Source organism: Synechococcus sp. CS-1333, assembly GCF_025128015.1.
In the GTDB taxonomy this organism is placed as follows: Bacteria; Cyanobacteriota; Cyanobacteriia; order PCC-6307; family Cyanobiaceae; genus MW101C3.
Genome location: NZ_JAHLYO010000003.1, coordinates 1 through 54,634, shown reverse-complemented (window position 1 = coordinate 54,634; position 54,634 = coordinate 1). Strand labels below are relative to the sequence as shown.

At 68.0% G+C, this 54,634-nt stretch carries 58 protein-coding genes and 2 tRNA genes (1 of these 60 cut by a window edge); 26 read left to right on the top strand and 34 right to left on the bottom strand.

Annotation, left to right across the window (positions count from 1 at the left end):
- The 5 genes from KQ303_RS00540 to KQ303_RS00520 form a co-directional block, all read right to left on the bottom strand.
- Window positions 1-147, bottom strand: partial view of a GAP family protein gene (locus KQ303_RS00540; RefSeq protein WP_259728718.1) — the 5' portion only. Its footprint begins 558 nt before the window's first position; 147 of the gene's 705 nt are visible here — the first part of the coding sequence; its start codon is at window positions 145-147; the stop codon falls past the left edge of the window.
- Between the two features lie 431 nt (window positions 148-578).
- Window positions 579-1,244 (bottom strand): class I SAM-dependent methyltransferase, encoded by a 666-nt coding sequence (locus KQ303_RS00535; protein ID WP_259728717.1) that lies wholly within the window; start codon window positions 1,242-1,244, stop codon window positions 579-581.
- Between the two features lie 332 nt (window positions 1,245-1,576).
- A complete protein-coding gene (locus tag KQ303_RS00530; protein WP_259728716.1) occupies window positions 1,577-2,659 on the bottom strand; it encodes a class I fructose-bisphosphate aldolase in 1,083 nt (360 codons plus the stop codon).
- Window positions 2,660-2,823: 164 nt separating this feature from the next.
- A tRNA-Ile gene (locus tag KQ303_RS00525) sits at window positions 2,824-2,896 on the bottom strand.
- Between the two features lie 10 nt (window positions 2,897-2,906).
- Entirely contained in the window at window positions 2,907-3,392 is a 486-nt protein-coding gene (locus KQ303_RS00520; RefSeq protein WP_259728715.1) for an occludin/ELL family protein, read from the bottom strand.
- A 251-nt stretch (window positions 3,393-3,643) separates the two neighbouring features.
- Here KQ303_RS00520 and pyrE point away from each other — a divergent pair, with 251 nt between their 5' ends.
- Together pyrE and KQ303_RS00510 are read left to right on the top strand one after the other, a co-directional pair.
- Window positions 3,644-4,255 (top strand): orotate phosphoribosyltransferase, encoded by a 612-nt coding sequence (gene pyrE / locus KQ303_RS00515; protein ID WP_259728735.1) that lies wholly within the window; start codon window positions 3,644-3,646, stop codon window positions 4,253-4,255.
- 58 nt (window positions 4,256-4,313) lie between these two features.
- Window positions 4,314-5,288, top strand: coding sequence for a folate-binding protein YgfZ (locus KQ303_RS00510; RefSeq protein WP_259728714.1), 975 nt, complete (start codon window positions 4,314-4,316; stop codon window positions 5,286-5,288).
- On the opposite strand, the gene KQ303_RS00505 is transcribed toward KQ303_RS00510, so the two are convergent.
- The gene (locus KQ303_RS00505; protein ID WP_259728713.1) at window positions 5,285-6,808 is read right to left on the bottom strand and encodes a TM0106 family RecB-like putative nuclease; all 1,524 of its coding nucleotides are present in this window, start codon (window positions 6,806-6,808) and stop codon (window positions 5,285-5,287) included. The genes KQ303_RS00510 and KQ303_RS00505 overlap by 4 nt on opposite strands.
- Before the next feature lie 103 nt (window positions 6,809-6,911).
- Here KQ303_RS00505 and KQ303_RS00500 point away from each other — a divergent pair, with 103 nt between their 5' ends.
- From KQ303_RS00500 to KQ303_RS00470, 7 genes are all read left to right on the top strand, one after another.
- A complete protein-coding gene (locus tag KQ303_RS00500; RefSeq protein WP_259728712.1) occupies window positions 6,912-8,399 on the top strand; it encodes a phosphoglucomutase/phosphomannomutase family protein in 1,488 nt (495 codons plus the stop codon).
- Window positions 8,396-9,046: an RdgB/HAM1 family non-canonical purine NTP pyrophosphatase gene (rdgB, locus tag KQ303_RS00495; protein ID WP_259728711.1), complete on the top strand. Its 651-nt coding sequence runs from the start codon at window positions 8,396-8,398 to the stop codon at window positions 9,044-9,046. Before KQ303_RS00500 ends, rdgB begins: the two co-directional genes overlap by 4 nt.
- Window positions 9,046-9,435, top strand: a complete 390-nt coding sequence (locus tag KQ303_RS00490; protein WP_259728710.1) for a YidH family protein — start codon at window positions 9,046-9,048, stop codon at window positions 9,433-9,435. The genes rdgB and KQ303_RS00490 overlap by 1 nt, the downstream gene beginning before the upstream one ends.
- Entirely contained in the window at window positions 9,432-9,644 is a 213-nt protein-coding gene (locus KQ303_RS00485) for a hypothetical protein (RefSeq protein WP_259728709.1), read from the top strand. The genes KQ303_RS00490 and KQ303_RS00485 overlap by 4 nt, the downstream gene beginning before the upstream one ends.
- Window positions 9,645-10,207: 563 nt before the next feature.
- On the top strand, window positions 10,208-10,693 hold the full coding sequence (locus KQ303_RS00480; RefSeq protein ID WP_094514539.1) for a hypothetical protein: 486 nt from the start codon (window positions 10,208-10,210) through the stop codon (window positions 10,691-10,693).
- Between the two features lie 287 nt (window positions 10,694-10,980).
- A complete protein-coding gene (locus KQ303_RS00475; protein ID WP_259728708.1) occupies window positions 10,981-11,607 on the top strand; it encodes a hypothetical protein in 627 nt (208 codons plus the stop codon).
- 60 nt (window positions 11,608-11,667) lie between these two features.
- Window positions 11,668-11,832: a Nif11-like leader peptide family natural product precursor gene (locus KQ303_RS00470; protein WP_094514532.1), complete on the top strand. Its 165-nt coding sequence runs from the start codon at window positions 11,668-11,670 to the stop codon at window positions 11,830-11,832.
- Here KQ303_RS00470 and KQ303_RS00465 read toward each other — a convergent pair.
- From KQ303_RS00465 to hisB, 3 genes are read right to left on the bottom strand one after another with little or no spacing between them, the layout of a single operon-like run.
- Entirely contained in the window at window positions 11,810-12,316 is a 507-nt protein-coding gene (locus KQ303_RS00465) for a DUF1499 domain-containing protein (RefSeq protein WP_311134086.1), read from the bottom strand. The genes KQ303_RS00470 and KQ303_RS00465 overlap by 23 nt on opposite strands.
- Before the next feature lie 50 nt (window positions 12,317-12,366).
- Complete coding sequence (locus tag KQ303_RS00460; RefSeq protein WP_259728707.1) at window positions 12,367-13,989, bottom strand: carotenoid oxygenase family protein; 1,623 nt, start codon at window positions 13,987-13,989, stop codon at window positions 12,367-12,369.
- A 47-nt stretch (window positions 13,990-14,036) separates the two neighbouring features.
- On the bottom strand, window positions 14,037-14,681 hold the full coding sequence (gene hisB, locus KQ303_RS00455) for an imidazoleglycerol-phosphate dehydratase HisB (RefSeq protein ID WP_094514522.1): 645 nt from the start codon (window positions 14,679-14,681) through the stop codon (window positions 14,037-14,039).
- Between the two features lie 85 nt (window positions 14,682-14,766).
- Here hisB and KQ303_RS00450 point away from each other — a divergent pair, with 85 nt between their 5' ends.
- Window positions 14,767-15,387, top strand: a complete 621-nt coding sequence (locus KQ303_RS00450; RefSeq protein WP_259728706.1) for a carbonic anhydrase — start codon at window positions 14,767-14,769, stop codon at window positions 15,385-15,387.
- A 13-nt stretch (window positions 15,388-15,400) separates the two neighbouring features.
- Here the strand turns inward: KQ303_RS00450 and fabI are convergent, their stop codons facing one another.
- Window positions 15,401-16,183 (bottom strand): enoyl-ACP reductase FabI, encoded by a 783-nt coding sequence (gene fabI / locus KQ303_RS00445; protein ID WP_259728705.1) that lies wholly within the window; start codon window positions 16,181-16,183, stop codon window positions 15,401-15,403.
- A 69-nt stretch (window positions 16,184-16,252) separates the two neighbouring features.
- On the opposite strand from fabI, the gene KQ303_RS14640 reads away from it, so the two are divergent.
- The gene (locus tag KQ303_RS14640; RefSeq protein WP_311134085.1) at window positions 16,253-17,710 is read left to right on the top strand and encodes an FAD-binding domain-containing protein; all 1,458 of its coding nucleotides are present in this window, start codon (window positions 16,253-16,255) and stop codon (window positions 17,708-17,710) included.
- A 99-nt stretch (window positions 17,711-17,809) separates the two neighbouring features.
- On the opposite strand, the gene KQ303_RS00430 is transcribed toward KQ303_RS14640, so the two are convergent.
- Window positions 17,810-18,337 carry a hypothetical protein gene (locus tag KQ303_RS00430; protein WP_233133121.1) on the bottom strand — a complete coding sequence of 176 codons (528 nt, stop codon included), beginning with the start codon at window positions 18,335-18,337 and terminating at the stop codon, window positions 17,810-17,812.
- Here KQ303_RS00430 and KQ303_RS00425 point away from each other — a divergent pair.
- Window positions 18,300-19,145: a thioredoxin family protein gene (locus KQ303_RS00425; protein ID WP_311134084.1), complete on the top strand. Its 846-nt coding sequence runs from the start codon at window positions 18,300-18,302 to the stop codon at window positions 19,143-19,145. The genes KQ303_RS00430 and KQ303_RS00425 overlap by 38 nt on opposite strands.
- A gap of 19 nt (window positions 19,146-19,164) precedes the next feature.
- Window positions 19,165-20,409, top strand: coding sequence for a DegT/DnrJ/EryC1/StrS aminotransferase family protein (locus KQ303_RS00420; protein ID WP_259728704.1), 1,245 nt, complete (start codon window positions 19,165-19,167; stop codon window positions 20,407-20,409).
- Between the two features lie 49 nt (window positions 20,410-20,458).
- Here KQ303_RS00420 and KQ303_RS00415 read toward each other — a convergent pair whose 3' ends face one another.
- From KQ303_RS00415 to KQ303_RS00400, 4 genes are read right to left on the bottom strand one after another with little or no spacing between them, the layout of a single operon-like run.
- A complete protein-coding gene (locus tag KQ303_RS00415) occupies window positions 20,459-21,958 on the bottom strand; it encodes an FAD-binding domain-containing protein (protein WP_259728703.1) in 1,500 nt (499 codons plus the stop codon).
- Between the two features lie 21 nt (window positions 21,959-21,979).
- Complete coding sequence (locus KQ303_RS00410; RefSeq protein ID WP_259728702.1) at window positions 21,980-22,540, bottom strand: NUDIX hydrolase; 561 nt, start codon at window positions 22,538-22,540, stop codon at window positions 21,980-21,982.
- Window positions 22,518-23,204 carry a 2-amino-4-hydroxy-6-hydroxymethyldihydropteridine diphosphokinase gene (folK, locus tag KQ303_RS00405; RefSeq protein ID WP_259728701.1) on the bottom strand — a complete coding sequence of 229 codons (687 nt, stop codon included), beginning with the start codon at window positions 23,202-23,204 and terminating at the stop codon, window positions 22,518-22,520. The genes KQ303_RS00410 and folK overlap by 23 nt, the downstream gene beginning before the upstream one ends.
- 8 nt (window positions 23,205-23,212) lie before the next feature.
- Window positions 23,213-23,653 carry a hypothetical protein gene (locus tag KQ303_RS00400; protein ID WP_259728700.1) on the bottom strand — a complete coding sequence of 147 codons (441 nt, stop codon included), beginning with the start codon at window positions 23,651-23,653 and terminating at the stop codon, window positions 23,213-23,215.
- A gap of 178 nt (window positions 23,654-23,831) precedes the next feature.
- Between KQ303_RS00400 and bchD the strand changes: the two genes are divergently transcribed.
- On the top strand, window positions 23,832-25,946 hold the full coding sequence (bchD, locus tag KQ303_RS00395; protein WP_259728699.1) for a magnesium chelatase ATPase subunit D: 2,115 nt from the start codon (window positions 23,832-23,834) through the stop codon (window positions 25,944-25,946).
- A 50-nt stretch (window positions 25,947-25,996) separates the two neighbouring features.
- On the opposite strand, the gene KQ303_RS00390 is transcribed toward bchD, so the two are convergent.
- Window positions 25,997-27,058, bottom strand: coding sequence for an MlaD family protein (locus tag KQ303_RS00390; RefSeq protein WP_094514485.1), 1,062 nt, complete (start codon window positions 27,056-27,058; stop codon window positions 25,997-25,999).
- Window positions 27,059-27,064: 6 nt separating this feature from the next.
- Complete coding sequence (locus KQ303_RS00385; protein WP_259728731.1) at window positions 27,065-27,808, bottom strand: ABC transporter ATP-binding protein; 744 nt, start codon at window positions 27,806-27,808, stop codon at window positions 27,065-27,067.
- 263 nt (window positions 27,809-28,071) lie between these two features.
- Between KQ303_RS00385 and yvcK the strand changes: the two genes are divergently transcribed.
- Window positions 28,072-29,442, top strand: a complete 1,371-nt coding sequence (gene yvcK / locus KQ303_RS00380) for a gluconeogenesis factor YvcK family protein (protein WP_259728698.1) — start codon at window positions 28,072-28,074, stop codon at window positions 29,440-29,442.
- A 17-nt stretch (window positions 29,443-29,459) separates the two neighbouring features.
- Here the strand turns inward: yvcK and KQ303_RS00375 are convergent, their stop codons facing one another.
- The 3 genes from KQ303_RS00375 to KQ303_RS00365 are packed head-to-tail and all read right to left on the bottom strand — an operon-like array spanning window position 29,460 to window position 31,177.
- Window positions 29,460-30,035, bottom strand: coding sequence for an NAD(P)H-quinone oxidoreductase subunit J (locus tag KQ303_RS00375; protein ID WP_259728697.1), 576 nt, complete (start codon window positions 30,033-30,035; stop codon window positions 29,460-29,462).
- Window positions 30,028-30,801 (bottom strand): NADH-quinone oxidoreductase subunit NuoB, encoded by a 774-nt coding sequence (gene nuoB, locus KQ303_RS00370; protein ID WP_259728696.1) that lies wholly within the window; start codon window positions 30,799-30,801, stop codon window positions 30,028-30,030. Before nuoB ends, KQ303_RS00375 begins: the two co-directional genes overlap by 8 nt.
- Window positions 30,802-30,814: 13 nt before the next feature.
- The gene (locus tag KQ303_RS00365; protein ID WP_094514471.1) at window positions 30,815-31,177 is read right to left on the bottom strand and encodes an NAD(P)H-quinone oxidoreductase subunit 3; all 363 of its coding nucleotides are present in this window, start codon (window positions 31,175-31,177) and stop codon (window positions 30,815-30,817) included.
- 123 nt (window positions 31,178-31,300) lie between these two features.
- On the opposite strand from KQ303_RS00365, the gene KQ303_RS00360 reads away from it, so the two are divergent.
- From KQ303_RS00360 to KQ303_RS00335, 6 genes are all read left to right on the top strand, one after another.
- Window positions 31,301-31,747 (top strand): rubredoxin, encoded by a 447-nt coding sequence (locus KQ303_RS00360; protein ID WP_399232464.1) that lies wholly within the window; start codon window positions 31,301-31,303, stop codon window positions 31,745-31,747.
- 5 nt (window positions 31,748-31,752) lie between these two features.
- Window positions 31,753-32,748 carry a photosynthesis system II assembly factor Ycf48 gene (locus tag KQ303_RS00355; RefSeq protein WP_094514610.1) on the top strand — a complete coding sequence of 332 codons (996 nt, stop codon included), beginning with the start codon at window positions 31,753-31,755 and terminating at the stop codon, window positions 32,746-32,748.
- Window positions 32,749-32,850: 102 nt separating this feature from the next.
- On the top strand, window positions 32,851-33,099 hold the full coding sequence (psbE, locus tag KQ303_RS00350; protein ID WP_094514466.1) for a cytochrome b559 subunit alpha: 249 nt from the start codon (window positions 32,851-32,853) through the stop codon (window positions 33,097-33,099).
- Window positions 33,100-33,103: 4 nt separating this feature from the next.
- Entirely contained in the window at window positions 33,104-33,241 is a 138-nt protein-coding gene (gene psbF / locus KQ303_RS00345; RefSeq protein ID WP_094514464.1) for a cytochrome b559 subunit beta, read from the top strand.
- A gap of 8 nt (window positions 33,242-33,249) precedes the next feature.
- Window positions 33,250-33,369: a photosystem II reaction center protein L gene (locus KQ303_RS00340; protein ID WP_006173008.1), complete on the top strand. Its 120-nt coding sequence runs from the start codon at window positions 33,250-33,252 to the stop codon at window positions 33,367-33,369.
- Window positions 33,370-33,384: 15 nt separating this feature from the next.
- A complete protein-coding gene (locus KQ303_RS00335; protein WP_094514462.1) occupies window positions 33,385-33,585 on the top strand; it encodes a photosystem II reaction center protein J in 201 nt (66 codons plus the stop codon).
- Between the two features lie 101 nt (window positions 33,586-33,686).
- Here the strand turns inward: KQ303_RS00335 and KQ303_RS00330 are convergent, their stop codons facing one another.
- From KQ303_RS00330 to gcvT, 10 genes are all read right to left on the bottom strand, one after another.
- Window positions 33,687-34,721, bottom strand: coding sequence for an NAD-dependent epimerase (locus KQ303_RS00330; RefSeq protein ID WP_259728694.1), 1,035 nt, complete (start codon window positions 34,719-34,721; stop codon window positions 33,687-33,689).
- 3 nt (window positions 34,722-34,724) lie between these two features.
- A complete protein-coding gene (gene galE / locus KQ303_RS00325) occupies window positions 34,725-35,768 on the bottom strand; it encodes a UDP-glucose 4-epimerase GalE (protein ID WP_259728693.1) in 1,044 nt (347 codons plus the stop codon).
- Window positions 35,765-36,721 (bottom strand): UDP-glucuronic acid decarboxylase family protein, encoded by a 957-nt coding sequence (locus KQ303_RS00320; RefSeq protein WP_255100317.1) that lies wholly within the window; start codon window positions 36,719-36,721, stop codon window positions 35,765-35,767. Before KQ303_RS00320 ends, galE begins: the two co-directional genes overlap by 4 nt.
- Window positions 36,722-38,098 carry a nucleotide sugar dehydrogenase gene (locus KQ303_RS00315; RefSeq protein WP_399232489.1) on the bottom strand — a complete coding sequence of 459 codons (1,377 nt, stop codon included), beginning with the start codon at window positions 38,096-38,098 and terminating at the stop codon, window positions 36,722-36,724.
- Between the two features lie 227 nt (window positions 38,099-38,325).
- Window positions 38,326-39,591 (bottom strand): histidine--tRNA ligase, encoded by a 1,266-nt coding sequence (hisS, locus tag KQ303_RS00310; protein ID WP_259728730.1) that lies wholly within the window; start codon window positions 39,589-39,591, stop codon window positions 38,326-38,328.
- Between the two features lie 40 nt (window positions 39,592-39,631).
- Window positions 39,632-40,276, bottom strand: coding sequence for a 7-carboxy-7-deazaguanine synthase QueE (locus KQ303_RS00305; RefSeq protein ID WP_259728729.1), 645 nt, complete (start codon window positions 40,274-40,276; stop codon window positions 39,632-39,634).
- A 48-nt stretch (window positions 40,277-40,324) separates the two neighbouring features.
- Window positions 40,325-42,022: a CTP synthase gene (locus tag KQ303_RS00300; RefSeq protein WP_259728691.1), complete on the bottom strand. Its 1,698-nt coding sequence runs from the start codon at window positions 42,020-42,022 to the stop codon at window positions 40,325-40,327.
- Window positions 42,023-42,140: 118 nt separating this feature from the next.
- Complete coding sequence (locus KQ303_RS00295) at window positions 42,141-42,626, bottom strand: Dps family protein (RefSeq protein ID WP_094514450.1); 486 nt, start codon at window positions 42,624-42,626, stop codon at window positions 42,141-42,143.
- A gap of 181 nt (window positions 42,627-42,807) precedes the next feature.
- A complete protein-coding gene (gene aspS / locus KQ303_RS00290) occupies window positions 42,808-44,631 on the bottom strand; it encodes an aspartate--tRNA ligase (RefSeq protein ID WP_259728690.1) in 1,824 nt (607 codons plus the stop codon).
- Between the two features lie 85 nt (window positions 44,632-44,716).
- Window positions 44,717-45,871, bottom strand: coding sequence for a glycine cleavage system aminomethyltransferase GcvT (gcvT, locus tag KQ303_RS00285; protein ID WP_259728689.1), 1,155 nt, complete (start codon window positions 45,869-45,871; stop codon window positions 44,717-44,719).
- Window positions 45,872-46,074: 203 nt separating this feature from the next.
- Between gcvT and KQ303_RS00280 the strand changes: the two genes are divergently transcribed.
- Window positions 46,075-46,266, top strand: a complete 192-nt coding sequence (locus KQ303_RS00280) for a hypothetical protein (RefSeq protein ID WP_233133118.1) — start codon at window positions 46,075-46,077, stop codon at window positions 46,264-46,266.
- A gap of 172 nt (window positions 46,267-46,438) precedes the next feature.
- Entirely contained in the window at window positions 46,439-46,798 is a 360-nt protein-coding gene (locus KQ303_RS00275) for a Crp/Fnr family transcriptional regulator (RefSeq protein ID WP_094514594.1), read from the top strand.
- Here the strand turns inward: KQ303_RS00275 and speB are convergent.
- Both speB and speE read right to left on the bottom strand, forming a co-directional pair.
- Window positions 46,792-47,667: an agmatinase gene (gene speB / locus KQ303_RS00270; protein ID WP_233133127.1), complete on the bottom strand. Its 876-nt coding sequence runs from the start codon at window positions 47,665-47,667 to the stop codon at window positions 46,792-46,794. The two genes, KQ303_RS00275 and speB, sit on opposite strands and share 7 nt — an antisense overlap.
- A gap of 92 nt (window positions 47,668-47,759) precedes the next feature.
- Entirely contained in the window at window positions 47,760-48,653 is an 894-nt protein-coding gene (speE, locus tag KQ303_RS00265; RefSeq protein ID WP_094514591.1) for a polyamine aminopropyltransferase, read from the bottom strand.
- A gap of 100 nt (window positions 48,654-48,753) precedes the next feature.
- Here speE and arfB point away from each other — a divergent pair, with 100 nt between their 5' ends.
- Complete coding sequence (gene arfB, locus KQ303_RS00260; protein ID WP_259728688.1) at window positions 48,754-49,191, top strand: alternative ribosome rescue aminoacyl-tRNA hydrolase ArfB; 438 nt, start codon at window positions 48,754-48,756, stop codon at window positions 49,189-49,191.
- 13 nt (window positions 49,192-49,204) lie between these two features.
- Here arfB and mazG read toward each other — a convergent pair whose 3' ends face one another.
- Window positions 49,205-50,113 carry a nucleoside triphosphate pyrophosphohydrolase gene (gene mazG / locus KQ303_RS00255; protein WP_259728687.1) on the bottom strand — a complete coding sequence of 303 codons (909 nt, stop codon included), beginning with the start codon at window positions 50,111-50,113 and terminating at the stop codon, window positions 49,205-49,207.
- A 35-nt stretch (window positions 50,114-50,148) separates the two neighbouring features.
- On the bottom strand, window positions 50,149-50,682 hold the full coding sequence (locus KQ303_RS00250; RefSeq protein ID WP_255100327.1) for a metal-binding protein: 534 nt from the start codon (window positions 50,680-50,682) through the stop codon (window positions 50,149-50,151).
- Between the two features lie 61 nt (window positions 50,683-50,743).
- Here KQ303_RS00250 and KQ303_RS00245 point away from each other — a divergent pair.
- Window positions 50,744-50,815, top strand: a tRNA-Val gene (locus KQ303_RS00245).
- 539 nt (window positions 50,816-51,354) lie between these two features.
- On the top strand, window positions 51,355-54,634 hold a 3,280-nt coding region (locus KQ303_RS00240; protein WP_259728686.1), incomplete at its 3' end, for a DUF4347 domain-containing protein.

Sequence of the window (54,634 nt, the reverse complement as noted above, 5' to 3'; positions counted from 1 at the left end):
CACCACATAAACCCCCGCCACAAACGAACCAGCAAGGGCCACGGGACGACGGCTACCAAGCGCCACCGTCATCGGCACCAGAGCCAGGGGAACCATCGACAGACTGTCAACCAGGCCGATCGCCACCAAAACAAGAAGCAGGCCCACGCTCGCACCGATCCAGCCGGGAGCTGGATTGTATGGGAGGAAAGTGAAAAGTCAGCAGGGTTTTGTTGGAAGACTGAATCCTGAGCAGGAGGTGATGCTGGAGCGCTGAGATCACCATGGTCATGGCGTGGGGGAGATGGGCCAAAGATAATCAGACAGATGGTCGCTGACGATCAATTGGCAGCAGAGCCGATGTGTTCGATCCCGTGGTTCTCGCTGACAAGTGTGCAGGTATCCTCCCGATCGGACCGACCGTAGGGGAGCCTTCACAAGGCCTTGATTCAGCTCTGTGAAGAAATTCTGACCACAACGCGCCGCAACTCCGCGAAGCCACTTGAAGACCGATGATCAATTCAATGATCCAAGGAAAAGACCAACGATGCCACAAGACCAATAGCCAGAAATTCATCCCATCGCTTGAAGACAAAACATCATAATGGCTCCGTAATCGGCGCCTGCCTCGTACCTTGAGGTTGCTTTTCAAAGACGACCACACTGTCGTAGATCGAGATGCAGTCTGTGGTGCGGGTGAATGAGGAAATCGGCAAGGCACCCCGCGTATGCACGGCATTGATCTCATCAATCTTTCCCTTCGCGAACTCGATGAAGCTCCCCGATCGTCCAATCCCACCGTCATACTCATCCCAATAGCAAGTATGCGTATCTTCCACCATGTAAACGCCTCTGGGATGAATACGTTCATAAAGCAATTCAAACGAAGAGACCATGTGGCTCATCCGATGGCTGCCATCATCCAAGACAATATCGATTCGTGGATAGCGGCTGAAGATCCGCTCGATCACCGCAGGATCATCCTGGCTACCAATGAAGATGTCAACACCTTCGCCCTCATGCTGCTTGCATTCAGGATTGATGTCAAGACCAAGAACCTGTGCGCCGGGACCGAAATACTCCTTCCACATAGCCAAAGAACCGCCACCAAAAACCCCGATCTCAAGGATCACCGGAGCGGCGTTGCGGAATCTCGAGAAATGTCGCTCATAGATATCAAAGTAATGAATCCATTTATGCATGAGCTTGGAAGAGTTTTCCAAGAAGTAGCGATGCAGGAATCCGCCGCAATCAACTGAGGCCACAACGAGATCAACTGATAGTGTTCAATCTTAGACTCTCTCCAGACGTTTGCCATCACAGCCGAGAGGGATCTGGGCACTCCCACTGCCTTCTGCCACTCACGACAGCTGACAGCCATTGCCATCAACATCCTGCCCACATGGCCATCGAGGAAGAGCAGAACATCCATCTGCCACCCATTCGGCAGATGGATGTCAATCCATGCCGGAACTGACGACGACCTTATCCATTACCAGCGTCCCAGGCCTCAGGTCCTCGAACAGTCAACCGCTCAGATCGTCAGGCATTCAACCCCACAGTCCGGAACGCACCAACGTCGCATCCAAACCCACCTCTAATAGCTGTAATTCGCCTCAAACAACGGCGCACCATCGGAGGGTTCTGAGCCGGGCGCATAGAGGCCCTGAGACGCCAGGCCATTGGCCCGGGCGCGCGCCAACAGCGCCTGCTGGCCGGAGGCCAGATCGTGGCCAGCCCAGTGCTTCAGGCACGACTGCTGCAGCGCACGGCCGTAGGAAAAGCCCAGGTGCCACGGCGCTGGCGTGGTGGCTTGATTGATGCCGTTGAGATACACACTCGCCTCCTCTTCGCTCAGGCCACCGGAGAGGAACAGCACAGCCGGCACACTCACCGGCACCGTGCGCTCCAGCGTGCGCAAGGTGTATTCAGCCACCAGTTCGGGGCTGGGCGGGGTGGCGCAGGCCATGCCCGGCAGGGTGAGCGACGGCTTGAGCAGGCTGCCCTCCAGGAACACACCACAGTGGCTGAGGGCGCTGTACACCGTGCGCAGCACCCACTCCTGCACGGCAGCAGTGGTTTCGATGTCGTGGTCTCCATCCATCAGGATTTCCGGCTCCACGATCGGCACCAGCCCCGCCTCCTGCACCGTGCGCGCATAGCGGGCCAGGCCCCAGGCGTTCTCGCGCACGCACAGATCCGAGGGGGATCCCTCGGCGGAAATCTTCAGCACCGCGCGCCACTTGGCGAAACGAGCACCGCGCGCATAGGCGCGCGTTGCCCGCTCCTGCAGTCCCTTCAGGCCGGTGCACCAGCTCTCTCCCTCCAGTCCGCCCGCCAGCGGCTCCAGACCCTGGTCCACCTTGATGCCAGGAACGATGCCGCTGCTGCGGAACAAGTCCACGAGCGGCGCACCAGGTTCGCCCAGCGCATTCACGCTGTCTTGAAACAAGGTTTCCTCAAACAGGATCACGCCGCTGATGTGCTCGTTGAGCTCAGGTGTGGTGGCCAGCAGGCTGCGGTAAGCGCGGCGGTTCGCCTCGGTGTTGGCCACACCGATGGCCTCGAAGCGTTTGCCGATCGTGCCGGTGGATTCATCGGCGGCCAGCAGTCCCTTGCCCCGGGCCGCCAGGGTGCAGGCTGTGCTGGCCAGTTCATCGCGAAAGCTCTCGTGGCTCATCGATTCCGGTGCGGGAAACAAACAGCAGAACCGATCGGCTCCGACCTCTCCTTAAGTGGGGCAGAGGGCGGTGTCAACGGCGCGGTGTGGAATGAATCCAGCTGGAGGCTGCTTCCGGAAAGCCGCACCGGTTGCGCCGCAATGAGCCGGCGACAATTGTTTGATGGGGGTCCCGGGGATCGAACCCGGCTTAGGCGGATTATGAGTCCGCTGCATTCACCAGATTGCTAGACCCCCAGCGTGCCGCTCACCACAAGCCGCGGATCGGCCGTGACCACATCGACGTGGGTACTGCGCCATCATCCAGCTGATGCGGTGCCATCGATTCACCGGAACCCTGCAGACTGCCGGTGAACTGGCTGGGCAGGTCAGCTGTGCGAAACGGGATCGGCGAGCTGAGTTCTTCCATCGCCGCGTTGACGGTGTTGTTGATGGCGCTCCCATCCCAGATGATCGCCTGATCAGGAAAGCCCAGTCCCATCACGCGGTTGCCTTCCGGCCCACCCATCGCGATGCCGAGGATATCGGTGGCCTGATGAAGGATGTTCACCCCTGCCGCAAACGGTGAGCGCCAACTGAAGGCGCGCCGCATGAAGAGGGTGTCGGTGGCTTCCACCACGCCGCAGCGGGTGACCTCCACCGGCGCCGCGCGGCCTGGGCCCGAACCGGAGGCACCGGCCTCCACCGTTGTGGTGCAGACAACCGGGTCGGCCAACGCAGGGGCTGTGGTCATGACCGCCAGGCCACTAGCCGCCACCAGCCATGCAACGAGACCCGGCCGCATCATGGAAGGCCACGCCAGGGATGCAACGGAGCGGGTGGGAACCACAGCAGAAGGGGTGGGGCGGGTCATCGGAAGCACCAGAGACGCCCGTGCCCGTTGCAGGCAGGAGCTGGCCATTTGAGCGCAAACTAAGTCAGCAAGCCGGAAAGTTGCCAGTGTCCGCCGTTCCCGACTCCCTGGCCGCCGCTCCGGCCACCCCGCTGCCCCCCGCTGATCCGGCGGAACGGCGCCGCGCCCTGCTGCCGCTGCTGGCCGACCGCGCCTATCGCCATGGCCGTTTCACCCTGGCCTCCGGGCGCAGCAGCGACCATTACGTGAACTGCAAACCGGTGAGCCTCAGCGGTTACGGGCTGGCCCTGCTGGCGGAGCTGATGCTGGAGCAGGTGGAAGACGGTGCGCTGGCCGTCGCCGGGCTCACCCTCGGCGCCGATCCGTTGGTGAGCGGCGTCGCGTTGGCGGCGGCGCTGGTGGGGCGGCCGCTGGATGCCCTGATCGTGCGCAAGGAGGCAAAAGGCCACGGCACCGGTGCCTGGCTGGAAGGCCCCCTCCCCGCCGCCGGCAGCACGATCACCGTGCTGGAAGACGTGGTCACCACCGGCGGGTCGTCGCTCAAGGCGGTGCGGCAACTGCGGGAGGCCGGCTATGTGGTGCAGCGGGTGGTCACGATCGTGGATCGGCAGGAAGGCGGCCTCGAGGCGATGACCGCAGCCGGGCTGGAACTGCGCAGCCTGTTCCTGTTGGAGGAGATCGCCGCGGCCGCCGGCAACAACGAAGCAGCCGCAAGCAACCACTCCCCAACCGCCACCAGCTGATCCCGCCCCGATCCCGGCGGTGATTTGCAAGGGTAAGGGCGCCGGATGCTCCCCCACCGTGACGCCCCATCCCCAGCCCGACCCATGGGCCTGGCAGCCGCCCCGCCCCAGCCGCCTGCAGCAGCCGGCGGTGCTGATCCGCCTGGAAGGGGCTGACACCCTGCGCTTCCTGCACGGCCAGACCAGCCAGGACCTGGAGCGGGCCCAGAGCGGCCAGTGCCTGGCCACCTGCTGCATCAGCCCCACCGGCCGTCTGCGCGCGCTGGCCGAGGTGCTGGTGGATGGCGCAGGCGCCTGGCTGCTGGTGAGCGCCGGTGATGGCGGCGCCGTGCATCAGGCACTCGATCGGGTGCTGTTTCCGGCCGATCAGGTGGTGCTGGGGGCGCCCCAGCCGGTCAGGTTGTTCACGCTGTTTGAGGCTCCCGGCCCCTTGCTGGCGCCCCCCGGGCAATGGCAACCCCTCGGCGCGGCCGACGGCGCCGAGGGGTTTCTGCTGCCGGGCGGCCGGATGGTGCTGCCGGCCGAGACGCCGGAGCCAGAGGCGCTCCAGGCGCTGCCGGCCCTCTCTGCCGCCGAGGCCGAGCGCTGGCGGCTGCAGGGCGGCCACCCCGCCGCGCCCGCCGAGATCAACGAGGAGGTGAACCCGTTCGAGCTGGGCCTGGCAGGGCGGGTGAGCCTCTCGAAGGGCTGCTACGTGGGCCAGGAAACCCTGGCCAAGCTGGCCACCTACGACGGCGTCAAGCAGCAACTGCGCCGCTGGGTGTGCACGCCTCCCGCCGGTGGCCCGCTGCCGCTGCCAGGTGGCAGCCTGCACACCCCGGCGGGCGACCGGGCCGGGCGGATCACCTCCTGTCTGGAGCTGCCCGCCACTGCTCAGCAGCCGGCCTGCTGGCTGGGGCTGGCCCTGGTGCGGCGGCAGGCACTGGCGGAGGCGTGCCTGCAGGCCGAGGGCGGGCTGGAACTGGCGCTCTCCATCCCGGAGGCGTTCGTAACCCCGCCGGTGGGCGCCGGCGGCGGGGCGGGCAAGCTCTAAGCAAGTGGTGCCGGCGGGTCCTGGTGCGGGGGCGATTGGTCCTGCTCCAGCAGCCAGCGGGCCACCGCCCAGGTGGCCCGGACGTCGTCGTGGTTGTAGCGGAGGATCCAGCGCAGGTTGTGGTGGCTGCCGCGACCCGCAGCGGTGCCATCGCCGCGCCACTGGCGCCACCACAGCAGGCAGCGGGCCCCATCCACCCCCTTCTGGCTCCAACGGAAGCCGAGCCAGCCAGCCACCCCCTTGAGCCCGTAGCTGCTCACCGGCAGCAACCAGTGGCGCCGCAGGCGCACGTGCAGGTCCACCAACCGCGCCCGCAGCGCCGCCACTTCCCGTTCGCTGGCGCCCTGGCGCTGGGCAAGCCGCACCAGCGCCACCGCCTCGGTTTCGCCGTAGTGGAGCAGGGGCCACCCCGGACTGCGCGCCAGCGCCCGCCGCAGGCGCTGCCACAGCAAGGCTTCGCCGTGCTCATGCAGGGCCAGCAGCGGCTGGTAACGGCTGCCGGCGGCGGCGGCCGTGGGCCAGCGGCCATCAGCCTGCCGCTCGATCCGCAGAAAGCCGTGCAGAAAGTCGTCGCGGGCGTCCGGGTCGGATTCGATGTCGTAGACGAGCACGCCGGGGGCCGCCGCCAGCTCCGGCAGCGCCAGCAGAGGCTGGCCGGGGAGAGGCGCGATCCGTTGCGGAGCGCCGTCGCGCTGCACCCGCGCCTGGGCCACCAGCCGCTCAGCCACCTCACGGTGCTGCTCGCCGTGCACCTCCAGCGCATCGGCCAAGGCACCGGGGTCGGCCGCCGCCAGATCCGCCACCCCGCCCACATGGAGATCCAGCAGCAGCTCGCGGCGTTTGCCGCCAATGCCGCTCACTTCGCTGAGGTGGCCCTGCTGGGCCGCCTCCTGGTCGCACAGGCCCCGCCAGGAGCAGAGCACGCACTTTTTGCGGTCGTTGACCAGCGGTGGCGGCTGAGACCGTTGCAGATCGTCCGCCAGTTTCGGCAGGCTGTCGTCGAGCTGGCGCTGCAGTCCAGGGCCCAGCGCCAGGTGTTCCTGCTCCAGCCCGCGGGCGCCGTGGGCCAGCACCAGGCCCTCTGCCACGCTGGCGTCCTGGTGCTCCCCCAGAAGCCGGCCCCAGAGCGTCATCAGCAGGCGGTGTTCCCGCGTGAGCCGCCGGCCGTGGCGCGCCATCACCGGCAGATAGGCATGGGCGCCCCAGCGGCTGCTGCCGGTGGTGCGCAGCAGCAGGGGCGGGTGGGCCTGCAGCGCCAGCCCGCCCGGGCCCTCGCCGGCCAGCCGCAGCCCCACCACGGCGGGCGCGGCGGCGGCGCAACCCGCCTCACCCCGCTGGGGCTTGCGGCCCAGCAACTGCACAAAGCAGCGCTGCTGGTCGTCCAGCTGCAGGGTGCGGTGGGCCGTCCAGAGTCGTCGCTCCTGGGGGCCATGGCGGTCGAGCCAGGCGCGGCGACGGCAGCGGACCCAGCTGCGCAGCAAACGGTCGGTGAGCACCCGATCGGGGTGGGCGGAAGGCATGAGGCCAAGCTAAAGGGAACGGTGGCCTGCCCAGAGGCCGGCACGCGCTCTGCCCCGCAGGATGCGTCACGCTGCTACGACCCTGGCACTTCCCCTCCCCCCCATGGCGTCCGCCCCCCTGCCCCTGGAGCCCAGCCCGATCCGGTTCGGCACCGATGGCTGGCGCGGCATCCTTGGCGTCGACATCACGGTGGAGCGGCTGTTGCCGGTGGCAGCCGCCGCCGCCCGCGAGCTGGAGCATTCCGCCCCGCCGGGCCTGCACAGCCGGGAGGTGGTGATCGGCTACGACCGCCGCTTCCTCGCGCCTGAACTGGCCGAGGCGATCGCCGCCGCCGTGCGGGGCGCCGACCTGGAGCCCCTGCTCACCGACACGCCCGTGCCCACCCCCGCCTGCAGCTGGGCGGTAGTGGAGCGCGGCGCCCTGGGCGCCCTGGTGATCACCGCCAGCCACAACCCACCGGAATGGCTCGGTCTCAAGATCAAGGGCCACTTCGGCGGCTCGGTGGAAGGCGACTTCACCGCCCGGGTGGAGAAGCGCCTGGAGGCCGGCGGCATCACCGTGCCGATCGCCGGCGACACCCCCCGCTTCGATGGCTGGGCCGGCTACCTGGCGGGGCTGCGCCGGCTGGTCGACACCGGCGCCCTGCGCCAGGGCCTGGCACGGCTGGGCATGGCGGTGATCGTGGATCCCATGCACGGCTCGGCCGCCGGTGGCCTGCCGGCGCTGCTGGGCCAGCCGCCTGCCGCTGCACCCCACCCGGCTGAAACCGGCGGCATCCAGGAGATCCGCTCGAACCGCGATCCGCTGTTCGGCGGCCATCCCCCCGAACCGCTGGAGCCTTATCTGGGCGAACTGATCGCAGCGGTGCGCGCCAGCACCGCCGCCGGCCTGCCGGCGCTGGGCATCGTGTTCGATGGCGATGGCGACCGCATCGCCGCCATCGACGAGCGGGGCCGCTACTGCAGCACCCAGCTGCTGATGCCACTGCTGATCGATCACCTGGCCCGCGCCCGCGGCCTGCCCGGCGCCGTGGTCAAAACCGTGAGCGGCTCCGACCTGATGCAACAGGTGGCCGAAGGCCTCGGCCGGCGCGTGATCGAGAAGCCGGTGGGCTTCAAGTACATCGCCGCCGAGATGTTGAGCGGTGATGTGCTGATCGGCGGGGAGGAATCCGGTGGGGTGGGGCTGGGCATGCACCTGCCGGAGCGGGATGCCCTGTTCGTCGCCCTGCTGGTGGTGGAAGCGGTGGTGGAAGGGGGGCTGCCGCTGGGCGAGCGACTCGATCAGCTGCGCGAGGCCCACGGCGGCGCCGGCACCTATGACCGCCTCGACCTGCGGCTGCGGGACATGGCCACCCGCCAGCGGCTGGAACGGCAGCTGGCCGATGCCGCCCCCACGGAGGTGGCCGGCGCGCCGGTGCTGGAGGTGATCCGCACCGATGGCGTCAAGCTGCGGCTCGGCGCCAGCCACTGGCTGATGCTGCGCTTCTCCGGCACCGAACCGCTGCTGCGTCTCTACTGCGAAGGCCCCAGCCCCGAGCGGGTGGCCGCGGTGCTCGCCTGGGCGCGGCAGTACGCGGAGGCGGCATGACCCCCACCACCCCGCCCGCCCCATCCACCGTGCTGGTGCTGGCCAGCGGCAATGCCGGCAAGCTGCGGGAATTCAACGCCGCCCTCAACGGCGAGGCGGCCCGCGCCGCCGGCCTGCCGCCACTCGATGTGCGCCCCCAGCCCAGTGGCTTCGAGGTGGAGGAAACAGGCGAGAGCTTTGCCGCCAATGCCCGGCTCAAGGCTGAAGCCGTGGCATTGGCCACCGGCTGCTGGGCACTCGCCGACGACTCGGGCCTGAGTGTGGAGGCACTCGGCGGCGCCCCCGGCATCCATTCGGCCCGCTACGCCGCCAGCGACAGCGAGCGCATCGCCCGGCTGCTGCGGGAACTGGGTGAACAAGCTGCAGCCCAGGCGCCCACCGCCAACCGCCGCGCCTGCTTCACCGCCGCCCTGGCTCTGGCAGATCCCAGCGGCCACACCGTGCTCACGGTGGAAGGGATCTGCCCTGGGGAGATCCTCACGGCGCCGCGCGGCAGCGGCGGCTTCGGCTACGACCCGGTGTTCCTGGTGCCGGAGGCCGGCCTCACCTTCGCGGAGATGGACCTCGATCTGAAGCGCCGCCTCGGCCACCGCGGCCGGGCCCTGGCGGCGCTGCTGCCGCAGCTCGGGCCGCTGCTGCAGCCCTGATGGCGGTCAATCTCACCAACGAGCTGGCCAAGGAACGCAACCGGGCGGCGGCAGAGCGGACCTTGATGGCCTGGATCCGCACCTGCCTGGCGCTGATCAGCTTCGGCTTCGGTCTCGACAAGATCATCGGCGCCATCAACACCAATCGCTTCGAGCGGCCCGTCCATGCCGGCCTCGGCGTGCGGCTGGTGGCGATCGGCTTCGTGCTCACCGGCATCCTGGCCATGGCCGCCGCCGCACGGGAACACCTGCGCACGCTCAAGCGACTCCAGCGTGACGACTTCTTCTATGTCGACCAGACCTCGATCGGCATCGCCACCGCCATGGCCCTCACTCTGATCGGCAGCGTCGCCCTGATCCTGTTGATCACCGGTGCGAGGCCGATGTGAATCCGGCCGTGGCGCTGGCGCTGCCCGTCACCCTGTTCGCGTTGGTGTTCGCGCTGGGGTTGGGGCTCTCCGCCACCGAGCTGGCACTGGTGCGGCAGCGGCCCTTCCTGCTGCGCGCGCTGCTGGGCACCTGCCTGCGCAATCCGGGCCTGGCGCTGGTGGCGCTGCCCTTTGTGCGCTGGCGAAAACGGCAGCGGCTGCGGGCGTGAATCGGATGGCACAGGTCAGGATGCGCGTGGGGTGGTGAAGGCGATCGAGATGCGCCCATCGGGGCGGCGAAGACATCTGCCCATTGAAGGTGTCGCGCGCCACCCTTTCCAGCAGGCTGGGGGCGAGGCGTTGCCCGTGGCCTTTCTTCACGAGAACAACGTTCTCCTGCCAAAGGAGGGGACGTCGCCGGAGTAGTTGAAAGCCCGCGCTGCAAATACGATTCTTTGGGCGATGCGCACAACCCGGACGCTGTGGAGATCGGCACTCACCCATATCCTCAACACCATCATCATGCAGGGAGTTGACTCCAAGTTGGATTCAGCGAGAGACCGGGGCTCAAGCGGATCATGCCAACAGGTTTCACGTACCTTCAGGGCCCCACCGTGTCCACCAACCCACGTCCTCGCCTGGGTTCCGAAGATCGGCGCCGCTGGATGTGAGTCAGAATGTTGCGGACCCATTCGCTCCGTGGCGGCGATGTAGTCGTCCCGGCCACAGTGAGGCAACACCTACCTCCACCCTCCACCGTGCGGTTGTCCGCAGGGTGAAGCCTTCCACCCCAATGCCCCAGAAAGCGATCGTCCTGTTCAGCGGAGCTCTGGCGAGCTGCGCACTCGCCCTGCTTGCGGCACCGGCCTGTGCAGAGTTGCTCTACAAGCTTTCCACCAGATGCAGCCTGGCGGGAGCGGATCCCCAGGCCTGCACAGTTGAAGCCGAGGATTTCGGCAGCGTCACGTTGTATCGACACCGCATCGGCGCAGTGACCAAAACGATCCGTGTGACCGACTCCCCTCTGAAAATGGAGCTCTACAACGCCGAGCGCAAGAAGTGGGAGACCCTGCAAAGCGCGTCGGCACGGTTTTCAGCCAACACGGTGTGCTTCAACGGCCGAGATCTCTGCGTCGTCAATCCCAACTACCTCAACAGCGTGCAAGAGAACCGGCCCGATCTGATGACTGGGCGGGATCTGGTTCGCGTGCACTTCGACAGCAGCGGTCGCACCAACGCGAGCTGCTACGACGACGGATGTGATCTGGTCCTGAAATGAACCAACTCTCCGGATTCGCCTTTGTGTTGGCTGGCATGGTCACACTTCCCGCTGGTGCCGGCTTCGCTTTTGATTCCTCAACTGCAACTGCCTCCCCTCCCACACACCTGATCGCTCGGGGAGGTGGTGGTGGCTCCCGCGGCGGCGGCTCCCGTGGTGGTGGGGGTGGTGCCTCACGGGCCAGCCTTGGATCCCAGGGCGGCAGCAGGGGCAACACAGGCTTTGGCAACGCCAGTAGCGGTCTCAGCCGTGGATCCTCCAGGCCCAGCGGCGGCTGGAGCAACCAAGTGCGTCAACCCGGCGTCAACCCCTCGCTCAACCGGCCCAGCGGCAACACCGTGGCCGGCAACCGCAACCTGAACCGCGACACCAACCGTAGTGTGAATCGCAATCTGGACAACAACCGGAACGTGAATCGGGAGGTGAATCGCGATATCAACAGAAACGTCAATGTGAATCGCACCGCCAACGTCAACTGGGATCGGCGCGTCAACATCAACAACGTGAACGTCAATGCCGGCTGGGCGCGGCCAGGCTGGGGCGTGGCGCGGCCGTGGAACTACGGCTGGTATGGCGGTTGGAGCACGCCAACCTGGGGCTGGTGGGGCGCCCGCGCCGCCACCTGGGGCATCGCCACCCTCGCCACTGCTTCAATCATCAACAACGCCGTCAATTCAGCCATCAGCGCCAACCAGACCTACATCCTGGTGCCGAACAGCAGCTACCAGCTGATCTTCGCTTCGGTGGTGCCAACCAGCAGCTCGGTGGTGAGTTTCGCCGTTACCGCCGACGGCGGCACCTACCAGCTCACGGCCGACTGCAACGCCGGCCTTCTGGATGGCCGCCAGCCCCAGTCCGCCGCGGAGGCGGAACTGCTCAATGCCGCCTGCCAGGTGGCCTTCGGCAACGTCTGAGGCCCGGGGGCGCTCAGCGCCCCCGAGTAGGACGGAGTCAGGCCTCCGCCGTCAACGACCATGTCCAAAGCCCAACTGAACGCGTTCCTGCTGCAGGTGGAAGGCGATCCCGCGCTCAAGGCCAGGGTGGACGGGGCCGCCGATCCCGCTGCGGTGGTGCTGATTGCCGCCGAACTGGGTCATGTGTTCTCCGCCGCCACCCTCAGCCGGCAGCAGCGGGGCTGATCCCGGCATCCAGGGCCTGCTTCAGGCTCTCCAGCCGAGCTCGGTTCACCCCCAGGTCTGAATCGCCGAGGCGTGAGGCCGAGCGCACCTGCAGCACGCCACTGCGGGCATCGGCCGCCAGTTCAAGGTCGTCGATGAAGCCGAACAGGCGGCTTTCCGCGGTGGCGTGGAGATAGGCCGCCTCCGGCTCCTCCTCGAAGCGCTCCACCCTGATCCCTGGCGTGGCCTTCAGCACCGGCACCAGCTGGCGCAGACCGTCCAGCGGATCGGCGAGGGGCCAGTCCTGGCGGACGCAATGGCTTGGCGCCGTGCAGGTGGAAAGGCGCCCATCGTGCAGGCCGAGCTCCACCGGCACCGGCCCCACCAGGTGGAACAGCGCAGCAGCAGCGGCCGCCGGCTGAAAAGCGAGCGGAGCTGCGACGGCCAGCAGCCACAGGCCGGCCGTCACCAGCAACCGGCCCAGACGCAAAAAGAGCTGTGGCACCAGGCCTGAAGCGGCGCTGGAGGCGGAGCCAGTGGCGTGCGGGCGCGGGTTCACGCCGCACTCCAGCTGCCATGCAGCCCGTGGGGGATGGCCAGGGGCAGGGGAATCACCGCCTGCTCGGTGAGGTCGTCGGCCCGCAGGATCACCAGGTCACTGGCCGAGCGGGCACCGTTCCAGACCACGCAGAGGATCCAGCCGTCGTCTTCCGCCGGAGCGGACCCGGCGCCAACGGCCGGCCGGGGCACCATCAGCGGCTCGCTGACGAAGCCGCGCGGCGCCGCGCTCCACACCCAGCGTTCGCCGGAGTGGAGGTCAAGCTTCTCGATCGCCTGCAGCGGGTCGTTGCCCCGCTCCCGGTGGGTGACCGCCATCCAGGCGTAGCGGGCGTCCAGCCCCACGCGGGCGGGGTTCACCATCGCGAATTCGCAGCAGCGCTCCTCCAGCCGCTCGCTGCTCACCGTGCCGGTGGCCAGATCGATGCGGCAGCGGTGCAGCTGGCCCACCGGCAGGGTGCTGAAGTCGACAGCACGGAAGTCGGTGTCCGGGCCGATCGTGGGGAAGTCGTCGTAGTAGATCGAATCCACCACCACCTGGCCGGCGGCGCCGGCGCCGGGGTCTTCGAAGGCATTGAGGTGGTGGAACACGAAGCCGGCCGGCGCCTGCACCTGCAGGGGCTCCCCTTCACCGGAGCGAGGAATCAGCCAGAACTGGCCCTGCTCGCCGGGCTTGGAGGCCAGGCACTGGGCGGCTCCCTTCAGGCCGAACACGAAGCCCAGCGGGTTGAAGGCCATGGCGTTCTGCAGGAACACGGCCCAGTTGGGGGTGATCGCGAAATCGTGCAGAAAGGCGAACCCCTTGAAGCTGCGGGTCTGATCGGCCAGCAGGCGGCCACTGCCGTGCCTACCGCTGCCCTGGTGACCGCTGCTGTGATCGCCGCTGGTGCCGTGGCTGCTTGGGTCCTGGCTGTTGATGGCCTCGCCGTTGCTGGCCTGGCTGCTGGAGGCGTCGAACTCCATCAGCCGGATCTTGCTGCGGGGCCCCGCCTTCACCCCGAAGGTGACCATGCGCGGACCGCCCCGGTGACCGGGATCGAAGCGGGGGTGGGCGCTGAAGGCCTCCCCGGCGGCAAGCACGCCATCAAGCCGTTCGAGGCCGGTGGTCTCCAGCGTGTCGGGATCAAGGCCGTGGGGCAGGCTCGCCTCCCAGAGCGCCAGCAGGCGGTCGCCCAGCCGCACCACGTGGGTGTTGGCGATGTTCTTGAGCCGCAGGTCGAAGGCATTGGCCAGGGGACCGCCGGGCTTCTGGGTACCGAACACGCCGCGGTACACGAAGCTGCCCTTCTCCTCCTCCGCCAGCCAGCCCTCGGTGCGCACGAAACGGTTGGTGAGACTGGCGGCGCCACCGTCGAAGCGCACGGCGGTGATCATGCCGTCGCCATCAAAGGGGTGATGCACCCACTGGCCGCCGCGCTCCAACCGGCCCGGCCCGTTGCGGTAGAGGGTGCCGCTGAGCTCACTGGGGATGGAGCCCTTGCTGGCGGTGAGCGGCGCCGCCGTGAGTTCGCTGCCCACGTTGCGGAACGCACTGGCCCAGTCGGCGCGGGCGTAGGTGGTGGGGCTCGCGGCGGACTCCGGTGCGTCCGGATGGTCGGGGCGGCTGGCGGCCAGGGTCATGAACGGGCGAGCGGACGGCGGTCCTCCCATCATCACGTAAAGGAGTGTTAAGCGGCGCCCGCCTGCTCCAGCACCCCCTTGCTGCTGGGTACGGCACCGGCCCGGCGCGGGTCGATCTCCACCGCCAGCCGCAGCGCCCGGGCAAACGCCTTGAAGCAGGCCTCCACGATGTGATGGGAGTTCAGGCCATCGAGCTGGCGGATGTGCAGGGTGAGGCCCGAGTTGTTCACCACCGCCACGAAGAACTCCCGCACCAGCTCGGTGTCGTAGGTGCCGATCCGCTGGGCCGGAATCGTGAGCCCGTAGCTGAGGTGGGGGCGACCGGAGCAATCAAGCGCCACCTGCACCAGCGCTTCATCGAGCGGCGCCACGAAATGGCCGAAGCGATGGATGCCGCGGCGGGAGCCCAGGGCCTGCGCCAGGGCCTGGCCCACGGCGATGCCCACGTCCTCGTTGGTGTGGTGGTCGTCGATGTGGGTGTCGCCGTGGGCGCTGATCTCCAGGTCGAGCAGGCCATGGCTGGCCAGCTGATGCAGCATGTGATCCAGGAACGGCACCCCGGTGCTCACCTGGCAGGCGCCACTGCCATCGAGATCCAGGCGCACCCGCACATCGGTTTCCCCGGTGACCCGGTGGACACGGCCGCTACGGCCTCCCGGACTGCCGGGATCGAGGTCCGGATGGAGGGACACGGGCTGTGGGGCGGGACAGTACCAATCATGCCGAACCCGAAGGCCTGACTCGGTCCACAATCGCCAGCACCGATCCGGCCCCTGCGTGAAAAACTGTCCCCTGACGGTGCTCGCCGAACTGCGAGAAGGCCACCGGCGCTTCCTTGACGGTGAATCGCTCCATCCCCACAGCAGCCGTGAGCGCATGCTCGAAGTGGAATCGGGCCAGCATCCGGCTGCGGCGGTGCTGGGCTGCGCCGATTCCCGGGTGCCGGTGGAGCTGCTGTTCGACACGGGCTTCGGCGACTTGTTCGTGGTGCGCAACGCCGGCACCCTCTCCACCACCGCAGCCATCGCCTCGCTGGAGTACGCCGTGGCCCACCTGGGCGTGCCCGTGATCGTGGTGCTCGGCCATGAGCGCTGTGGCGCCATGGAAGCGGCCTTCAACCCGGCGCTGACCCTCACCCCGAGCCTGGCCCAGGTCGTGGGGCAGCTGCGCATGGAGCTGCTCAACCTCGGCGGCCACGACGACCTGGATCAGGCCGCCCGCCACCACACCCTCAACGCGGCCCGCAACCTGGTCGACTCCAGCGTGCTGCTCACCGATCTGATGCGCAGTGGCCGCCTGCAGGTGGAAGCCGCCTTCTACAACCTTCACACCACCACGATCGACTGGATGGGAACGGTGATGCCGATGCGCTTGGAGGAGCTGATGCGTGGACCGTGAGGCGGGAGGGCGCTCACATCCCCGTGATGCAGTAGCCGCCGTCCACATAGATCACCTGGCCGGTGATGCCAGAGGCAAGCGGGCTGGCCAGAAAGGCGGCGGTGGCGCCCACTTCGTCCTGGGTAACGGTGCGCCGCAGCGGGGCCTTCTCCTCCACGTTGTGGATCATGTCGAGGATGCCGCCGATGGCGGAGCTGGCCAGGGTGCGGATCGGGCCGGCGCTGATGGCGTTCACCCGCACCTGGTTGTCGGGGCCCAGTTCGGCGGCCAGGTAGCGCACCGAGGCCTCAAGGGCCGCCTTGGCCACCCCCATCACGTTGTAGTTGGGAATCGCCCGCTCGGCGCCCAGGTAGCTGAGCGTGATCACGCTGGCGCCAGGATTGAACAGGGGCTTGGCATAGCGGCAGAGCGGCGCGAGCGAATAGGCGCTCACCTCCAGCGCCCGGCCGAACCCTTCGGGGGTGATGGCGCTGTAGTCGCCCACCAGCTCCTCCTTGCCGGCGAAGGCCAGGCAGTGGATCAGCACATCGAGGCTGCCCCACTGCTCCTGGATCGCGGCGAAGGCGGCCTCGATCTGCTCGGGGATCTGCACGTTGAGCGGCAGCACCAGGCTGGGGGCCAGCGGGGCCGTGAGCTCACGCACCTTGCCCTCGAAGCGGCCCTTGTCGTCGGGCAGGTAGGTGACCGCCAGCTCGCAGCCCGCCGCGGCCAACTGCTGAGCGATGCCCCAGGCGATCGAGCGGTTGTTGGCGATGCCGGTGACCAGGGCCTTCTTGCCGCGCAGATCGAGAAGCATGTCCTGGGGAGCGAGCTGGCAGGAATTCTCCCGCAGCGCTGGCGCCCTGCCCGCGCCACGATCGGTGCCATGGAGCCCGCTGTCCCCCTCGCCTGGCCGCCTGCCACCGGCGATCTGCCCCGCACCTTCGCCGATCGGCACGAGCTGGCCGTCGAGCTGCAGGCCCGTTTCGGCCAGCAACCGGTCGCCCCGGATGCCGAAGACGCCCCACCGCTGAGCCCGATGCGCGGTGGCCGGGCAGCGGCGCTGGCGGCGCTGGCAGCGCTCGACCCGGTGGCCTACGCCACCAGCCGCAACCATCTCGATGGCGCCGTGACCCGCCTCTCCCCCTACATCCGCCACGGGGTGCTCACCCTGGCGGAGGTGCGGCAGGCGGTGTTCGACGCCCTGGCCGCCCGGGGGCTGGGGCGCAGCGCCGGAGAGAAGCTGATCAACGAGCTCGGCTGGCGTGACTATTGGCAGCGCGTCTGGCAGCAGCTGGGCGAGGGCATCTGGGACGACCGCGAGCAGGGCGCCAGCGGCCTGCCGCCCACGGCCTACCGCGCAGACCTGCCCGACGACATCGCCGGCGGCAGCACCGGCCTGGCCTGCATCGATGCCTTTCGCCATCAACTGGTGCAAGAGGGCTGGCTGCACAACCATGCCCGCCTATGGCTGGCGGCCTACCTGGTGCACTGGCGGCGGGTGCGCTGGCAGACCGGCGCCCGCTGGTTCCTGCGTCACCTGCTCGACGGCGACCCGGCCAGCAACAACCTCAGCTGGCAATGGGTGGCCGGTACCTTCAGTGCCAAGCCCTACCTGTTCAACCGCGCCAATCTGGAGCGCTTCAGCGGCGGCCGCTTCTGTCGCGCCTGCCCGAAGGCGCAAGCCGGTGGCGCCGGCCGGCCGGGTGGCTGCCCGTTCGAAGCCAGCTACGAACGGCTGGGCGAGCGGCTGTTCCGCAGCGAGGCGCCGCTCAGCCTGCCGGAGCCGCCGCTGCAGGACCAGACCCTGCCGCCAGCCCCTACCGCCGGCAGGTCAGCCGCTGGCCTACCCAAGCAGGCCACCGTCGCTCCAGCTGGCCCCTTGCAGCGGCCGGTGCTCTGGATCCACGGCGAGGCGTTGGGGCAGGCCAACCCCGCCTGGCGCGCCCATCACGATCGGCCGGCCCTGTTCGTGTTCGACCGGGCCCTGATCGAGGGAAGCGCCGGCCAGGGCCCGGCGATCAGCCTCAAGCGGCTCGGCTTCCTCTACGAATGCCTGCTGGATCTGCCAGTGGTGCTCCGGGCCGGAGCTGTGGCGGAGGAGTTGCTCGCTTTCGCCGCTCACCATGGCGCCGACGGGGTGGTGACCTGCCGGGCGGTGGATCCTCGCTTTGCAGAGCTTTCCGCGACGATCGGCGCCGCCCTGCCGCTGGTGGTGCTGGAGCCCGAGCCATTCGTGCAGCTGGAGGGCCCCGTGGATCTGCGGCGCTTCAGCCGCTACTGGAAGCGGGCCGAGCGGGCGGTCTGGGCCGGTTTCGAGGGGCCACGCCTCACCGCCGCTTGAGCACGCCTGCACCACTGCAGTCCTGGGCGGCGGGGGGTCTGGCCCTGTCCCGCTTCAAGGCCGACGAGGTAAAGGGCTGAGCGCGCCGGGAGCCAGGGACTAGGGCGCAGCCTCCGGTGCTGCAGACGGTGCCGGGGCCTCAGCTCCAGCTCCCTGCTCCAGCGCCTCCTCACGGGCCCGCACCTCGTTGGGATCGGGCAGCAGATCCTCCTCCTGCAGCATCGGGAAGCTCTCCTGCTTCACCTGATCCGCACGGCGGGGCGGATCGGTCCACTCCCAGCGGCTGCGCGGGGCGCGCGCCTGGCAGAGCGCCTCCAGTTCGCGCTGCAGCGCCCGGCGCACATCGCCGCGGGCCACCACCTCAAAAAACTCCTGGCGGGTCGCCAGGCCAGAGCTGAACGGCGCACTGCCGTTGCCGTTGAACAGACGGGGCGGATCCGGCAACCAGCGCGGCCGGCAGACCCCCCGCTGGCGGGTGTCGGTTTCGAGCCACAGGTGCACACCGAAGCCGTCGGGCTGGTTGACCACCGCCAGGCCGTCGTGGGGCTGACGGCGCTGCAGGGGGAAGATTCGCCAGCTGGCCCTGTTGGTGGCGGGAACACAACTCGCCAGCAGGGAAGACGTCACCAGCAGCGTCACCACCACCAGCGCCAACGGCCGCAGCAAGGGCCGCCTTGGCGACCAGCGCGCCGTTCGCAGCCGCGCCGGCAACGCCACAAGGCGGCGCCATGAAGACAAGCGCCAGGAAGACTTCAAGGGGCTCACGCGGGCGAACCGGGGGGCGCCGATCCTGCCCCAGTGGCGGCGCCAACGCGGACGCCACAATCACAGCGGAAGTTCCGCCGCGGAGCCTGGCGCCATGGCCCTCACCCCCTCCACCATGCTGCCGCTGGGCACGGCCCTGCCCCCGTTCCAGCTCGCCGATCTCGATGGCCGCGTCCACGACAGCACCGCCCTGCCGCCCCAGCCGCTGCTGGTGCTGTTCCTCTGCGCCCACTGCCCGTTCGTGAAGCACATCGAACCGGAGCTCACGCGGCTTGAGCACGACTACAACGACCGGGTGGTGATCCTGGCGATCGCCAGCAACAGCGTCCGCACCCACCCCGGGGACGGCCCTGAGGGGCTGAACGACCAACGCCAGCGGCACGGCTGGCGCTTCCCCTACCTGCTGGACAGCGACCAGAACGTGGCCCGGGCCTTCCACGCCGCCTGCACTCCAGACCTCTATCTCTACGGTGCAGACCACCGGCTTGCCTACCGCGGCCAGCTCGATGCCAGCCGCCCCGGAACGGGCCAGGCCGCAGATGGCAGCGCCCTGCGAGAGGCGCTCGATGCGGTGCTCAGCGGCCAGGCCCCGGACCCCGATCAGCGGCCCGCCATTGGCTGCAACATCAAGTGGCACCCTGGCCAAGCGCCCCCTGGAACCGAAGGCTGAGGGGATTAAGGTTGCCCGCATGCAGGTGCCCCCCTTCGATCTCACCGAGCAACTTCATCAGCTTGGTGAAGGCCTCGAAGACGCCGTTCTGCAGGTGTTGCGCAGCGGCCAGTACATCGGGGGGGCCCGGATTGCGGCCTTCGAGCAACAGTTCGCCGCTGTCTGCGCCAGCCCCCATGCCATCGGCTGCAACAGCGGCACCGACGCCTTGGTGCTGGCCCTGAGAGGCCTGGGGATCGGTCCGGGTGATGAGGTCATCACCAGTTCGTTCAGCTTCTTCGCCACGGCCGAAGCGATCAGCAGCGTGGGGGCCACGCCGGTGTTCGTGGATGTGGAGGAAAGCTCCTATCTGATCGATCTCGATCGGATCGAGGCGGCGATCACGCCCGCCACCCGCGCCCTGATGCCGGTGCACCTGTTCGGCCGTCCAGTCGACATGGAGCGGATCACCGCGATCGCCTCAGTGCATGGCCTGAAGGTGATCGAAGACTGCGCCCAGGCCACCGGCGCCAGCTGGGCGGGGCAGCCGGTGGGCAGCTGGGGGGATGCGGGCTGCTTCAGCTTTTTCCCCACCAAGAACCTCGGCGGTGCCGGCGATGGCGGCGCTGTGCTCTGCAGCGACCCAGAGCTGGCCCAGCGCATCCGCGAGTTGGCCGTGCATGGCATGCCGGAGCGCTATCTGCACACGTCGCTGGGCTACAACAGCCGCCTTGACGCTCTTCAGGCCACGGTGCTGGCCGTGAAGCTCCCCCATCTGGAGCGCTGGATCGAGCGACGCCGCCAGCTCGCCGCCACCTACCAGCGTGAGCTGGCGGGCCTTGCTGGAATCTCCCTGCCCGAGGCGGGGCCCGACGGCCACAGCTGGAACCAGTTCGTGGTGCGCGTCCCGTTCTGCCCAGCGGGCGCGAACGCCTGCGGCGGCAGCTGCGCCCCCTCCAGCACCAGCTCCACTTACGGCCTGCCCGAAAGCTGCTGCCGCGACTGGCTCAAGCAGGAGCTGGCCGCCGCCGGCGTCAACACGATCATCTACTACCCGATTCCGATTCACCGCCAGCCGGCCTACGCCCAGCTGGGCTATGGCCCCGGCAGCCTGCCGGCCACCGAGCGGCTCACCTCCCAGGTGCTCAGCCTGCCGATCTTCCCCGAACTGACCTCCGAGCAACAACAAGCTGTGATCACTGCCTTGCGCCAGCTCGCAAGCAGCTCAGCGGCCGCAGCGCCCGCCTCTGCCCCTGCGGAGTCCCGCGCCCAGGTGCGGGTCTGAGCCACGGCCGCCGGCCAGATCCTCCCCACCGACGCCAGGCTCGGCCGGCTCAGGCCAGCCCTGCGTAGAGCCCCTTGAAGCGCGCCTGCTGCTGCTTGTGGTCCACGATCGGTGCGGGGTAACCCCGCCGTTCCAGGGGCGCGATCGCCCCGCTGATCAGATCGGCAGTGGCCACATGCGCCAGTTCCGGCAGCCAACGGCGGATGTACTGAGCCTCGGGATCGAAGCGGGCCGCCTGGGTGAAGGGATTGAAGATGCGCAGGGGTTTGGGATCCATGCCGCTGCTGGCGCTCCACTGCCAGCCCCCGTTGTTGGCAGCCAGATCCCCATCCACCAGCAGGCGCATGAACTGGCGTTCGCCCCAGCGCCAGTCGCAGATCAGATCCTTCACCAGAAAGGAGGCCACGATCATGCGGCAGCGGTTGTGCATCCAGCCGCTGGTGTTCAGCTGCCGCATCGCCGCATCCACGATCGGCACGCCGGTGAGGCCCGCGCACCAGGCCTCGAAACGGCCCGTGTCGTTCTCCCAGGGAAAGCGGCGCCACTGGGGGCGGTAGGGCCCGTCAGCCAGCTCGGGAAAGTGAAACAGGGCCTGTTGGTAGAACTCGCGCCAGGCCAGTTCCTGCTCCCACACCGTGATCGCCTGCAGGTCCTCGTCGCTGCGGGCGCGGGGCCGCTGCTGCTGGGCCGCCGCCCAGGCCTGCCGCGGGCTGAGCGTGCCGAACTTGAGGGCCGCACTCAGGCAGGAGGTGCCCGCTTCGCCTGGCAGGTTGCGGCCGGGTTCGTACCGCAGCAGGGCGCCATCGGCGAAAAGGGCCAGCTGATCGGCGGCAGCGGCTTCTCCCGGGCGGCAGGGGCAGAGATCGGCGCCGGCGAAGCCGGCATGGCCAAGGGCAGCGGCGCTGTCGCCGGTCGCAGGCACGGCGTCCAGAAGCGGCAGGCGCTCCCAGAGGGCCTGGCCGCGGCCGGGCAGGGCGGTGGGATCAAGAGCCAGCAGGCCGCTGGGAGCCGCTACCGGCGCCAGCTCCAGCCCGCCAGCACCGGCGGCCGCCGGCCCGGCCGGCTCCAGCCGGCGCCGCCAGGCACGGAAGAACGGCCCGTACACCCGATAGGGAGCGCCACCGCCGGTGAAGAGGCTCTCGGGGGGAACCAGCAGCTGATCCCAGCCCGCCAGCACCTTCAGCCCGTCCTGCTGCAGCGCGGCGGCGACGCGGCGGTCGCGCTCGCGGCCGAAGGGTTCCACATCGCGGTTCCAGGCGACCACCGCCGCGCCGATCGCTACCGCCAGCTGGGGCAGCAGCTCGGCTGGATCCCCCCGAAGCAGCAGCAGCTGGCTGCCGGCCTCACGCCAGCGCTGCTCCAGCTCCCGCAGGCTTTCCAGGAGAAACCACAGCCGCGCCGGGGCCAGGTCGCTCGCCTCCAGCAGGGCCGGATCGAGCACGAACACGCCGGTCACGGCGGGCGTGGCGCGAGCGGCGGCCGCCAGGCCGAGATTGTCGGCCAGCCGCAGGTCACGGCGGTGCCAGAACAGCCAGCGGGGCGGGGTCATCGCAACGGTTCCTGCACCGCTTCAGCAACCCAGCAGCTGACGGGCGCGGAACCAGGCGGTCACGCTCTTGCCATCCAGGGCCTCATCGCCGCTGGCCAGGGCCGCATCAACGGCCTGCGGCTCCATCAGCAGCACCTCCATGTCTTCGTCGTCATCGCCAGCGGGCTGCTGCTGCAGGAGCGTGAGGGCGCGGGCCAGGAACAGGTGGATCACCTCATCGGAATAGCCGGGGCAGGGCAACATCAGGCCCAGCGAATCCCAGCGGCTGGCGCTGTAGCCCGCTTCCTCCGCCAGTTCCCGCTGCATCGAAGCCAACGGGTCCTCGCCATCTTCCAGAGTGCCGGCGGGGAATTCAAGGATGCGCCGTTCCACCGCGAAGCGGTACTGGCGCAGGATCACCACCCGGCCGTCGTCAAGCACGGGCACCGCCAGGGACGCGCCAGGGTGGCGGATGATCCCGTAGGTGCCTTCCACGCCTTTGGGCAGCACCATGCGGTTGAGCTCAAAGCGGATCTTGCGGGCATCGAGAGCCCCCACCGTGGCCAGATGGGTGGAGGGCTCAGGGGGCGGCAAGGGGGCCATGCACGGCGCGCTGCGGGCTTCCAGTGTGACCGTCTGCCGCCACGGGCGCGGTGTCGGGCCAGCCCGGTACCCCCGCCAGCGCCAGCGGCGGGGGCTCGGCGCCACGGAGCAGGGCAGCAGCCAGCAGCTCCGCCGCCGTGACCGCCCCGCCAGGCGGGATCAGCAGCGGATCGAGGGCCGCCAGCGGGGCCAGCACGAAGGCCCGCTCGCGCAGGCGCGGGTGGGGCAAGGTGAGCATGGCGGTGCAGCAGACCTGGCGGCCGCACCAGAGCAGGTCGAGGTCGAGGGTGCGCGGCCCCCAGTGCACCGAGCGCTCACGGCCGAAGGCGGCTTCCAGACGCTGCAACCGCCGCAACAGCTCCGCGGCGGCGGGCCAGGGCGCGTGAGCGGCGGGCGCTGTGGCGGGCAGAGGGATGTGGCGAACCAGCAGCACAGCATTGAGATAGGGCGGCTGACCAGGCGGTCCCCCCACCGGCGCGGTGCGAAAGAGCGGCGACCAGTGCAGTTGCAGCCCGGCCTCCGGCGCCCCCAGCGGCGGCGTGCCGGCCCAGGCCACCACTTCGGCGGCCAGCAGGGGTCTCACCGCCGCCAGGGTGGCGCCGGGGTCGTCGAGATTGGCCCCAAGCGCGATCGCGAGCGTGCGCTCAGACGGGCCGCACGGCACGCGGGGGATCAGTAGAAGTCCGAGCGGCGGCGCTCCTCCGGCCGCTCCAGCGGGGTGTCGCCGTCGCGGCCGAGCAGCAGATCCCGGGCGCCGTTCACCAGCTGCATGGTGTCGTGGGCGCCGCCGCGATCGGGGTGGTGCTCGGCTGCAGCCAGCTTCCAGGCCCGGTTCACCTCCTCCACGCTGAGGCGGCCGGACAGGGGCAGATGCAGACGCTGGCGGGCCACGATCGCATCCACATCCGGGTGCTTGCCGAGCGGGCCCCAGTCGGCGCGGCTGAGCCCCTTGCGCCGCTTGTTGCTGCTGCGGGAAGTCTTGGTGGTGGCACCAGCGCCGCCGCCACCCCCGAAACCGCGCGCCGCAGCGGCGCCCGCCTCGGCGGCGTTCCGGCGCGACGCCTTGGATTCACTGGTGCGGCCAGGACGATCGACCCGGGAAAACAACACCATGACGGGGCCGCAGCGATAGCAGAAAGAAATGCCAGGCGTGCGGAAACATCGCCCGGCCTCGTTGCAAAAGTGTAGGTTCTGCCCGCCACAAGGCTGTTCGCCCCAGCACCCCCAGCCGCCGCCATGGGTGGCGCAGCACCGTCAGCGAGACTGAACCCCCTTCTCCAGCCTCTGCCCCATGGTCGTCAGCGGGTCCGCTGCCACTCCGGCCGCCGCCGGCGCCGCCGCACGCGCCTTTCCGCTCGCCGCGATCACCGGGCATGGCACTTTGAAGCTGGCCCTCCTGCTGGCGGCGGTGGACCCGGGGCTCGGTGGGGTGGTGATCGCCGGGGGGCGCGGCACCGGCAAGTCGGTGCTGGCCCGCGGGCTGCATGCGCTCCTGCCGCCGATCGACGTGCTCGATCTGGGCGAGGGGGTGAGCAGCCGCAACGTGGATCCCCAGCGGCCCGACGACTGGGATACCGCGATCCATCAGCGCATTACAGCGCGCGGGGGCGATCCCAGCGGCGCCGATCCCACCACCCTGCTTCCCACCCGGGTGATTCCCGCCCCCTTCGTGCAGGTCCCCCTCGGCGTCACCGAAGACCGGCTGCTGGGGGCGGTGGACGTGGCCGCCTCCCTGAGCAGTGGCACACCGGTGTTCCAGCCGGGGCTGCTGGCGGAGGCCCACCGCGGCGTGCTTTACATCGACGAACTGAACCTGCTCGATGACGGCATCACCAACCTCCTGCTGGCGGCGGTGGGCTCCGGCATCAACCGGATCGAGCGCGAGGGGTTAAGCCTTGTGCACCCCTGCCGCACCCTGCTGATCGCCACCTACAACCCCGAGGAGGGGGCGGTGCGCGATCACCTGCTCGACCGCTTCGCCATCGCCCTGTCGGCCAACCAGCTGGTGAGCACGGAGGAACGGGTGACGATCACCCGCTCAGCCCTCGACCACGGCGAATCCAGCGAGGCGTTCCGCTCCCGCTGGCAGGAGGAGACCGACGCCCTGGCCACCCAGCTGCTGCTGGCCCGCCAGTGGTTGAAGGATGTGGTGATCGAACGCGAGCAGGTCCGCTATCTGGTCATCGAGGCGATCCGTGGCGGTGTGGAGGGGCACCGGGCCGAGTTGTACGCGGTGCGGGTCGCCCGGGCCCATGCGGCGCTGAGCGGCCGCGACCGGGTGGAGGCCGACGACCTGCAGGTGGCGGTGCGTCTGGTGATCGCCCCGCGGGCCCTGCAGCTGCCGCCGCCCGATCCCGACCAGCCGCTGGAGCCGCCGCCGCCGCCCCAGGCGGAGCAGCAGCCCCAGGAGCCGGAACCGCCCGAACCCCCCGAGGCCAGCGACGACGACGCCCCGGAAGAGGACCCTCCAGAAGACGACGACGACAGCCCCGACGACCAGGCGCCGCCGTCGATTCCGGAGGAATTCCTGCTCGATCCGGAGGCCACCGCCATCGACCCCGACCTGCTGCTGTTCGCCGCCGCCCGCTCCCGTGGGGGCGGCGGCGGCAAGCGCTCCCTGGTGCAGAGCGAGTCGCGCGGCCGCTACGTGAAGCCGATGCTGCCGCGCGGGCCCGTGCGCCGCATCGCCGTCGATGCCACCCTGCGGGCGGCGGCGCCGCACCAGAAGAGCCGCCGTGAGCGGGAACCGCACCGCCGCGTGATCGTCGAAGACGGCGACCTGCGCGCCAAGCAACTGCAGCGCAAGGCGGGCGCCCTGGTGATCTTCCTGGTGGACGCCAGCGGCTCGATGGCACTCAACCGCATGCAGAGCGCCAAGGGCGCCGTGATCCGGCTGCTCACCGAGGCCTACGAAAACCGCGACGAAGTGGCTCTGATCCCATTCCGTGGCGAGCAGGCGGAGGTGCTGCTGCCGCCCACCCGCTCAATCACCGCCGCACGCCGTCGGCTGGAGCAGATGCCCTGCGGCGGCGGCTCACCGCTCGCCCATGGCCTGTCCCAGGCGGCGCGGGTGGGCGCCAATGCACTGTCCAAGGGCGATCTGGGCCAGGTGGTGGTGGTGGCGATCACCGACGGCCGCGGCAACGTACCGCTGAGCCGCTCCCTGGGCCAGCCCCAGCTGGAAGGGGAGGAGCCGGTGGACCTGCGCGAGGAGGTGAAGGGGGTGGCGTCCCGCTACCGCGCCCTCGGCATCAAGCTGCTGGTGATCGACACCGAGCGCAAGTTCATCGGCAGCGGCATGGGCAAGGAACTGGCGGAGGCGGCCGGCGGCCGCTACGTGCAACTGCCCAAGGCCAGCGACCAGGCGATTGCGGCCATCGCCCTGGAGGCACTGAACGCCCCCTGAGTGCGGGCCTTCAGCCGCTGCTCGCCAGCAACGGCTTGAAGGCCAACGGCTCAGGGATCGAGCCGGCGGGGAGCCTCTGCCGGTAGCCGGGTGCCACCCGCGGCGCCCTGCCTGCCACCACCGATCGAGCCGCTGCCTGGCTTCTCTGTGCTGACCTTCTCTGGCTTGTCCTTGGCTGCTTTGTCTTTGGCCAGGCCCGTCTGGGCGGGATAAAGCTCATCAAACAACTGGCCCAGGCCGATGGCCAGACTGCGTACCCCATCCATGAAGCGGGGGTCACCGGTGAGCTTGCTCACATCGCCGCCCACCGCATCGATCCGTGCTGTGAGCCTCTCGGCGTTGCTCACCGTGGCCTTGAGCTCGGCCAGAGTGCGGGGGTTGTCGAGGGCGGCCGTCAGGTTGCGCACGTGGCGGCTGGCGGCCGCTGCATCAGCGCTGGCCGTGGTGAGCGACGCAAGCATGGGGTCGGCCTTTCCGGCCACCACGTTGAGCTGGCGGATCAGCACGTCCAATTGAACGGCGATCTTCTGGGATTCTTTGAGGAAGCGGGTCGCCTCCTTGGAGGTGGCGTCAAAGCTCTTGGTAGTGCTGGCGATCTCGGGCACCAGGTTCTGCTTTTCGGCCTCGAGCAGCAGGCTCTGCATCAACTCGGTGACGCTGCTCAAGCTGGCGGAGCTGACCCCTTCGAGCGAGGAGCCGTTGCAGACCATGCGGGTGTTGTTGCAGACCTTGTCGCCTGGCCGCGGAGCCGAGGCGGGCAGCGGCGGCCCGGAGCTGATCAACGCCACTTGGGCGTCACCGCCCAGCAGCGAGGCCGACTGCACCTGGGCCACCACCGGCCGCGCCAGCTGCAGACTTGGATCAGTGATCTCCAGTTCGGCTACCACGGCCGATGAGGTGGGTGAGATCCGCCGCACGTTGCCCACCTGCACCCCACGGAACACAACCGCGGAGCGGTCGGCCAGGCCGGCGGCATCGGCGAAACGCACCGTCAGAGTCCAATTGCTGCGGCCCAGCGAAACACCCCGCAGCCAGAACCAAAGGCTGAGCCCACCGATCACAGCTCCCAGCAGGGTGAAACCCACCAAGGCCTCGCGGACGCTACGACGCATATGGTGTCAAAGCTCCGCCGGCTGCATCGGGCCGTTCAGGCTACCGGTACGGAACTGCACGACATAAGGATTGTCGGTGCGGCCGAAGTCTTCGGTGGATCCGCACCATTGGATCTGCCCGTCGTAGAGCATGGCCACCCGCTGGGCCGAGCGCACGATCGTGCTCATCACGTGGCTCACCACCACCGAACAACCGGCCGCCACCTGATTCGCCTTCACGATCAAATCCTCGATGCGGGTGCAGGCCACCGGATCCAGCCCCGCGGTGGGCTCATCAAACAGGAGCAAGGGATGCTGGCCGGAGGCCTTGCTGGGATCATCGATCAGGGCGCGCGCAAAGCTCACTCGTTTCTGCATGCCGCCGCTGAGTTCACCAGGCAGCTGGTCTTCGATGCCGTAGAGGCCCACCGCCTCCAGTGCCCGCTGCACCCGCTGACGGATTTCTGGCTCCGGCAATTTGCTGTGGCGGTAGAGCAGAAAGCCCACGTTCTCCGCCACCGTGAGCGAGGCCAGCAAGGCAGGGTTCTGGAAGACCAGGCGCACATCAGCGGGGCGGCGCTGATCCAGGCGCAGGTATCGCTGTGGAACGCCATGCAGGCGGAAGGTTCCGGTGGTGGGCAACAACAGGCCCGCCAGAATGCGCAGCACGGTGGATTTGCCGGTGCCTGAAGGCCCCACCACCGCCAGCCGTTCCCCCTCCAGCAGGGTGAGGTGGATGCCCTCCAGCACGGTGCGCGAACCCCAGCTCATGGAAATGTCGTGAAGTTCCACCACCGGCACAGCCGGCGGCAGAAGGCCAGTGGTGGTGGACGAAAGGGTTGACGACACGGACGACGGTGGTGAGGGCCTGCAGGCGTGAGAAGGAGCCTCGCTGGGTTCTGGTTCGCCGACACCTTTCATCCTTACAGTTCCTACAGCTCCGTGCTGTGGCGTAACGCCCCTTCGGCTTGACTTCCCAGCGCCCTCTCCCGCCACGACGCCTCAGCACACGGTCAGCCCGGCGCCCTGGCTGGATGGGTCGCGGGGATCTGCGCCAGAAAGACCTGATGAGCCGCTCGCGGCGGGCGGTGCGCTGGCTGCAGCCGGGGCTGGTGGTGAAGCGCTGGATGCTCACCTCCGGCCTGGGCCTGCTGCTGGCCCTGCTGGGAGCCGCGATCCTGGCCGATCTCAAGCCGATCTACTGGTCACTGGAGTCGCTCAACTGGGTGCTCTCGAACATGACGCGGGTGCTGCCGCGCGGCGTGACCGGCCCGCTCGTGCTGCTGGGTGGCGCCGCGTTGGTGGTGTGGGGCCAGAGCCGCAGCTTCGGCTCGATCCAGCAGGCGCTCGCCCCTGAAAAAGACACCTTGCTGGTGGAGGCGCTGCTGGCCCAGCGCCGGCTGAACCGCGGCCCCAACGTGGTGGCGATCGGCGGTGGCACGGGCCTGGCCACCCTGCTGAGCGGCCTGAAGCGCTACAGCAGCAACATCACCGCGATCGTCACGGTGGCCGATGACGGCGGCAGCAGCGGGGTGCTGCGCCGTGAGTTCGGCGTGCAACCCCCCGGCGACATCCGCAACTGCCTGGCGGCTCTGGCCCGCGAGGAACCGCTGCTGACCCGTCTGTTCCAGTACCGCTTCCGATCGGGCAGTGGGCTGGAGGGGCACAGCTTCGGCAACCTCTTTCTCACGGCGCTCACGGCCATCACCGGCAGCCTCGAATCGGCGATCACCGCCAGCAGCCGCGTGCTGGCGGTGCAGGGCCAGGTGGTGCCGGCCACCAACGCCGATGTGCGCCTCTGGGCGGAGCTCGAGAACGGCGACCGCATCGAGGGAGAGTCACGCATCGGCCATTCCCCCAGCCCGATCGTGCGGCTGGGCTGCACCCCCGAGCGGCCACCTGCGCTGCCGCGCGCCCTGGAGGCGATCGCCAACGCTGAGCTGATCGTGCTTGGGCCCGGCAGCCTCTACACCTCGCTGCTGCCGAATCTGCTGGTGCCGGAGCTGGTGCAGGCGATCAGCCGCAGCAAGGCGCCACGCCTCTACATCTGCAACCTGATGACCCAGCCCGGCGAAACCGACCGGCTGGATGTGGAGGGCCACCTGCGGGCGATCGAGGCCCAGCTGGCCAGCCTGGGGGTGACCCGGCGCCTGTTCACCGCCGTGCTGGCCCAGGAACCGATCCACGATGTGGCCCTAGTGGATCACTACCGCGCCCGCGGCGCCGAGCCCGTGCAGTGTGATGTGCGCAGCCTGCGCGCCAAGGGTTACGAGGTGATGGTCACGGCGCTGCAGGGGGCCCGTCCCACTGGCACCCTGCGCCATGACCCACGCAGCCTCGCCCTGGCGGTGATGCGCTTCTACCGCCGGCACAAAGGCGGCCGACCGGTGCTGGAAACAGTCTGAGAGCGGGCCTGCCTGATTCAGTAAGCGTCCTGCATCTCGTAGAAGTCCGGCTGCACGTAGTCCTTGCGCAGCGGGAAGCCCTTCCAGTCTTCGGGCATCAGCAGCCGCTTGGGATGGGGATGGCCTTCGAACACGATGCCGTACATGTCGTAGGTTTCGCGCTCCTGCCAGTCGGCACCGCGGAAGAGGCGGTATAGGCTGGGAATGGTGAGGTCGCCGTCGCGGGCGAGGAACACCTTGACCCGCACTTCCTGCGGTTTGCTGTCAGGGGCGGGGCAGGGATCGGCGCCAGCGCCGAGTTTCACCAGGTGATAGAAGCTCACCAGCCGGGCGCCCGGACCTTCGTCATAGCCGCCCTGGCACTGGAGGTAATCGAAGCCATAGGCCTTGAGAGCCGCGGCCACCGCCGGCAGGAACAGGGGCTCCACGGCCAGCATTTCAATGCCGCAGTGATCAGACTCCAGCGGCTGATGGTCGAAGCCCTGCTGGCTGAGCCACTGGCTCACCGGGCCTATCACAGGTGCGGCGAGGGTGGTGGCGAAGTCGCTGGCGCCGGATGGGGCGCCCTCGGAGGCGGGGGTGGGATCAGGCATCGCTGGAGGCGCTGGCTGTGGGGATCGGTTCGGCCGCAACAACCTCCGATGGAGTGGAGGTGTCGAGGGGGAGAGCGGTGGGATCGGCGAGAGCGGCCACCTGGGTTTCGGCCTTGAGATAGGCCCCGGTGACGATCGGCGCCACCGCTTTCATGGCGTGGCCGATGGTGAGGTAGCGGTGGGTGGGGAGGTTGTTGCCCCGCTCGGCCAGAGCTTCGTTGCCCACCTTCTTGCGCAGCTTGATCACGGCATCGAAGATCGCCTCGGGCCGGGGCGGGCAGCCGGGGATGTAGAGGTCCACCGGAATCAGCTTGTCGACGCCGCGCACTGCCGTGGTGGAGTCGGCGCTGAACATGCCGCCGGTGATCGTGCAGGCGCCCATGGCGATCACGTACTTGGGCTCGGGCATCTGCTCATAGAGCCGCACCAGGGCCGGGGCCATCTTCATGGTCACGGTGCCGGCCGTGATCAGCAGATCAGCCTGGCGGGGGCTGGAGCGGGGCACCAGACCGAAGCGGTCGAAGTCGAAGCGGGAGCCGAGCAGAGCCGCGAACTCGATGAAGCAGCACGCCGTTCCGTAGAGCAGGGGCCAGAGGCTGCTGAGCCGTGCCCAGTTGTGCAGGTCGTCGAGGCTGGTGAGGATCACGTTCTCGGAAAGATCCGAGGTGATCTGCGGAGCACCGACCGGGTTGCAACTGGACGCCCGCAGATCGCGCAGGGCGTCGATCGAAGGGGTGCTGGAGGGGGAGGTGGGAGTGAGGGTCATGGTGGGAAGGGCGTCAGCTCCACTCGAGGGCGCCCTTACGCCAGGCGTAGGCGAGGGCAACCACCAGGATGGTGATGAAGATCAGGGCCTCGATGAAGGCGAGCAGGCCGAGCCGGCTGAACGCCACGGCCCAGGGGTACAGAAACACCGTTTCCACGTCGAAGATCACGAAGACCAACGCGAACATGTAATAGCGGATGTTGAACTGAATCCAGGCACCGCCGATCGGCTCCATGCCGGATTCATAGGTGAGTCGGCGTTCGCCGTCACGCGATTTCGGCGACACCAGTTTGTTGGTGACCAGGGCCAGGACCGGAACCGCTGCTGAGATCAGCAGAAAGCCCAGGAAGGCGTCGTAGCCAGGTAAGACGAACATCGCGAGGCTGAACCCGGCGCAGAGTCTGGCATCCGCGCCCGTCAAATGGTCGCTGCCGCCAAAGGTGCTGCCGCGACAAGGGCCTGGATAGAGTTTCTTTTCACGGCAGCGGGGCCCAACGCCATGGTCAATGGCCAGGACACTGATCAGGACGTAGGACCAGATCAGGACGTTGGACCAGCCGCTGCGCAGGACGCGCCGCCAGCCGGCGACCAGCCGGTGGGCGAGGCGGCGCTCGAGAGCGCCGGCGCCGATCCCGACACCCACCGGTTCGAGTGCCGCAGCTGCGGCTTCGTCTACGACCCGGGCGAGGGGGTGCGCAAGCTGGCGATTCCCGCCGGCACGCCCTTCAGCAGCCTTGATCCGGTGGGCTTCCGCTGTCCGGTCTGCCGCAGCCGGGTGGGGGCCTTCAAGGACATCGGCCCCCGCAACAAGCCGAGCGGCTTCGAGGAGAACCTCAGCTACGGCTTCGGGGTGAACACCCTCACCCCCGGCCAGAAAAACGTGCTCATCTTCGGCGGCTTCGCCCTGGCCTTCGCCTTCTTCCTGTCCCTCTATTCCCTGCGTTGACCCCCGTGAAGCGCCTGTTCTCTCCCCTGCTGGCCGTGCTGATCACGCTCGGCCTCAGCTTCGGCCTCGGCGGCTGCGTCACCACCGGCCTGCCCGTGGCCGCCACCAGCCCCTGGCAGCCCGTGGCGCTGTCCACCAGCGCCAACCCTCTCGATGTGGCCTTCACCGATGCCAAGCACGGCTTCCTGGTGGGCAGCAACCGGCTGATCCTCGAAACCGACAACGGCGGGGCCAGCTGGGAGGAGCGCTCCCTTGATCTGCCCGATGGGGAGAACTTCCGTCTGATCAGCATCGACTTCAGCGGAGCCGAGGGCTGGATCGTGGGCCAACCGGGCCTGCTGTTGCATACCGCTGATGCCGGCAGGAGCTGGGAACGCCTGCTGCTCGACACCAAGTTGCCTGGCGATCCCTATACCGTCACCGCCACCGGTCGGGGCAGTGCGGAGCTGGCCACCACCGTGGGGGCGATTTACAGCACCGGTGATGCGGGCGTCACCTGGCAGGCGGAAGTGAGCGATGCGGCCGGCGCCGTGCGCGACCTGCGCCGCTCCTCCGACGGCCGCTACGTGAGCGTGTCCAGCCTCGGCAACTTCTTCGCCACCTGGGAGCCGGGCCAGGCGGTCTGGCAGCCCCACCAGCGGGTGAGCAGCCAGCGCCTTCAGAGCATGGGCTTCCAACCCGACGGCCACCTCTGGATGGTCACCCGGGGCGCCCAGCTGCGCTTCAACGACGACGCCACCGATCCGGAGGCCTGGAGCAAGCCGGTGATCCCGATCACCAACGGCTTCGGCTACCTCGACATGGCCTGGGGGCCGAATGGTGACGTGTGGACCGGCGGCGGCAGCGGCACCCTGCTGGTAAGCCACGACGGCGGCAGCCACTGGGAGCGCGATCCGGTGGGCGCCGTCCAGCCCACGAACTTCACCCGGATCAGCTTCACCAGCGATGGCAAGGGCTTCGTGCTGGGCGAACGGGGCAACCTGCTGCGCTGGGTGGGCTAGGGCCAGCCGGCCCAACTGCATCCCTGTGTAACCAACCGCCGCTCCGCCTCTCGGCGGTCACAGCCCGACCCTTAAGATTCCGTAGCTGATTTGCCCGCTGCTATGGCTGCCGGCTCCACCGGGGAACGCCCGTTCTTCGAGATCATTACGAGCATCCGCTACTGGGTCATCCACGCCGTCACCTTGCCGGCGATCTTCCTGGCCGGATTCCTCTTCGTCTCCACTGGCTTGGCGTACGACGCCTTCGGAACGCCTCGCCCCGATGCCTACTTCCAACCCCAGGAAGCCAAGGCACCGGTGGTGAGCCAGCGTTACGAGGGCAAGAGCCAGCTTGACCTGCGCCTCAAGTAACGCCATGACCCAGTCTTCTGTCTCCACCACGCCACGCAACTACCCCATCTTCACGGTGCGGTGGTTGTCGGTTCATGCGCTGGGCATCCCCACGGTTTTCTTCCTGGGAGCCCTGGCGGCCATGCAATTCGTCCGCCGCTGATTTCCGCCATGCAGCGCAATCCCAACCCGAACAATCTGCCAGTCGAACTCAACCGCACCAGCCTTTATCTGGGCCTGCTGTTTGTGTTCGTCATCGGCGTTCTGTTCACCAGCTACTTCTTCAACTGATCGGGAGATTCAGCCATGAGCGGCAAGAAATCCGCACTACCTGACGGTCGCATTCCCGATCGCCTGCCTGACGGCCGACCGGCCGTGGCCTGGAAGAGCCGCTGGACCGAAGGGGTACTTCCCCTCTGGTTGGTGGCCACCGCCGGCGGTATCGCCGTGATCTTCGTGGTCGGCCTGTTCTTCTACGGTTCCTATGTGGGTGTGGGTTCGGCCTGATTCCCCCTGCTCGGCTTCAAGCTTCGCGGGCCCGAGGGCCCGCTTTTTTTGTTGTGCTTTTCCTTGCTGCGCCTTTCTTTGGGCGGCTCCAGCGAAACCGCTCAGGCCTGGTAGTAGCTGCGGTACCAGTGGGCGAAGCGGGCCACACCCTCTGTGATCGGGGTGTGGGGCGCAAAGCCCACCCAAGCCTCGAGGGCGGCGGTGTCGGCAGCGGTGGCCTCCACGTCTCCAGGTTGCATCGGCTCCAGGCTCTGGATCGCCGGGGTGCCGAGTGCCGCCTCCATCACCCCGATGAACTCGAGCAGCGGTGTGGGCTGGCTGTTGCCGATGTTGAACACCCGGTGAGGCACCGCCGCGGTGGCGGGATTGGGGGCCAGTGGGTCGAAGAGCGGATCGGCGGTGGCCGGTTTGTCGAGGCAGCGCACCACCCCCTCAACGATGTCGTCGATGTAGGTGAAATCCCGCTGCATGCGGCCGTGGTTGAACACCCGGATCGGCTCTCCGGCCAGGATGGCGCGGGCGAACAGCATCGGGGCCATGTCCGGCCGGCCCCAGGGGCCATAGACGGTGAAAAAGCGCAGACCGGTGGCGGGCAGCCCATAGAGGTGGCTGTAGGTGTGCGCCATGAGCTCGTTGGCCTTCTTGGTGGCCGCGTACAGGCTCACCGGATGGTTGACCGCGTCCTGCTCGCAGAAGGGCATGCGGCGGTTGCCTCCATACACGGAGCTGCTGGAGGCATACACAAGGTGGCCGGCGCCGTGATGGCGGCACCCCTCCAGGATGTGGCCGAACCCCACCAGGTTGCTCTGGATGTAGGCGGCGGGGTTCTCCAGCGAGTAGCGCACCCCCGCCTGGGCAGCCAGATGCACCACCCGTGCGGGGCGCTCGGCCGCGAACAGCGCCGCCATGGCCTCCCCATTCTCCAGATCCAGGCGGTGAAAACGGAAGCCATCGCTGCGCTCAAGCCGGGCCAGCCGTGCCTGCTTGAGGGCCGGGTCGTAGTAGCTGTTGAGGTTGTCGAGGCCGATCACCCGTTCGCCACGGGCCAGCAGGCGCTCGCAGAGCGCCGCGCCAATGAACCCGGCAGCGCCAGTCACGAGAGTGGGTCCAGCTGGAGGCAACACGGGTGACGCCATGGTTCAGGGGGTGGGTCCGGTGCGCTGGTGCCACGCCCAGGCGTGGGCGATGATCTCGCGCAGATCCGGGTAACGGGGCTCCCAGCCCAGCACCTGCCGGGCCTTCTGCGCGCTGGCCACCAGGGTCGGCGGATCGCCAGGCCGGCGCGGCGCCACCACGGCGGTGAGCGGGCGTTGCGTGACCTCCTGGGCCGCGGTGAGCACCTCCTGGACCGAAAAGGCCGTGCCCGTGCCGAGGTTGAAGATCAACGGCTCAACCGGCTGGTGCGCCCCGCAGGCCAGAAGATGCTCAAGGCCCAGCACATGGGCGTCGGCCAGATCACTGACGTGGATGTAATCCCGCAGGCAGGTGCCATCGGGGGTGGGGTAATCGGTGCCGAAGATCTTGATGCTCTCGCGCCGGCCGGAAATCGCATCGAGCACCAGCGGGATCAGGTGGGTTTCGGGGTCGTGGTCTTCGCCGAGGTCACCGTGCGGATCAGCGCCGGCCGCATTGAAATAGCGGAAGATCACGCTGGGCAGCCCATAGGCGGCCGCGAAATCTGCCAGCATCTGCTCCACCATCCACTTGCTGCGTCCATAGGAATTGATCGGCCGCTGGGGGGTGTCCTCCGTGATCGGCACCGACTCCGGGCTGCCATACGTTGCGCAGGTGGAGGAGAACACGATCGGAATGGCGGGCCCTTGGCCGGTGCGCACCGGCTCCACGAGCGCTTCGAGCAAGGTGAGGGTGTCGCCGAGGTTGTTGCGGTAGTACTTGGCAGGATCCAGAACCGATTCGCCCACATAGGCATAGGCGGCGAAATGCAGCACAGCACGCACTGGCACACCGCCGCAGGCGGGATGGCGGCCGCTGAGCAAGGCCTCAATCAAGGCACGATCACCCACCTGGCCCTGCACCAGCGGCACTCGCAGCACCTCTTCCACGATGGAACGGTGCCCATACACGAGGTTGTCGAGCACCACAGGCCGGTGGCCCGCCTGCTGCAGGGCACGCACCGTATGGCTGCCGATGTAGCCAGCCCCTCCAGTCACAAGCAGGGTCATGAATCGAGCCCCAGGCTGCGGCGAAAGTAGGCGATCGTGGGGTCCAACCCCTCTTCCAAGGACACCTTGGGTTCCCAGCCCAGTTCGCGGCGGGCCAGGTCGATCACCGGCTGGCGTTGGAGCGGGTCATCCTGCGGCAGCGGCAGATAGACAAAGGGCAGCGATGGGTTGATGCGAGCGCGCACCAGATCAGCCAGCTGACGGATGGTGAATTCACCTGGATTGCCGATGTTGATTGGTCCATTATGGTTCGCGTTCATTAAGCGAATCAATCCTTCCACAAGATCATCGACATAGCAGAAGCTGCGGGTCTGGCTTCCGTCGCCGTACAGGGTAAGGGGTTGACCGCGCAAGGCCTGGACCACGAAGTTACTCACAACACGCCCATCATCAGAAAACATGCGCGGTCCGTAGGTGTTGAAGATGCGCGCCACGCGAATCTCCGTGCCGTGCATTCGGTGGTAATCGAAGCAGAGCGCCTCGGCAATGCGCTTGCCTTCGTCGTAACAGGAACGAATGCCGGTGGTGTTCACGCAACCGCGATAACTCTCGGGCTGAGGATGCACTTCCGGATCGCCATACACCTCGCTGGTGCTGGCCATCAGCAAGCGGGCTCCGACCCGGCGGGCCAGACCCAGCATGTTGTAGGTGCCGAGAAAACTCGTCTTGGCGGTCTTGATCGGGTTGGCCTGGTAATACCGCGGCGAAGCGGGGCAAGCCAGGTGCCAGATCCGGTCAACCTCCAGCAGGATCGGCTCGGTCACGTCATGGCGAATCAGCTCGAAGCTGGGATGCCCGATCCAGCGGGCGACGTTGACCTTGGTGCCAGTGAAGTAGTTGTCGAGGCAGATCACCTCCTCGCCAGCCTCCATCAACCGGTCCACCAGGGTGGAACCGAGAAAGCCGGCGCCACCGGTCACCAGGTTGCGCCTTGAAGCCACAGGTGCCGTCACTCAGCCCTTGCCCACGGACCACACTTGCAGACCAGCCTGTCGTGCCGCTGCGATGTCGGTGATGTCACGCACGTCGAACAGCCAGGCCGGCCGTCGCATTGCGGCGGCGATCGCCGGCCAGTCAAGCGTGCGGTAAGCGCCCCATTCAGTGAGCACGATCACCGCGTCGGCGCCCGTCACGGCCTCCAGTGGGGTTTCCGCCCGCTGCCACTTGCCGTCATCGGCAAAGCCACGCTCGCAGGCATCGGGTGGGCGGCCCAGATCGGCGCTGATCTGGGTGGTGGCCACCTTGGGGTCGTGAATCACCAGGTGAGCCCCTTCCTCAAGCAGACCACGGCAGATCGCAATGGCCGGTGACTCGCGGGTGTCGTTGGTGTCGGCCTTGAAGGCGAAACCCAGCACCGCCAGGCGCTTGCCGCTCACGGTGCCGAACAGCCGGCTCACCACAAGTCGGGCAATGCGCTGCTGCTGCCAGCTGTTGAAAACCACCACCTGCTCCCAGTAGCTGGCAGCGTCGTCGAGGCCGTAATGGCGGCAGAGGTAGACGAGGTTGAGAATGTCCTTCTGGAAGCAACTGCCGCCGAAGCCGGGGCCCGCGGCGAGAAACTTCATGCCGATGCGCGAGTCGCTGCCGATGGCCCGCGCCACTTCGGTGATGTCAGCGCCAGTGGCCTCGCACAGCGCACCCACGGCGTTGATCGAAGAGATGCGCTGGGCCAGGAAGGCGTTGGCGGTGAGCTTGGAGAGCTCGCTGCTCCACAGGTTGGTGTGCAGGATGCGCTCCGGGTCCACCCAATGGCCATAGATGGCCGACAGCGCGGCGATCGCCGCAGGGTCTTCGCCACCGATCAGCACCCGGTCGGGATGCTCAAGATCGCGAATGGCGGTGCCCTCTGCCAGGAATTCCGGATTGGAGAGCACCGAGAAGGTTTTCGCCTCCACGCCGGACTCGCCGCCCGGACTGGCACCGCCGGCCAGGCTCTGGGATCCCATCAGGATCTGCTTGATCGTTTCGGCCGTGCGCACCGGCAGGGTGCTTTTCTCCACCACGATCGTGTGGCCCGTGGCCTGCGCCGCCACCTGGCGGGCCGAAGCTTCGATCCAGCGCAGGTCGGAGGCCTGCCCCGCTCCCAGACCGCGGGTCTTGGTGGGGGTGTTCACCGAGAGGAACACCATGTCGGCGCTGGCGATGGCGTCATCCACCTCGGTGGTGAAGTGCAGATTGCGACCGCGGCAGCGGCCCACCACCTCCGCCAGTCCCGGCTCATAGACCGGCAGGTTGGCGAGATCCGGGTCGTTCCAGGCGGCGATCCTGGCGGCGTTGAGGTCCACCAGGGTGACCTGGAGGTGCGGGCAGCGATCGGCAATCACCGCCATCGTCGGCCCGCCGACATAGCCGGCACCGATGCAGCAGATGGAGCGAACCTCGGGCGGATGCACTACGTCCAACGGCTCACCCTGAATCCATTCATCCTGTTCCGGAATTTATCCCCGCTGGCCGGGCCTCTTGCCGTTGCGGAGTCAACTTGCTGATCCGGTCGCTCTGGTGTTCAGGTCGACGGGGTGATCCGGGCCGGCGGGCACTGGTGAACCAGCTGATCCAGTCAGCCGGCGGATCCGGCGAGCTGGGCAAGAACGGCCAACGGGCTGAGCCGCTGCTCGGCACCGCCGCCCAGCAGATTCTTGAGCAGCACCAGGCCCTGTTCCGCTTCGCTCTCGCCGATCACCACCGCCCAGGGGGCGCCGGAGCGGTCGGCGCGCTTGAGCTGGCGCGCGAAGGCGGCACCGGAGAGATCCAGCTCCGCCGTCTGGCCCCGGCGGCGCAGCTGCGTGGCGAGATCGAGCGCCATCGCTTCCGCCAGGGGCCCGCGGCTCACCACGTACACCGCCGGCACCGGTGCCGCGGCGCCGGTCGCACCGGCACGCTCCAGCAGCACGACCAGCCGCTCCATGCCGATCGCCCAGCCGATCGCCGCTGTGGCCGGCCCGCCCAGCTGCTCCACCAGGCCGTCGTAGCGGCCGCCGCCGCAGACGGTGGCCTGGGCACCCAGCTGATCGCTGGTGATCTCGAACGCCGTGTGGGCGTAGTAGTCGAGCCCGCGCACCAGGCGGGCGTTGAGCTGGTAAGGAATCGCGAGGCGATCGAGCAGCTCGCGCACCTGCTCGAAGCGCTGGCGGCTCGCCGCGCTGAGGTGGTCGATCAGCAGCGGCGCGTCCGCCAGGACGGCCTGGGTGGCCGGGTTCTTGCTGTCGAGGATGCGCAGCGGGTTGGTGGCGATGCGCTCGCACGCCTCCGGGTCGAGCTGCTCGCGCCGCTGCTCCAGCCAGCCCACCAGCGCCTGCCGGTACGCCGCCCGGTCACTGGCATCGCCCAGGGAGTTGAGCTCCAGCGCCAGGCCGCTGACGCCCAGGGCGGTGAGCAGATCCCAGGCGATCGCGATCGCTTCGGCATCGCTGCGGGGATCGGCGGCACCGAGAAACTCCAGGCCGATCTGGTGGAACTGGCGCTGACGCCCGGCCTGGGGCCGTTCGTAGCGGAACATCGGGCCGCCGTACCAGAGCCGCTGCGGGCCCTGGCTGAGCAGGCCGTGCTCCAGCACCGCCCGCACCACCGAAGCGGTGCCTTCCGGCCGCAGCGTGCAGCGGCGCTGACCCCGGTCTTCGAAGCTGTACATCTCCTTGCCCACCACATCGGTGGCCTCGCCGATGCCCCGGGCGAACAGCTCGGTGACCTCCAGCAGCGGCGTGCGGATCTCACTCAGCCCGGCGCGGCGGAAGTGATCGCGGGCCACCGCCTCCACGTGCTGCCAGACCGGCAGCTGCGCCGGCAGCAGATCCACCATGCCGCGCAGGCTCTGCAGTTTCTCCACGCCCATGTCCAGGTCTGGGGACAGTTTGCGGGATCGCCGCTCAGCGCACCCCCAGCCACTTGTGGCTCTGCAGGCTGAGCCGCCAGTCGGGGCGGGCGCGCACGAACTCCAAGGCCAGCGCCCGCCCCTGGCTGCTCTGCCAACCGGGTTGCAGCAGCAGCTGGGGCGGAGCCGTGTGCCGCTCCTGCCGGGCCGCCGCGGCCATGGCGGTGGCGAAGGCGAGGTCGTCGGGCTCGTGCACCACCACCTTGAGCTCGTCGCAGCAGCTGAGCAGCTCCTGTAGCGGCGGCCGGTGGCGTTTGGGCGAGAGGGTGATCCAGTCGAAGCGCCCGCTGAGGCGATCGACACCGCTGGTTTCCAGGTGCAGGGGCAGCGGCGGATCCACGGCGCCGCGCAGCTGGGCGCACAGGGCCGTGAGGTCGTGGTGCAGCGGTTCTCCGCCGGTGATCACAACAAAGGCCGCTCCGGCCGCCGCCGCCGCGGTCAGCTCCGCCGCCAGCGCCGCCAGGGGCCGCAGCGGATGGGCCTGCTGCGGCCAGGAGCCCTTGGTGTCACACCAGGGACAACCCACCGTGCAGCCCGCCAGCCGCAGGAAGAACGCACTGCGGCCGGCGTGGCTTCCTTCCCCCTGGATCGAGTGGAAGGTTTCCACCACCGGCAGGGCAGCGGACGCCGGCGGAGTCATGGCCACGGGCAGGGCAAGGCTCAACGGGAAAGGCTCAGGAGAACAGACTCAAGGGGAAACGGGCAGACCGGCAACTGGGTCGGGCTGGGAACGCTCCAGGCCGGCAAAAGCCGCCTCGCTGGCCGCGGCCTCGCTGGCGCTGCCGGCGGCATGGCGCAACTGGGCCGCTTCCACGAGGCCCCGGAAGAGCGGATGGGGGCGGCCGGGCCGGGAGAGGAACTCGGGGTGGAACTGGCAGGCGGTGAAGAACGGGTGGCCTTCCAGCTCGATCAGCTCCACGAGGCGGCCATCGGGCGAGGTGCCGCTGATGCGGAAGTTGGAGTCGAGGAACAGGTTGCGGTAGGCGTTGTTGAACTCGTAGCGGTGGCGGTGCCGCTCGTACACCACCGCTTCGCCATAGAGCCGTTCGGCCATGGTGCCGGGCTGCAGGCGGCAGGGATAGACGCCGAGGCGCATGGTGCCGCCCAGGTCGACCACGTCCTGCTGTTCGGGCAGCAGGTGGATGACGGGATGGGCTGCATCGGCATCGATCTCGGCGCTGGTGGCCCCTTCCAGGCCCGCCAGGTGGCGCGCCCACTCGATCACGGCGCACTGCATGCCCAGGCACAGCCCGAGGAACGGCACGCGCTGCTCCCGCGCCCAGCGGATCGCCGCCACCTTGCCATCGACGCCGCGGTTACCGAAGCCGCCGGGCACCACCACCGCATCCATGCCCTCCAGCAGCGCATCGGCCCCTTCGGTTTCGATCTGCTCGGCGCTCACCCAGTGCAGATCGAGGGAGGCGTCCTGCTCCAGGCAGGCGTGACGCAGCGCCTCCACCACCGAGAGATAGGCATCGTTGAGCTGCACATACTTGCCCACCAGGGCCACCTTCACCGGTGGGCCGGGGTTGCGCAGCTTGCGCACCAGTTCCTCCCAGCGGGCCATGTCGCTGCTGTGGTCGTCGAGGCCGAGCACATCGAGCACTTCGCGGCAGAGCCCCTCGCGCTCCATCGCCAGCGGCACCGCGTAGATGCTGTCGGCATCAAGGGCTTCGATCACCGCGTGGGTGGACACACCGCAGAAGCCGCCGATCTTGGCCTTGAGTTCCTCGGTGATCGGCCGGTCGCTGCGGCACACCAGCAGATCGGGCTGGATGCCGATCGAGCGCAGCTCCTTGACCGAGTGCTGGGTGGGCTTGGTCTTGAGTTCGCCGGAGGTGCCGATGTAGGGCAGCAGGGTGACGTGCACGTAGGCCAGGTCGTGGCGGCCCACATCGCCGCGGAACTCACGGATGGCCTCCAGGAAGGGCAGCGATTCGATGTCGCCCACGGTGCCGCCGATCTCTGTGATCACCACATCCACGCCGCTGTCGGCGGCCAGCCGGTGGATGCGTTCGCGGATCTCCCGGGTGATGTGCGGAATCACCTGGACGGTGCCGCCTTCGTAGTCGCCGCGGCGCTCCTTGTTGATCACCGCCTGGTAGATGGAGCCGGTGGTCACGCTGTTGAGGCGTGACATGGCGGTGTCGGTGAAGCGCTCGTAGTGGCCCAGGTCGAGGTCGGTCTCAGCGCCGTCCTGGGTGACGAACACTTCGCCATGCTGGTACGGGCTCATCGTGCCCGGATCCACGTTCAGGTAGGGGTCGAGCTTGAGGATCGAAACGCTGTAGCCACGGGATTTGAGCAGTCGCCCGAGGCTGGCCGCCACGATGCCCTTGCCGATGCTCGACACCACCCCGCCGGTCACGAACACGAACTTCGCCATGGGGGTGGAGCAGGCACTGGCGGACACATCAATCTATCGAGCGTCCTCCGCCCGCACTGAAGCCGCCGCCACCAGGCCCGCTGCGCGGGCAACACGGCCTGCGCCACCACCGCGAGACTCAGCCCTCCAGCAGGCTGCGCAGCATCCACGCGGTTTTCTCGTGGATCTGCAGGCGCTGGGTCAGCAGGTCGGCGGTGGGTTGGTCGTTGGCCTCATCAGCCACGGTGAACACCGAGCGGATCGTGCGAGCCACCGCTTCGTGGCCCTCCACCAGCTCGCGCACCATGGCGAGGGCGGTGGGCACACCTTCGGTTTCGGGGATCGAGGAGAGGCCCGCATAGGTGGCGCCGCCGTAGGGGGCCGGGCAACCAAGGGCACGGATCCGCTCGGCGATCAGGTCGAGGGCCGTCCACAACTCCGTGTACTGGTCCATGAACATCAGATGGAGCGTGTTGAACATCGGCCCGGTGACGTTCCAGTGGAAGCCGTGGGTCTTGGCGTAGAGCACGTAGGAATCGGCCAGCACGTTGCCGAGGCCAGCGGCGATCTGCAGCCGCTGGCTCTCAGGAATGCCGATGTCGATCGGAGGAGCGGTGACGGCCATGGGGGCGTTCGGGGGAGAGGTGGGAATCTCGTTCTAGCCGTGGGGATACGGCCTGCGGCAACAACGCCACAGCCCGTGGGAAACATTGGCTGCCGTGGCGCGGCGCTCAGCAGCGGTGGCGGAGCTCAGCTGAGCGGTGGCAGGGAAGTGCTCAGCGGCAATGGCCGCGGCCGCTGCGGGCTCAGCCCTCCTCCGCCACCCAGGTGCTGGCCACATGCAGCTCGTCCAGCTGCTTCATGGACACATCGGCCGGGGCCTGGGTGAGCAGGCAGCGGGCCTGCTGCGTCTTGGGGAAGGCGATCGTGTCGCGGATCGACTCCTCACCCGCCAGCAGCATCACCATGCGATCGAGACCGAAGGCGATGCCGCCGTGGGGCGGGGCGCCCATATCGAGCGCTTCGATCAGGAAGCCGAACTGCCGCTCGGCCTCTTCCAGCGGCAGGCCGATCGTCTGCAGCACCTGTTTCTGCAGGGCGGCGTCGTGGATGCGCAGCGAACCACCGCCCAGTTCCAGGCCGTTGAGCACCAGGTCGTAGGCCTGGGCGCGGGCGGTGGGCAGGGCCGTGGGCCAGCCGGCCTGATCGGCGCCGAGGTCGGTGGCATTGGGCGCGCAGAAGGGATGGTGCAGAGCCTCAAGCCGGTTCTCCTCGGCGTTGAACTCGAACATCGGGAAATCCACCACCCAGAGGAAGTTCCAGGCGCCGCCGGCGCCGCTGGCGGGCACCAGACCCAGCTCACGGGCCAGGAACTGGCGCACCCGGTCGAGCGCCTTGTTCACTGTGGCGGTGTCACCGGCACCGAACAGCAGCAGGGTGCCGGGCTGGGCGCCAGTGCGGCGCAGCAGCTCGGCCTTGCCCTCGGCGCTCAGGTTGTCCTTGATGGCGCCGATGCTGTCGATCTCGCCCCCCTCCCGCACGCGGATGAAGGCCAGGCCCCCGGCGCCGGCGGTGGTGGCTTCAGAGAACACGTCGCCGCCGGGCTTGATGCGCACGTTGCTGATCACGTCGTTGCCGCCGGGGATCGCGATGCATTTCACCGCTCCGCCCGCCGCCACGGCGCCGGAGAACACCTTGAAGCCGCTGGTGGCCACGATGTCGCTCACGTCGGTGAGCTCCAGGCCGTAGCGGGTGTCGGGCCGGTCGGTGCCGTAGCGGTCCATCGCCTCCTGCCAGGTGAGTCGGGGGAAGGGGCTGGGCAGCTCGATGCCCTTGACGGCGCGCCAGATCGTGGCGATCAGCCGTTCGTTGAGCTGCAGGATCTGCTCCTGCTCCATGAAGCTCACCTCGATGTCGAGCTGGGTGAACTCCGGCTGGCGGTCGGCGCGCAGGTCTTCGTCGCGGAAGCAGCGGGCCACCTGGTAGTAGCGCTCGATGCCGCCCACCATCAGCAGTTGCTTGAACAGCTGGGGCGACTGGGGCAGGGCGAACCACTCGCCGCCACACACCCGGCTCGGCACCAGGTAGTCGCGGGCACCCTCGGGGGTGGAGCGGGTGAGCACCGGTGTTTCCACCTCGATGAAGCCCTCGGCCTCGAGGAAGCGGCGGGCCGCCTGGATGGTCTGGGCGCGCAGGCGCAGGTTGCCGTTCATGCGCTCGCGGCGCAGATCCAGATAGCGGTGGCGCAGGCGCAGTTCCTCCCGCACCGGCGTGTCGTCATGCACCGACACCGGGAAGGGCAGATTGCCCCGCACCTCGTTGAGCACCTCGATCGCGCTGGCCAGCACCTCGACGGCGCCGGTGGCGAGCCGCTCGTTGCGGGAGTCGGCGGGGCGATCGCGCACTGTGCCCGACACCTTCAGCACGGTTTCGTTGCGCAGCCGCTCGGCCACGGCGAAGGCGGCGGGGGAAAGATCGGGATCCACCGTGATCTGCACGGTGCCGCTGCGGTCGCGCAGATCGATGAAGATCACACCGCCGTGATCACGCCGCCGGTCCACCCAGCCGCACAGCGACACGGTCTGGCCCGTGGCATCGCTGCGCAGGTCGCCGCATCCGTGGCTGCGCATGGGGGAAATCGAGGGGAAGGGCGAGTTTCCCACAGGGCCTCAGGCGGCAGGCCCCCAGCGGCTCGCGTGCCAGGGCCCGGGCGGCTCAGGGACGCCGGTAGAACGGACGTCGCACCACCACCGCCGGCTCCTGGCGGCCGCGGATCTCCACAGTCAGCGCCGTGCCGGGCCGGGACGCGTCGGCGGGTACATAGGCCAGGGCGATCGCTTCGGCGAGCGTGGGCGACCAGGTGCCGCTGGTGACCTCGCCCACCACCTGGCCGTCGCGCAGCACCGGGTAGCCATGGCGGGCGATCGCCCGGCCCTGCAGCTTCAGGCCCACCAGGCGGCGGCTTACCCCTGCGGCGGTCTGGCGTTCGAGCACATCGCGGCCGATGAACGCCGCCGGCATCTCCAGGTGCACCAGCCAGCCCAGCGACGCCTCCAGGGGGGAAGTGGTGGCGTCCATGTCGTTGCCGTAGAGGTGCATGGCCGCCTCCAGGCGCAGGGTGTCGCGGGCACCGAGCCCGCAGGGGGTCACCCCTTCGGCCAGCAGTTGCTGCCACAGGGCCTGGCCGGGGCCGGCCGCCAGCAGCAGCTCGAAACCGTCTTCGCCGGTGTAGCCGGTGCGGCCCACGAACGCCATGGCGCCACGTGCTGCCCCCGCCGCACTGCCCGCCAACGGCAACGTGCGGTGACCGAAACGGGGCAGGCCGGTCAGATCGGCGCCGCTGAGGGCGGCCAGCCGGGCCTCGGCCTCCGGGCCCTGCAGGGCCAGCAGCACCCCCTCCCCCTTGCGGTCGGCCACGACGATCCCGTGTGGTTCTAGCTGGGAACGCAGCCAGGCGGTGTCTGCCTCGGCGCAGGCGGCGTTGATCACCAGCACCAGCACATCGGCGTCGCCCTCCGGCCCGGGCTGGCGCCCGCAGTCGTACACGATCAGGTCGTCGCGGATGCCGCCGGCCGCATTGAGCAGCACCGTGTAGCAGGCCTCGCCAGGGCCGATGCGGTGCAGATCGCTGGGCACCAGCGCCTGGAGGGCGTCCTTGACGCCGTCCCCCCGCAGGGTCAGCACCCCCATATGGGAGATGTCGAAGACACCACAGTGCTGGCGCACGGCCTGGTGCTCCGCCACCAGCCCCGAGAACTGCACCGCCATCTCCCAGCCGGCGAAGGGCACCATGCGCCCACCGGCCCCGCGGCAGGCGTCGGCCAGGGGCGTGTGCCTGAGGGGAGCGGCGGGCACGGAGGGATCGGCCATGAGCTGTCGCCTCGCCAGGGAAAGAAGTGGCGCGATCCTATGGAGACGCGTCTGCAAATCCGAAGACTTCCAGCTGGTTCGGTTCTTTCTCTGTTAATGCGCTGCAGCAGTCATTACCTTGAGGAACCAAAAATCGGCCAGCAATGGGCCAGCGTTCCTCCTGCCGCAGCTGTCGGCACTGCAGCCCCCCCAGTGCTGAGGCCATGGGCTGGTGCCATCTGCGCCGCCTGGAGATCCATCAGGAGCTGGCCTCTGATCTCTGGTGCCACCACTGGACGGCACGCAGCCCGCGGCTGCCCGTGTCAGAAATTCTTCCCTACAGCCATCCACACCCCGGGGCGGCACCGACCATCCGCCAACTGGCCCTCACCGACCTGCTCCCCGCATCGGTGTAGCCGAGCACATTCCGGCGGCTTCACGCTTGATTGCGTGTGTGTTGACGTTACGATCATGGGCTGTCACTGCTGCCAGCAACGGCCTGCGCCGCTGCTGAAAGGGTGGCTCTTTCCCCCGATTTCAGGAGGTAGATGATTGCTCACTCTTGCCAGCACGACCCCGGTTGACCTGTTGGCCCGACAGGTGGACGGAGACATCCTCACGCTCCCCACCGGATCTTCGATTTTCAAACGCGGTGACACCGCCAGTGCCATCTACGCCGTCCGCAAAGGGATCGTTGAGTTGATCGATCCCAGCGGCGAGCGGCTCTGTTACCGCCCCGGCGAACTGTTCAGTTACCAGGACATCGTCTGGAGGGGTGGCTTCTTCCGCAACGAGGCCCTGGCACGCACCCCAGTGGAGCTGGTGCGGCTCGGTCGCCTGCGCTTCCTCAACCTGCTCCACAACCACCCCACCCTGGCGGTGGTGTTGATCGGTCAGCAGCACGAGCGATTGCGCGAGCAACGCACCAGCGGCTCCTATTGCTACTGACCCGCACTGGGGCGTTCGCGCCCCAGCAGCAGCAGCAGGCTGCGGGTCACCTTGGCGGCCAGCACGGCGCTGCAGCCGCTGGGGTCAAGCATCGGCGCCAGTTCCACCACATCGGCCGCCACCAGATCGTGGTGGCGCAGCTCCTCCAGCAGGGCGGCGAAGTGGCCCCAGAGGAAGCCGCCCGGTTCCGGTGTGCCGGTGCCCGCCATCACGGCCGGATCGAACCAGTCAAGGTCGACGGTGAGATAAAGCGGCCGGCCGCGCAGCGGCTGCAGCGCTGCGGCCAGATCCGCCTGCAACAGCTCCGGTGCCAGGCCGCAACCGCCGGCGCGGCCCACCAGGCGGCCGGTGCGGCGCAGCTCGCTGAACTCCTCGCGTGTGCCGCTGCGGATGGCGATCTGGCGCAGCACGCCACTGGGAAGCACCTCCAGACAGCGGCGCATGGCGCAGGCATGGCTGTGGCGTGTGCCCAGCCAGCTGTCACGCAGATCGGCGTGGGCATCAAGCTGCACCATCACCAGATCCGGATGGCGGCTGGCCACCGCCGCCACCGCGCCGCTGCTGATCGAATGCTCGCCGCCCAGCATCAGCGGCCGCAGTCCGTGCGCCAGCACCGCCTCGGTGGCCTGGCGCACGGCCGCCACCACCGGCTCGGGCGCTCCGAAGGGAATGTCCACGGCGCCGAGATCGGCGAAGGCCAGATCCTCCAGATCCAGGTCCAGCTGCGGGTCGTAGGTTTCCAGCCCGCTGCTCACCTCCCGGATCGCCGCCGGCCCGAAGCGGGTGCCGGGGCGGAAGGAGGTGGTGCCGTCGTAGGGCACGCCGAACAGGCCGACGCGGCAGCCGGCCGGATCCCGCCGGGCCGCCATGAAGATCGCCCCCTCGGTGGCGAAGAGCTCGGCAGCGGAAGGCTCGCTGCTGGAAGGATCGGCGGCGGACAGCTCGATGGGAGAGGCGTTGCTCATGCCTGCAGCTCCCGTTCGATCGCGGCGGGCACCGCCTCGAAGGCACCGGCCTGCCAGCGGGGGCTCCAGATCGAGCAGCCCTCGGCCACAGACGCGGCGCGCTCCGGCAGAGCCCGGCGGTAGCGAGGCCCGTCGGTGGCAGCGAAGGTCCAGCTCCACCAGCCGCTGGGGTACATGGGCACCCAGCCATAGAGAGGATCGGCATGGCCGAACACCTCCCGCAGCAGCCGCACCGTGGCCACGTGCACGGCGCGGAAGGCCTCGGGTGATTCGCTCTGGGTGGCGAACACGCCACCGGGCCGCAGCAGGCGGCGGCAGTGCTCGAAGAAGGCGCGGTTGAACAGACCCTCAGCAGGGCCGGCCGGGTCGGAGCCATCCACGATCACCACGTCGTAGCTGGCAGTGGCGGCGGCGGCCACCCAGGCAATGCCGTCGCCGATGGTGAGCCGGAAGCGGGGGTCGCTCCAGGCGCCGCCCCCCAACCCAGGCAGATGCTGCCGGCAGAGCTCCACCACCTCCCCGTCGATCTCGACCATGTCGAGCTGCACCACGCCCGGGTGGCGCAGGCATTCGCGGGCCGTGCCGCCATCGCCGCCACCGATCACCAGCACCCGCTCGATCCGCTCAGCGGCGCAGAGGGCGGGGTGCACAAGCGGTTCGTGGTAGTGCCGTTCCTGCCGCTCGGCCGTCATCCAGCAGCCATCGAGCAGCAGGGCCTTGCCGTAGGTGCGGCTGTCGATCACGGTGATGCGCTGAAACGCACTGGAGCGCTCCACCAGCACCTCGGCCTCCAGGCCGTAGCGGACGCCCTGGTGGATCTCATCCACCCAGCCGGGGCCGGCAGCCGCGCTGGAACTGGGCGTGGGATCGAAGACGACGGGATCGGGCATCGCACAGCGGAGCATTGCTTCCCAGCTAAGCGTTCCGTGGCAGTGTCGCGGCGCACCTGGCCGCCCGGCGCCCCCTGCCGGGTTCTGGCAGCCTGGGGCCATGGCTTCTGATCTGACCGTGACAGCGTCGGTGCGGATTCCGGCCGCTGAACTGAACTGGCGCTTCTCGCGCTCAGGCGGCCCGGGGGGGCAGAGCGTGAACACCACCGATTCCCGGGTGGAGCTGGTGTTCGCCCTGGCCGCGTCGAGCGCGCTGACGCCCGTGCTGCGCCAGCGGGCCCTGCGCCGGCTGGAGGGGCGCCTGGTGGATGGGGTGCTGGTGATCGCCGCCTCCGAACACCGCTCGCAGTGGCTGAACCGCCAGGCCGCCGAACGCCGGCTGGTGAGGCTGCTGGCGGAGGCGATCGCCCCACCACCGCCGCCCCGTCGCCCCACCCGGCCGGGCCGCGGGGCCGTGGAGCGACGGCTCACGGCCAAGCGGCTGCGCAGCGCCATCAAGGGCCAGCGCCGTTCCCGCCAGGGGCTCAGCGACGACTGAGACGCCAGCGGCTTCAGCTGTCCTGGGCGGCGCGGATCTGCGCCTTGGCCTGCTGCCACAGCCCCTCCAGCCGTTCGATGCTCTGGCCACTGAGGTCCCCGCCCAGGGCCGCTTCCACGCGGGAGAAACGGTCGAGGAAGCGGCGGTTGGTGCCCGCCAGGCCCTCGTCGGGATCGAGCCCGCACCAGCGGGCCACATTCACCAGCGTGAAGATCACATCGCCCAGCTCCGATTCGGCATGGGCGCGATCGCCGCTGGCCACCGCCTCGCGCAACTCGGCCAGCTCCTCTTCCACCTTGGCCCACACGCCCGCCATGCTTTCCCACTCGAAGCCGGCGGCGGCGGCCTTGCGCGAGAGGGTCATGGCGCCAGCCAGCGCCGGCTGACCACGCAGCTTGCGGGCCAGGCGGGCACTGAGCGGCGCCGAGCCGGGCTGGCCGGTGAACGGCTCACCAGTGTTGGGCCCACTGCTGGCGGCAGCGACCTGCTCCTGTTGCCGGTGGTGCTCCTGCTCCTCGGCCTTGATCGCCTCCCAGCTGCGGCGCACGGCGGCACTGTCGCCGGCCTGGCCCCGGTTGGCCTCAGCCGCGGCGGCGAACACATGGGGGTGGCGGCGCACCAGTTTCTGACGCAGGCCGCGGGCGATCGCAGCCAGATCGAAGCGCCCGGCCTCGCTGGCGATCTGCGCATGCAGCAGCACCTGCAACAGCAGGTCGCCCAGTTCCTCCTGCAGGTGGGCGTCGTCGCCGTGGCGGATGGCGTCGGCTACCTCGTGGGCCTCCTCCAGTACGTAGGGGATCAAGGAGCTGTGGGTTTGCTCCAGGTCCCAGGGGCAGCCCTGCACGGGATCGCGCAGGCGCTCCACCACGGCGATCAGAGCCGCGACTTCACGCGATGCGCTGGGATCGGATTCAGCTGGCATGGCGAGGCATGAGGGGGGCGCAGCGCCCTTCCCCCTCACCGTCTCACGGACCGGGCGCTGACGCCGCGCGGGCGCCGGCGCCGGGGGCGCCAGCGGCGCGGCAGCCGCACATCGGGGTCGCCGTCCTGGAGCAGATGCAGCCAGCTGCTGGCTTCCAGCCCGGCCAGGCCCACCAGCACCAGCGGGCCGTGGACGCTCCATAACGTCTGCAGTCCAGCGGCGAGTGTGCGCGGGGAGGGGGCGCCGAAGGGCTGCAGCAGCAGGCTGAGCACCAGCAGCCACACCGCCAGGTAGGCCAGGCGCAGGGCGGTGCCCAGCAGCGGACCGTGGGAGGCGATCGAGCGATGCCGCAGGCAGCGGCGATAGGGATACCAGAGCACCGCCAGCGGCCCCCAGCGGCGCAGCGGCCGCGAGACGGTGTCGAGGTCGGGGGACAGCCACAAGCCCCCCACCAGGAAGCCGCTGCAGCCGCTCACCACCCCGGCCAGACCCAGCCACGGCCACCACAGCAGCCCGAAGGGCACGCATAGCCAGCAGATGGCACGGTCGTGGCTGCGGCCACTGGCCATCGAGGTGCGGGCGCCGGATAGTTGCCAGCATGGGGGGTGACACGGCCAGAATGCGCACCTGGGGCGATTAGCTCAGCGGTAGAGCGCCTGCCTTACAAGCAGGATGTCGCTGGTTCGAAACCGGCATCGCCCATCCCAGAAAAGCCAATCCCAGAGAGGAAAGAGCCAGCGAAGACATGGCCTGTCGTGGGCGCCCCCTGGCAGGTCGGTGGCAACCCGGCGAGCTGTCAACCTGGCCACACCGCCGGGCGCTGTCAGTGGTGCCTGAGGCCTGCCTGCTGATCGATGCCGAAAGAGCTGCCAGCTGGACCTGGCCGCCCCGAAGGCCACTCCCGAGGGTGAAAACCCAGGCCATCTGCAGCCCGAGCGCCTGCAGCGACTGATCGCGCAGCTGCACGAACGGCTGATAGGGGAGCAGATGCTGCGCGGGACCTTGCAAGCCGGTCTCGCCCAGCTGGAGACCACCGCGATCGAGCGCCGCTGGCCGAACAATGAGGCCTTTCTGAGCGCCTGCCTGCGGGGTTGGCCATACATCCGCTCTGCAGCATCCCAATCGGATCGCGATCACGTTGTCCCGCCATTTCCTCGCTTAAAGGATGATGGCTTAGAGCTGTCGGCTTGGTGAGAATTGGCTTCATGTATGGTGAGGCTGTTGTGGCAGTGCCCATCCAGATGCAGACCCGTTCGTTGGTGCAGTCAGCCGTCGCCACCAAATCCCTGATCGTGGCGGATGGCCTATGCCCGCGAATCGGCGAGCTGCTTCCAAGCGCCCTGCACGATCTGGTGGCGCTGGGACATTGCCACAACCCGCTGCGAACCATCAGCGAAGAGCTTCGCCATCGCCGGCTTAAGTCTCAGCCGGTGGGCACCCTGCACGTGGTGGGCCACGGCCGGCCCGGCGCCATCCAGATCGGCGGCCATTGGATTGATGCGGCCAGCCTGATGGCCAATGCTGATCTGTTGAACCAGTGGCAGATAGGCACCATCGCCTTGTGGAGCTGCGAGGTGGGCGCTGACCGTGGCTTCGTGGCGCTGCTGCAGGAACTCACAGGAGCCAAGGTCGCAGCAACCTCGCGGCGCATTGAAGGCATGAACCTTGAGTCCTGGTCGATCAGCGATACGAACGACGGGACAGACTCGCTGCCACCCATCTTCAATCCAAGTCAGTTAAGGACGTGGCCATGGAGCCTCTCCCGGTTCATCGACGTTGCAGGGCAGCCTCTTGACTTCAGCGTCAACGATCTCAGCCCCTCCGGCGATCGACGCATCGCAGGATCCGCCAACACAGCCGGCGAAACATGGTTGTACAGAAATGTAATCACGATCGACGGACAGGTCGTCGACGCAATCGTCACATTCAACTCGATTACATCGGGCACCATGACTGCGTTCGACAGCAAATCGAACCCATACAGCACATCCGTCCTCGGCGGAACGCCAGTCAGATTCCTGCAGCCAAACTTCATCTGGAGCTCCAGCGGGGGTTCAGCTTCGTTCAGGGTGAGATTCATTCAAGGCGGTAGCTACAGCGACGGCACAAATCCGAAGGGCACAGCCGTCACCCTTAGAAATGTCATTGTCAATTCATATGGCCTTAGCAGCTCAAGCAACAGCCCAACCGGCAGCGGCGGCAATCGCTTCATTTCATTTGCCGATGTCGACGGCCTCGAGCTCAGCAGCTCGACGGAATTGGTCGTTTCAGTGAATGGCGCGACCACAAGCTTTGCGCCAAACCCAGCCAACATCCCTGGCATTATCACTGCGCTACCAGGAACAACAGCTGGCGACAACTATCGTGTACGTGTCAATTTTGATGAGGTGTCGGAGTTAACCTACACCGTAGGCGCCGGCAATGGTTCAGGCACTGCGTTCTACGCGCTCGATTTCAGCCAAGGCCCAAGGTTCACCAACGTGGTGAGCAAAGATCTCGTGCTCACAGGAGGCCCTCTCACAACCAATGAATCCGGCACATCGGCAACGTTGAGTCTGCAGCTTTCAGCTCAACCATCTGCAACCGTCACCGTCACGCTCACAGGCCTAGACGCCACCGAAGGCAGCCTGAGCACCACTACCCTGAAATTTACAACTTCCAACTGGAACTCACCCCAGATTGTAACCGTCACTGGCGTCGACGACATCATCCATGACGGCAACATCACCTATACGATCACAGCAAAGAGCAGCTCGTCCGATCTTGCCTTTAATGGCCGCAAGGCTCTCATTGACATCACCAACACTGACGATGACAACGTCGTCACCGTCAACAGCCCCACCGTCAACGAGGCCTCTCCCTTCGTCGTCTTCACCGTTGATGGCGCATTCGGGCAAGACGTTTCCCTCTCCCTTGCCAACGGCGGCTCCGCGGCCTCCGGCGCTGACAGCAATGTCACCAACACACTGGAAGTCTCCGCTGATAACGGCAACACCTGGACTGCCTACTCCACTGGCTCTGTCGCTCTCAATGGCAACGAAGGCACTCTCCTAGTCCGCGTTCCCATCCTCAACGTCGCCACCTTTAAGGGATCTGCAACCTTCACGCTGACCGCCACTCCCACTGGCGGCAATGCCACCTCAGGCACCGCCACCATTGTCGACGACGGCACCGGTACCATCTTTAATCCAGACGGTACAGCCAGAAACAACGCGGCCAAAGGTGTTGATCGCGCCGTTCCTGTTAATTCTATCTCGGTCGACGAAGGCGCACCCTTTGCCGCTTTCTCCATCTCTGCGACTGAGAGTCAGTCTGTTTCCCTCGCCGCCTCGTTCATCGACGTTGCAGGGCAATCTCTTGACTTCCGCGTCAACGATACAAGCGCCACCGGCGATCGCCGTATCTCAGGATCCGCCAACACAGCCGGCGAAACATGGTTGTACAGAAATGTAATCACTATCGACGGACAGGTCGTCGACGCAATCGTCAGATTCAACTCGATTACATCGGGCACGATGACTGCGTTCGACAGCACCGATAACCCATACAGCACATCTGCTCTCGGCGGAACCCCAGCCAGATTCCTTCAGCCAAACTTCCAATGGAACTCCAGCGGGGGCTCGGCCTCGTTCACGGTGGGATTCATTGAAGGCGGGAGTTATAGCGCCGGCACAAATCCCAATGGCACAGCCGTTACCCTTAGAAATGTCTTTACTAATTCATATGACCTTGACAGTACAAGCAGCAGCTCAAGCGGCAACGGCGGCAATCAGTTCACTTCGTTTACCGATGTCGGCGGCATCGAGCTCAGCAGCTCGACGGCATTGGCCGTTTCAGTGAATGGCGCGACCACAAGCTTTGCCCCAAACCCAAGCAGCAGCCCTGGCAATATCACTGCGCTCCCAGGAACAACAACTGGCGACAACTATCGTGTGCGTGTCAGTTTTGATGAGGTGTCGCAACTCACCTATACCGTAGGCGCCGGCAATGGTTCAGGCACTGCGTTCTACGCGCTCGATTTCAGCCAAGGTCCAACGTTCACCAACGTGGTGAGCAAAGACCTCGTGCTCACGGGAGGTCCGCTCACAACCAATGAATCCGGCACATCAGCAACGTTTAGTCTGCAGCTCTCAGCTCAACCATCTGCAACCGTCACCGTCACGCTCACAGGCCTAGACGCCACCGAAGGCAGCCTGAGCACTACTACACTTACCTTTACAACAGCCAATTGGAACTCACCCCAGATTGTAACCGTCACTGGCGTCAACGACGTCATCCTTGACGGCAATATCACGTATACGATCACAGCCACAAGTAGCTCGTCCGATGCTGCCTTTAATGGCCGCACGGCCGTCATTGACATCACCAACATAGACAATGACGTCTCTGTTAACAACATCTCCGTTAACGAAAACTCACCCTTCGCGGTCTTCTCCGTCTCTGGTACTGGCAATCAGCCCGTTACCCTTGGCCTCCAAAATGATGCCGACGGTGCCACCAATGACGCCGCTCTTGGCACCG

Bases quoted from the DNA above. Each gene is read 5' to 3' on its own strand.
- KQ303_RS00530 (WP_259728716.1), bottom strand. From the start codon at position 2,659: ATGAGCCACGAGAGCTTTCGCGATGAACTGGCCAGCACAGCCTGCACC.
- KQ303_RS00520 (WP_259728715.1), bottom strand. From the start codon at position 3,392: ATGACCACAGCCCCTGCGTTGGCCGACCCGGTTGTCTGCACCACAACG.
- KQ303_RS00505 (WP_259728713.1), bottom strand. From the start codon at position 6,808: ATGCCTTCCGCCCACCCCGATCGGGTGCTCACCGACCGTTTGCTGCGC.
- KQ303_RS00500 (WP_259728712.1), top strand. From the start codon at position 6,912: ATGGCGTCCGCCCCCCTGCCCCTGGAGCCCAGCCCGATCCGGTTCGGC.
- rdgB (WP_259728711.1), top strand. From the start codon at position 8,396: ATGACCCCCACCACCCCGCCCGCCCCATCCACCGTGCTGGTGCTGGCC.
- KQ303_RS00490 (WP_259728710.1), top strand. From the start codon at position 9,046: ATGGCGGTCAATCTCACCAACGAGCTGGCCAAGGAACGCAACCGGGCG.
- KQ303_RS00480 (WP_094514539.1), top strand. From the start codon at position 10,208: ATGCCCCAGAAAGCGATCGTCCTGTTCAGCGGAGCTCTGGCGAGCTGC.
- KQ303_RS00470 (WP_094514532.1), top strand. From the start codon at position 11,668: ATGTCCAAAGCCCAACTGAACGCGTTCCTGCTGCAGGTGGAAGGCGAT.
- KQ303_RS00460 (WP_259728707.1), bottom strand. From the start codon at position 13,989: ATGACCCTGGCCGCCAGCCGCCCCGACCATCCGGACGCACCGGAGTCC.
- fabI (WP_259728705.1), bottom strand. From the start codon at position 16,183: ATGCTTCTCGATCTGCGCGGCAAGAAGGCCCTGGTCACCGGCATCGCC.
- KQ303_RS14640 (WP_311134085.1), top strand. From the start codon at position 16,253: ATGGAGCCCGCTGTCCCCCTCGCCTGGCCGCCTGCCACCGGCGATCTG.
- KQ303_RS00420 (WP_259728704.1), top strand. From the start codon at position 19,165: ATGCAGGTGCCCCCCTTCGATCTCACCGAGCAACTTCATCAGCTTGGT.
- KQ303_RS00415 (WP_259728703.1), bottom strand. From the start codon at position 21,958: ATGACCCCGCCCCGCTGGCTGTTCTGGCACCGCCGTGACCTGCGGCTG.
- KQ303_RS00410 (WP_259728702.1), bottom strand. From the start codon at position 22,540: ATGGCCCCCTTGCCGCCCCCTGAGCCCTCCACCCATCTGGCCACGGTG.
- KQ303_RS00400 (WP_259728700.1), bottom strand. From the start codon at position 23,653: ATGGTGTTGTTTTCCCGGGTCGATCGTCCTGGCCGCACCAGTGAATCC.
- bchD (WP_259728699.1), top strand. From the start codon at position 23,832: ATGGTCGTCAGCGGGTCCGCTGCCACTCCGGCCGCCGCCGGCGCCGCC.
- KQ303_RS00390 (WP_094514485.1), bottom strand. From the start codon at position 27,058: ATGCGTCGTAGCGTCCGCGAGGCCTTGGTGGGTTTCACCCTGCTGGGA.
- KQ303_RS00385 (WP_259728731.1), bottom strand. From the start codon at position 27,808: ATGAGCTGGGGTTCGCGCACCGTGCTGGAGGGCATCCACCTCACCCTG.
- yvcK (WP_259728698.1), top strand. From the start codon at position 28,072: ATGGGTCGCGGGGATCTGCGCCAGAAAGACCTGATGAGCCGCTCGCGG.
- KQ303_RS00375 (WP_259728697.1), bottom strand. From the start codon at position 30,035: ATGCCTGATCCCACCCCCGCCTCCGAGGGCGCCCCATCCGGCGCCAGC.
- nuoB (WP_259728696.1), bottom strand. From the start codon at position 30,801: ATGACCCTCACTCCCACCTCCCCCTCCAGCACCCCTTCGATCGACGCC.
- KQ303_RS00365 (WP_094514471.1), bottom strand. From the start codon at position 31,177: ATGTTCGTCTTACCTGGCTACGACGCCTTCCTGGGCTTTCTGCTGATC.
- KQ303_RS00360 (WP_399232464.1), top strand. From the start codon at position 31,301: ATGGTCAATGGCCAGGACACTGATCAGGACGTAGGACCAGATCAGGAC.
- psbE (WP_094514466.1), top strand. From the start codon at position 32,851: ATGGCTGCCGGCTCCACCGGGGAACGCCCGTTCTTCGAGATCATTACG.
- psbF (WP_094514464.1), top strand. From the start codon at position 33,104: ATGACCCAGTCTTCTGTCTCCACCACGCCACGCAACTACCCCATCTTC.
- KQ303_RS00340 (WP_006173008.1), top strand. From the start codon at position 33,250: ATGCAGCGCAATCCCAACCCGAACAATCTGCCAGTCGAACTCAACCGC.
- KQ303_RS00335 (WP_094514462.1), top strand. From the start codon at position 33,385: ATGAGCGGCAAGAAATCCGCACTACCTGACGGTCGCATTCCCGATCGC.
- KQ303_RS00330 (WP_259728694.1), bottom strand. From the start codon at position 34,721: ATGGCGTCACCCGTGTTGCCTCCAGCTGGACCCACTCTCGTGACTGGC.
- galE (WP_259728693.1), bottom strand. From the start codon at position 35,768: ATGACCCTGCTTGTGACTGGAGGGGCTGGCTACATCGGCAGCCATACG.
- KQ303_RS00315 (WP_399232489.1), bottom strand. From the start codon at position 38,098: ATGGCGGTGATTGCCGATCGCTGCCCGCACCTCCAGGTCACCCTGGTG.
- KQ303_RS00305 (WP_259728729.1), bottom strand. From the start codon at position 40,276: ATGACTCCGCCGGCGTCCGCTGCCCTGCCGGTGGTGGAAACCTTCCAC.
- KQ303_RS00300 (WP_259728691.1), bottom strand. From the start codon at position 42,022: ATGGCGAAGTTCGTGTTCGTGACCGGCGGGGTGGTGTCGAGCATCGGC.
- KQ303_RS00295 (WP_094514450.1), bottom strand. From the start codon at position 42,626: ATGGCCGTCACCGCTCCTCCGATCGACATCGGCATTCCTGAGAGCCAG.
- aspS (WP_259728690.1), bottom strand. From the start codon at position 44,631: ATGCGCAGCCACGGATGCGGCGACCTGCGCAGCGATGCCACGGGCCAG.
- gcvT (WP_259728689.1), bottom strand. From the start codon at position 45,871: ATGGCCGATCCCTCCGTGCCCGCCGCTCCCCTCAGGCACACGCCCCTG.
- KQ303_RS00280 (WP_233133118.1), top strand. From the start codon at position 46,075: ATGGGCTGGTGCCATCTGCGCCGCCTGGAGATCCATCAGGAGCTGGCC.
- speB (WP_233133127.1), bottom strand. From the start codon at position 47,667: ATGGCGGCCCGGCGGGATCCGGCCGGCTGCCGCGTCGGCCTGTTCGGC.
- speE (WP_094514591.1), bottom strand. From the start codon at position 48,653: ATGCCCGATCCCGTCGTCTTCGATCCCACGCCCAGTTCCAGCGCGGCT.
- arfB (WP_259728688.1), top strand. From the start codon at position 48,754: ATGGCTTCTGATCTGACCGTGACAGCGTCGGTGCGGATTCCGGCCGCT.
- mazG (WP_259728687.1), bottom strand. From the start codon at position 50,113: ATGCCAGCTGAATCCGATCCCAGCGCATCGCGTGAAGTCGCGGCTCTG.
- KQ303_RS00250 (WP_255100327.1), bottom strand. From the start codon at position 50,682: ATGGCCAGTGGCCGCAGCCACGACCGTGCCATCTGCTGGCTATGCGTG.